Origin of the sequence: Streptomyces sp. NBC_00873, from assembly GCF_045207415.1 — a bacterium.
GTDB lineage: Bacteria > Actinomycetota > Actinomycetes > Streptomycetales > Streptomycetaceae > Streptomyces.
Genome location: NZ_CP108803.1, coordinates 4,409,204 through 4,466,212, shown reverse-complemented (window position 1 = coordinate 4,466,212; position 57,009 = coordinate 4,409,204). Strand labels below are relative to the sequence as shown.

The following is a 57,009-nucleotide window of genomic DNA, read 5'->3' as shown; positions in this document are numbered from 1 at the left end:
AATGACAAGAGTTGGTCGCATGCAGCCAGGGCCGACGACAAGGAGATTGCCGTCGCAGTCGCCGACATGGGATGCAAGAAGAAGGTCAATTACCTCGGCATAGGAATCGCTGTGGAGACGGTCTACGAGAAACAGGTGATCGAGGAGAACGCCGAGATTCTCAAGGATGCCAAGGACAAGACCGCCAGGTGGATCGAGAATGCGAACAGAGCGATCGAAGCACGCTGACCGCGGTGCACCTGCCGGAATGCCGGAGGACGTCTCAGCGGCTTCGGCACTGTCCCGCCGCCGGAGGCTGCTGGCCGTCGTGGTGGTGGGAGCGCTGGCCCTGGCAGGCGCCGGGTTCACCCTCTCGACGGTGATCAAGTCACCTGCCCAGGCCGCGGCCGAGGCAGGGGCGCCGGAGCGCGATGTCCTCACGGCAGCGGTCGAGCACCGGGTGCTGCACGCTTCACTGGTGGTACGTGGCCAGGTGGCCGCCGAGCGTACGGTAGCGGTCTCCGCCGCAGTGAGCGCGGCCGACGGTGTAGAACCCCTGGTCACCAAGGCACCGCTGCGAGCGGGTGACACGGTGAGGGCGGGATGTGTTCTGGTCGAGATTTCAGGGCGCCCCGTTTTCGCTCTGTCGGGCGCGCTGCCTGCGTACCGCGACCTGAAGCCCGGAGCCCGCGGGGAGGACGTGACTCAGCTCCGGAAGGCGCTGGGGCAGCGCGGGTTCGGCTCGGCCACTGATCCCGCAGGGGAGTTCGGCGCCGGTACCCAGGCCGCCCTGGCGGCGTACTACCGCTCCCTCGGATACGACCCACGACCGGTCTCCGAGGACGGGACAGCCCAGGTCGAGAGCGCAGCAACGGCTGTCACCGACGCCACCCGGGCGCTCCAGGACGTCCGTGCGGGCAAGCACGGTGCGACCGACACGGCACGGGCCGAGGAGGATCTCGCCCGTGCGGAGAAGGCGCTGGCCGCCGCACGTCTACAGGCCGGAGCCATGCTCCCTGCCGCAGAGATCGTCTTTCTGGACCGATTCCCCGCTCGGGTCGAGTCCGTTGCGGCCCGCGTGGGGGACCGGGCTCCCGAGACCGTCATGACGATCTCCTCCGGCACGCTCGGCGTACGGGGATCCCTCACGCCGAGCCAGCGGAAGATCGTCCGGGCGGGCCAGAAGGTACGGATTCTCGCCGAGGCGACCGGCGACGAGTTCAGCGGAACAGCGGCTGCGGTCACCGAGGGCGATGCGGGCTCGTCCTCCGGCGGGGGCGAGGAAGCCGGAGGAAGCGACGCGGGCGAGGACGGCGGCACAGCAGACGCCCTCTCCGTCCTGAACGTCACACCGGACCAGAAGATCGACGCGTCGCTCGTCGGTCAGGAGGTTCGGCTGACCATCGAGATCAAGAGCTCTCAGGGCAAGGTGCTCCTTGTACCGTTCTCCGCTGTCTCGGCTGCCGCCGACGGCAGCACCGTGGTCACCGTCCTCACCGAGCAGGGAGAACGCCGACGGGTACGGGTACGTCCGGGCCTGGAGGGAGACGGCAGCGTGCAGGTGACCCCGGTCCCACAGGACGCGCTGGCCGAGGGTGACCGGGTCGTCGTGGGTACCGCATCCGCACGGCAGCCGGGCCAGGACGACACCCGGTGAGTCCGGCAGCGGTCATTGACTTCCGTGGCGTCGGACTCACGTACCCGGGCCCTCCGCCCGTCCCCGCTCTGCGCCCCGCCGAGCTGGTCATCGAGCGCGGGGAGTACGTCACGGTCACAGGGCCGTCGGGGTCGGGGAAATCGACGTTCCTCAATATCGCCGGACTCATCGACGCCCCCACCAGCGGGCGCTACCTGCTCGACGGCATTGATACGAGCGGTCTTTCCGACACCGAGCGTGCGGGGCTGCGGGGCCGCCGTATCGGCTTCGTCTTCCAGTCGTTCCATCTGTTGCCGCACCGAAGCGCACTCGACAACGTCGTACTGGCCATGGTTTACAACGGCGTGCCGCGCAGAGAACGGCCGGGACGGGCCCGGGACGCCCTGCAGCGGGTCGGCCTCGGGCACCGGATGGCCGCGCTGCCGACCAGGCTGTCCGGCGGTGAGCGGCAGCGCGTGGCGATCGCGCGCGCTCTGGTCGCCCGCCCCTCGCTGCTCCTGTGCGACGAGCCGACGGGCAACCTCGACACGGCGACCGCGGACTCGGTACTCGGTCTCCTCGACGATCTGCACAAGGACGGAATGACCATCGTCGTCATCACCCATGACCCCTCGGTGGCAGCCAGGGGCGTTCGTACCCTGGCCATCCGGGACGGCCGGCTCGACGGAGCGCCCCACCTTCCGACCGACCGGGCCGTATCGTGACAGCCCGTCCGGAGTTCCGGGGACGGCGCGGAACCGGACGGCGCCGACGCGAGCGGGTGATCGGGGCCGACCTGTCCCGGTTCTCCCCGCGCGACCTGCTGACGGAGGCTGTGGCCGGCATGCTCCAGCGGCCGGCCCGGTCCGCCCTGACCACGCTCGGCACCGTGCTCGGCATCGGGGCCTTTGTCGCCGTCCTCGGCCTGACGGCGACGACCTCGTCCCAGATCGACGGCCGCTTCAACGCCCTGACCGCAACCGAGGTCACCGTCGAGGATGTCGGCGCCGCCGACGGATCGTTCAGCGGCATGTCCTTCCCCGAGGATGCGCCCGAAAGGATCGAGCGGCTCAACGGAGCCACCGATGCAGGCGTCTACTGGCCGGTGAGCCTCGCGGACGGTGAGAGCGTCCGTTCGTCCCCGGTCGGCGCTTCGGTCACCGAGGAGGAGACGCAGGTCCAGGCCGCAACCCCGGGGGTGCTGAGGGCCGCGAAACCCACCCTGCGGATGGGCAGGCTCTTCGACGAGTACCACGAGGACCAAGCGGTGCCGGTGGCCGTCATCGGTTCCGGCATGGCCGGCCGGCTGGGCATCACCACGCTGGAGAGCCGGCCGGCGGTGTTCATCGGTGACAAGTCCTTCACTGTGATCGGCATCATGGCCGACGTCCAGCGCAAGACCGACCTGCTCCTGTCCGTCGTGGTCCCCGGCAGTGTCGCGAAGGCGACGTGGGGGGAGCCGGGGGCCGAGACGCCCGCCAAGATGCTGATCTCCACGAAGCTCGGCGCGGCGGCTCAGATCGCCGAGGAGGCGCCACTGGCACTGGACCCGGCGCATCCGGCTCACTTCAAGTCCATTCCGCCCCCGAACCCCAAGGCGCTGCGCACCACGGTCGGTTCGGACATGAACCAGCTCTTCCTGCTGCTGGCGGTGGTGTGCCTGATCATCGGTGCGGTGGGGATCGCCAACACCACCCTCGTCGCGGTCCTGGAGCGCACAGGAGAGATCGGTCTGCGCCGCACGCTGGGGGCTCGTGGGCGCCACATCACCAGCCAGTTCCTCGCCGAGTCCGCCGCACTGGGTGCCCTGGGCGGACTGGTCGGCACAGCGTTCGGCGCCGTGACGGTGGTGGGCGTCGCGGTGACCCGGCAGTGGACACCGGTCATGCACCCTGCCACCTTGCTGATGGCACCCTTGATCGGCTTGGTGACCGGTCTCCTGGCGGGGGCGTACCCGTCCTGGCGGGCCAGCAGGATCGAGCCTGCCGAGGCGCTGCGGCGCTGACGTTGTCCTTCGGACTCCTGTCCCGGCAGGGCCCGGCGTATCGGAGGGGGCCGATCGAGGAGTGCGGGCGGCCCCGCTCCACCGCACGTCACCCGGATACGGGAGAATCGGAACGACTCCTGGATCAACCTACGCGGAGGCAGCGTGTCCGGATTTGTAGAAAAGCCCGAGCCGGTGGTGGTCCCCGGACTCACCCACCTCCACACCGGCAAGGTGCGCGAGCTGTACCGGAACGAGGCGGGCGACCTCGTCATGGTCGCCAGCGACCGTATGTCCGCGTACGACTGGGTCCTGCCCACCGAGATCCCCGACAAGGGCCGCGTCCTCACCCAGCTGTCGCTGTGGTGGTTCGACCAGCTGTCCGATCTCGTCCCGAACCACGTCCTGTCCACGGAGCTCCCCGCCGGAGCCCCCGCCGACTGGGCCGGGCGGACGCTGATCTGCAAGTCGCTGCGGATGGTACCCGTCGAGTGCGTCGCCCGCGGCTATCTCACCGGCTCGGGCCTCGTCGAGTACAACGAGTCCCGTACGGTCTGTGGACTCGCCCTCCCCGAGGGGCTCGTCGACGGATCCGTACTCCCGGCACCGATCTTCACCCCCGCCACCAAGGCGGCCGTCGGTGACCACGACGAGAACGTGTCGTACGAGGAAGTGGCGCGGGAGGTCGGTGCGGAGACCGCGGCCCTGCTGCGCCGCACCACCCTCGACGTCTACGCCCGCGCCCGCGACATCGCCCGCGAGCGCGGCATCATCCTCGCGGACACCAAGTTCGAGTTCGGCTTCGACGGTGAGGACCTGATCATCGCGGACGAGGTGCTGACCCCGGACTCGTCCCGCTTCTGGCCGGCCGCCGCCTGGGAGCCGGGCAAGGCGCAGCCCTCGTACGACAAGCAGTTCGTCCGCGACTGGCTGACATCACCGGCCTCCGGCTGGGACCGGAAGAGCGAGCAGCCGCCCCCGGCGCTGCCGCAGGAGATCGTCGACGCGACACGGGCGAAGTACCTGGAGGCGTACGAGCTCCTCACCGGCCACACCTGGCAGTAGGACATGAAGAAGGCCCCGGTCACAGGACCGGGGCCTTCTTGTGTGGAGCGAACGACGAGGTTCGAACTCGCGACCTCAACCTTGGCAAGGTTGCGCTCTACCAGCTGAGCTACGTTCGCATGCGCCGAAGCGCGATGCCTACTATACCCATCCGCGCTCCCGCGCGAGACGCACCGCCGCATGACGGTTCTCCGCGCCGAGCTTCGAAGCGGCCGCGGAGAGGTAGTTCCGTACGGTTCCCTGCGACAGCGACGCCCGCTCCGCGATCTCCGCGACCGGCGCCCCGTCCGCCGCCAGTTCCAGTACCTCGGCCTCGCGCACCGTCAGCGGCGAGTCCCCGGCGGACATCGCGTCGGCCGCCAACTCCGGGTCCACATAACGGTTTCCGGCGTGGACGGTACGGATGATTCCGGCCGGCTGCCGGGCGCCGACCGTCTTCGGGACGAACGCCCGCACGCCCGCCGCGAGCGCCCGTTTCAGATGTCCGGGGCGACAATGACTCCTCACGATCATGGTCCGGCAGCCGGGCAGTTCAGCCCGTAGTGATGTGGCCACACTCACACCGTCCGCACCCGGCATCTCCAGATCGAGGACCGCGACATCGGGGCGGTGGGCGCGCGCCATGGCGAGCGCCTCCGGACCGGTCGCCGCCTCCGCGACCACGACGAGGTCGTCCTCCGGCGCGAGCAGCGCGGCCGGCGCGCCCCGCATCGGATGCTCGTTGTCGGCGAGCAGCACGCGCACGGTCTGCGCGGTCGTCGTTCCTCAGGGGGCCGTGTGCGGCTGCCGCACCGGGATGGCGAGCAGTGTGAGCTGTCCCCACTGCTCGCGACAAACGTCATGGGGATCACGGCGACGGGTGCCGGAATACGACGAAGGCCCTGGTCGATATCGACCAGGGCCTTCGGTCAAGAGCGGACGACGAGATTCGAACTCGCGACCCTCACCTTGGCAAGGTGATGCTCTACCAACTGAGCCACGTCCGCATTGCTGCCGCTCAGCTTTCACTGGGCGGTGCGAACACCACTCTACCCGATCCACCGGAGTGGTTGTTAAGAGCGATGCAGAGCGGGTGACAGGAATTGCACACTGCGCCTTCCCCCTGGAAGGGGGATGTTCTGCTACTGAACTACACCCGCACGCTGCGTGAGGCCCGGCTTTTCGGCCTTGCCCCTCGGCGTGCTCCAGACTCTAGCCGATCTGATGGGGTGTCGCGCAAGTCGGTGCCCCGGGGTGTCGCCGCGGGGCCTGTGCCGGGTGTCGTTCAACTGGCCTCGCGGAACGCCTCGTAGACCTTCTTGGGGATCCGGCCGCGGGCCGGTACCTCCATCCGGTGCGAGCGGGCCCAGGCGCGCACGGCCGCCGGGTCGGGCGCCAATGAGGTGTGCCGGTACGAGACGGGAGTCTTGCCGCGCTTGCCGGCAGTTGTCTGCTTGCGGCCGGCCGCCATGTACGGCGCGAGGACCTTGCGCAGTTTCTTTGCATTGGACGGATTCAGGTCGATCTCGTACGACTTCCCGTCCAGGGCGAAGGTGACCGTTTCCGCCGCTGTTCCCCCGTCGATGTCGTCGGAGAGGGTGACCACTACGCGCTGAGCCACGGATATCGGTCCTTTCCTACGGCATCGGCGCGTCTGGCGTGCGCTGATGACCGGCCTTCCGGCTGCTAGGCGGATGTGGGTCGACCGGTGTCGACTGTTTAGGGGCAATCCTGCTTTCCCCGGTAATCATTTGTACAGCGACAGGCACCGCATTGTGAAGCCCAGCCAATTGCCTCCGCGTGTCCACATCCTATGTATGTGTCGTGAGGATTTCTCTTCGCGGGACTTTTCCCGCCTGTTGTCACGGTCGATATCTCCACGTGATCAAGCCTGTTTGATATCTACCCGCGTAGAATTTCTGGCCAGGTAGGCTGAGGGGACCTGCGGGGGTCTGGGGAGCCCCCCGGAGAAACAGCCGCACCACACCACCACCGGGAGTGCCAGTGGCACGCGTCGTAGTCGACGTCATGCTCAAGCCGGAGATCCTCGACCCGCAGGGACAGGCGGTGCAGCGTGCACTGCCCCGTCTCGGCTTCGAGGGAATCGCGGACGTACGTCAGGGAAAGCGTTTCGAGCTGGAGGTCGAGGGGCCGGTCGATGATGCCGCCCTCGGTCGCATTCACGAGATGGCCGAGACGTTCCTCGCCAACACCGTCATCGAGGACTTCACCGTGAAGGTGGAGAAGGCCGAGGAGCCGAAGTGACTGCTCGTATCGGAGTCGTCACCTTTCCGGGCACGCTCGACGACCAGGACAGCCTGAGGGCCGTACGGGTCGCGGGCGCCGAACCCGTATCGCTGTGGCACCGCGACAAGGACCTGCACCAGGTCGACGCGGTCATCCTGGCGGGCGGCTTCTCCTACGGCGACTATCTGCGGGCCGGGTCCATCTCCCGGTTCTCGCCGGTCATGGAGACCGTCATCGAGCAGGCCAGGGCGGGGATGCCGGTCCTCGGCATCTGCAACGGCTTCCAGATCCTGACCGAGGCGCACCTGCTGCCCGGAGCGATGCTGCGCAACAACCACCTGCACTTCATCTGCCGCGACCAGAAGCTCCGCGTCGAGAACGCGGAGACCGCCTGGACCTCGGACTACTCCGCGGGCCAGGAGATCTCCGTACCGCTCAAGAACATGGACGGGCGTTACGTCGCCGATGAGCGCGTCCTCGACGAGCTGGAGGCGGAGGGCCGCGTCGCCTTCCGCTACCTGGACGTGAACCCCAACGGCTCGCTCCGCGACATCGCCGGCATCACCAACGCCGCGGGCAATGTCGTCGGTCTGATGCCGCACCCGGAGCACGCCGTCGAGCCGCTGATCGGAACCGGTCGCACCGACGGTCTCGGTTTCTTCACCTCGATCATCAAGAAGCTGGTCAACGCATGAGCCTGGATACGGTCAAGCACGCGGCCGAGACCCCGGACGTCGAGCAGCCCTGGAAGGAGCTCGGCCTCAAGGAGGACGAGTACGCCCGGATCCGCGAGATCCTGGGCCGCCGTCCCACCGGCGCCGAGCTCGCCATGTACTCCGTGATGTGGTCCGAGCACTGCTCGTACAAGAGCAGCAAGGTCCACCTCAAGCAGTTCGGCGAGAAGGTCCCCGTCAACGACGCGATGCTCGTCGGCATCGGCGAGAACGCCGGTGTGGTCGACGTCGGTCAGGGTTACGCGGTCACGTTCAAGGTCGAGTCGCACAACCACCCCTCGTACATCGAGCCCTACCAGGGCGCGGCCACCGGCATCGGCGGCATCGTCCGCGACATCCTCGCCATGGGTGCCCGTCCGGTCGCGGTCGTCGACCCGCTGCGGTTCGGAGCGGCCGACCACCCCGACACCAAGCGGGTCCTCCCGGGTGTCGTCGCGGGTATCGGCGGGTACGGCAACTGCCTGGGACTGCCCAACATCGGCGGCGAGGTCGTCTTCGACGCCTGCTACCAGGGCAACCCGCTCGTCAACGCCGGCTGCATCGGTGTGATGAAGCACGAGGACATCCACCTGGCCCAGGCCTCCGGCCCCGGCAACAAGGTGATCCTGTACGGCGCCCGCACCGGCGGCGACGGCATCGGCGGCGTCTCGGTCCTGGCCTCGGAGACCTTCGAGTCGACCGGTCCGGCGAAGCGCCCGGCCGTCCAGGTCGGCGACCCGTTCCAGGAGAAGCTCCTCATCGAGTGCACCCTGGAGATCTTCGGCGAGAAGCTCGTCGCGGGCATCCAGGACCTCGGCGGCGCGGGTCTCTCCTGTGCCACCTCGGAGCTGGCCTCCGCCGGTTCCGGCGGTATGCGCGTCGAGCTGGACACCGTTCCGCTGCGCGACTCCTCCCTCTCGCCCGAGGAAATCCTCATGAGCGAGTCGCAGGAGCGCATGTGCGCGATCGTCGAGCCGCAGCACGTGGACCGCTTCCTGGAGATCTGCGAGAAGTGGGACGTCATCGCCACCGTCATCGGTGAGGTGACCGAGGGCTCGCAGCTGGAGATCTTCTGGCACGGCGAGCAGATCGTCGACGTGCCGCCGCGGTCCGTCGCCCATGAGGGCCCGACGTACCACCGCCCGTTCGCCCGCCCGTCCTGGCAGGACGCGCTGCAGGCCGACGACGCGAACAAGCTCGCCCGCCCGGCGAACGCCGCCGAACTGCGCGAGCAGGTGCTGAAGCTGGTCGCCTCCCCGAACCAGGCCTCGAAGGCGTGGATCACGGACCAGTACGACAGGTTCGTGCAGGGCAACACCGTGCTCGCGATGCCCGAGGACGCCGGCATGGTCCGGATCGACGAGAAGTCGAACCTGGGCGTGGCCATGGCGACCGACGGCAACGGCCGGTACGCGAAGCTCGACCCGTACACGGGTGCGCAGCTCGCGCTGGCGGAGGCGTACCGCAATGTCGCCACCTCCGGCGCCAAGCCGCTCGCCATCTCGGACTGCCTGAACTTCGGTTCGCCCGAGGACCCGGACGTCATGTGGCAGTTCGCCGAGGCCACCCGTGGTCTCGCGGACGGCTGCCTGGAGCTCGGCACCCCGGTCACCGGCGGCAATGTGTCGCTGTACAACCAGACCGGTGAGACGGCGATCCACCCGACGCCGGTCGTGGCCGTGCTCGGTGTGATCGACGACGTGACGCGGCGTACGCCGGTCGCCTTCAAGGAAGAGGGCCAGCTCCTCTACCTGCTCGGCGACACGCGTGAGGAGTTCGGCGGCTCGGCCTGGTCCGAGGTCGTCCACAACCACCTCGGCGGGCTGCCGCCCAAGGTCGACCTGGGCCGCGAGAAGCTGCTCGGCGAGATCCTGATCTCGGCGTCCCGCGACGGCATGGTCGACGCGGCGCACGACCTCTCCGACGGCGGCCTGATCCAGGCGGTCACCGAGTCCTGCCTCCGCGGCGGGAAGGGCGCCCGGCTGGTCGTGCCGGACGGTCTGGACGCGTTCACGTTCCTCTTCTCCGAGTCTGCGGGCCGCGCGGTCGTCTCGATTCCGCGCAGCGAGGAGCTCCGCTTCAACGACATGTGCGGGGCGCGGGGTCTGCCCGTCACCCGGATCGGTGTCGTGGACGGCGAGGAGATCGAGGTCCAGGGCGAGTTCAGCATCCCGCTGAGCGAGCTCCGCACGGCCCACGAGGCGACGATCCCCGGCCTGCTCGCCTGAGAGGCTGACGCGCTGTTCCACTGCGTGACGTCCAAGCCCCCGCCCGGTCCGCCGGGCGGGGGCTTCGTCGTGGGGTCACCCCGTAGGCTCGCTCCCATGCCGCCGTCCCAGAAGCGCGCCCGCCGCTACGACCTCGCCCGGACCCGCACCGCCGTACAGGCGCAGTTCGCCCATGTCCGGTCTGCGGTCAGCACACTGACGCCCGATCAGCTCGCTCTGCCGACCCGGCTCGGGGAGTGGACGGTGCGGGAGCTGGCCGCCCATCTGACCATGGCGGTCTCGAACGTCTGCCGGAACCTGGAGCTGCCCGAGCCGCCCGGCGAGAAGCCCGAGGTCTCCCTGCTGGAGTGGCTGTTCACGACCGCGGGGCGGGCCGGCCGGATCGCCGACGACACCAGGGCGCTCGCCGCGGACCGTCCCGACCTCGACGCGTTGTACGCGGAGGTCGCCGACCGGTTCGACGCGGTGGTGCCTGGCGTGGGCGAGGACCGGCTGCTGCCGACCCGGGCCGGTGTGATGCGGCTGGGTGACTTCCTCGTCACCCGCACCGTCGAACTCGTCGTGCACACCGATGACCTGAGCGCGGCGACCGGACTCGACGTCCCGTACGACCGGCAGGCACTCGCCGCCTGCACCCGGCTGCTCACCGACGCCCTCGCGGAGAAGGCGCCCGGCGGCTCGGTGGAGGTGCGCGTTCCGCCGTTCGCCGTCGTCCAGTGCGTCGCGGGCCCGAAGCACACGCGCGGTACGCCGCCCAACGTCGTCGAGACCGATCCGCTGACCTGGATCCGGCTCGCGACCGGGCGTACGCAGTGGCGGGCGGCGCTCGATGCGGCAGAGGTCAGTGCCGGCGGTGAGCGGGCCGATCTCGGCGACCTGCTGCCGCTGCTCCGCTGAGGGGAACCGGGGCACTCCGGACGCCGGGGCGAGGCGCACCGGGGACCCCGCGCGCGACGCACCAGCGGCCCGCGCACAGGACCCGGCGTTGACGCCGCCGGTGCAGAGAAGCCGCATACCGGCCTCCGCGGCCCGCGCCCGGTGTGAGGCTCACCACGAAACGAGCGTTCGGCCAGTGCCCCCGACGCCCCGTCGGCGGACTCACCGAGCGCCACCACCGGGCCCGGCATCCCCGGGGACACCCCCTGGCTTGAACTAGCCTGTAACCCGCCGGTAGGCGGGGCGTCAGCCGCCCTGTGGCGGATCCTGCCCCGCCTCCGCCCCCCGCCGACAGCCGAATTCCGTCACTGCCCGTGACCGCGCGCGCGGCCCCCGGAGCGGCGCTTCGGGCCTCTTCCCCGGTGCTCCGACGGGGTATCCCCAATTCGGACCAGTGGTCGATCTCGCCTACACTCGGTGGTGTGCCCCGTGGTGATGGACGACTCAACCACGACCTGCTCCCCGGAGAAAAAGGCCCCCAGGACGCTTGCGGCGTCTTCGGTGTCTGGGCTCCGGGCGAAGAGGTCGCCAAGCTCACCTATTTCGGACTGTATGCCCTGCAGCACCGTGGACAGGAGTCCGCGGGCATCGCAGTGAGCAACGGGTCCCAGATCCTGGTCTTCAAGGACATGGGACTGGTCTCGCAGGTCTTCGACGAAACGTCTCTGGGATCTCTCCAGGGCCATATCGCGGTCGGTCATGCCCGCTACTCCACCACCGGTGCCTCGGTGTGGGAGAACGCGCAGCCGACGTTCCGTGCGACCGCGCACGGCTCGATCGCCCTGGGTCACAACGGCAATCTGGTCAATACGGCCCAGCTCGCCGAGATGGTTGCCGACCTTCCCCGTAAGGACGGCCGCGCCACCCAGGTCGCCGCGACGAATGACACCGATCTGGTGACCGCTCTGCTCGCCGGCCAGACCGACGACGACGGCAAGCCGCTCACCATCGAGGAGGCCGCCGCCGCGGTGCTTCCCGAGGTGAAGGGCGCCTTCTCGCTCGTCTTCATGGATGAGCACACCCTCTACGCAGCCCGTGACCCGCAGGGCATCCGCCCGCTGGTCCTCGGCCGGCTGGAGCGTGGCTGGGTGGTGGCCTCCGAGTCCGCCGCCCTCGACATCTGCGGTGCCAGCTTCGTCCGCGAGATCGAGCCGGGCGAGCTCGTCGCCATCGACGAGAATGGCCTGCGCACCTCGCGCTTCGCGGAAGCGAAGCCCAAGGGCTGTGTCTTCGAGTACGTCTATCTGGCCCGCCCCGACACCGACATCGCCGGGCGCAACGTGTACCTCTCCCGCGTGGAGATGGGCCGCAGGCTGGCCGCCGAGGCCCCGGTCGAGGCCGATCTGGTCATAGCGACTCCGGAGTCCGGCACGCCCGCCGCCATCGGCTACGCGGAAGCCAGCGGCATCCCGTTCGGCGCCGGTCTGGTCAAGAACGCGTACGTCGGCCGGACCTTCATCCAGCCCTCCCAGACCATTCGCCAGCTGGGCATCCGCCTCAAGCTGAACCCGCTCAAGGAAGTCATCAAGGGCAAGCGCCTGGTGGTCGTCGACGACTCGATCGTCCGCGGCAACACCCAGCGCGCACTGGTCCGGATGCTCCGCGAGGCCGGTGCCGCCGAGATCCACATCCGGATCTCGTCCCCGCCGGTGAAGTGGCCCTGTTTCTTCGGCATCGACTTCGCGACCCGCGCGGAGCTGATCGCCAACGGCATGACGGTCGACGAGATCTCCACGTCGATGGGGGCCGACTCGCTCGCGTACATCTCGCTCGACGCGATGGTCGAGGCGACCACGATCGCCAAGCCGAACCTGTGCCGCGCCTGCTTCGACGGTGAGTACCCGATGGAGCTCCCGGACCCGGAGCTGCTCGGCAAGCAGCTGCTGGAGACCGAGCTGGCGGCAGGCCCTGCGGCGACCGCCGCGGCCGACGCACTGCGTCGTCCGTGACCGGCCACGCGCACCAGCCCCGTATCTCCACACGAAAGATCCCAGGCAATGTCTGAGACAACAGGTGCTTCCTACGCGGCAGCGGGCGTCGACATCGAGGCCGGCGACCGTGCCGTCGAGCTGATGAAGGAGTGGGTGAAGAAGACGCAGCGCCCAGAGGTCGCGGGCCTTGGCGGCCTCGGCGGATTCGCCGGCCTCTTCGACGCCTCGGCCCTCAAGCGCTACGAGCGTCCGCTGCTCGCCTCCGCCACCGACGGCGTCGGCACGAAGGTCGACCTCGCCCGCAAGATGGGCGTGTACGACACCATCGGCCACGACCTCGTCGGCATGGTCGTCGACGACCTGGTCGTCTGCGGCGCCGAGCCGCTCTTCATGACCGACTACATCTGCGTCGGCAAAGTGCACCCCGAGCGTGTCGCGTCCATCGTGAAGGGCATCGCCGAAGGCTGCGTACTGGCCGGATGCGCCCTGATCGGCGGCGAGACCGCCGAACACCCGGGCCTCCTCGGTCCCGACGACTTCGATGTCGCGGGCGCCGGTACGGGTGTGGTCGAGGCCGACCGGCTGCTCGGCCCGGACCGTATCCGTAAGGGTGACGCGGTCATCGCGATGGCGTCGTCCGGTCTTCACTCCAACGGGTACTCGCTCGTCCGCCACGTCTTCTTCGACCGGGCCGGCTGGGCGCTGGACCGCGACGTCGAGGAATTCGGCCGCACGCTCGGCGAGGAGCTCCTGGAGCCCACCAGGATCTACTCGCTGGACTGCCTGGCGCTGACCCGTACGACCGAGGTGCACGGCTTCAGCCACGTCACCGGCGGCGGTCTCGCCAACAACCTGGCCCGGGTCGTCCCGGACGCCCTGCACGCCACCGTCGACCGCTCCACGTGGACGCCCGGCGCGGTCTTCGACCTGGTCGGCAAGGCCGGTCAGGTCGAGCAGCTGGAGCTGGAGAAGACGCTCAACATGGGCGTCGGCATGATCGCGATCGTCCCGGCGGAATCCGTGGATGCCGCTCTGACGACGCTGGCCGACCGTGGGGTCGACTCCTGGGTGGCCGGCGAGATCACGGACCGCGGTACGCACGGCTCGGGTGCCGGGCTGGTCGGCGCGTACGCGCGCTAGTGCCGTGACCGGCAACTAGGACACGCGGCGGGGGCAGGGCGCACCGGTACCGTCCGGTGACCGTCCTGCCCTTGGTCGCCAGGCAGGATCAAGCTGCCGATCGGCCTCGAAAAGCGCAACACAGAACCCGGTCCGGGCAAGCCCGGACCGGGTTGATGTGTCAGCGCGAGGTCAAGCGCCGCGGCGCTGTGACGACGGACCGGACTGGTCGTCCTCGTCCTCATCGTCGTCATCGTTGTACAGATCCGCGTACTGTGCGTACGGGTCATCTTCCTCGTCGTCGTCCTCGAACGGCTCTGCGTTCGGTGGTTGACTCGAAGGCGATGCGCCCAGCTCATTGGCCAGACGCGACAGGTCAGTCCCGCCGCTGCTGTACTTCAGCTGGCGGGCGACCTTTGTCTGCTTGGCCTTTGCCCGGCCGCGCCCCATGGCTCGACCCCCTCGGTGACGGGGCTCGACGGCCCCAGAGTCTTGACACGCGTTCATGTTTCAGGACGGACTCTCGGAAGAGAGACCGTGCCCGTAGGGCTTTAACGGTACCTGCTTCCGTGGCCATACGGTACGCCGCCCGCATCACACGCCCCGGAACAGGACCAACGAGAAGCCCTGTCCTCGCTGGTCAACTGCGATTTTAACCTCTTCTCGGCATGCGACCCGCCGACCGGCGTGAGTCTTGTCTCGCCGGTCGGCGGGTCAGCGGTCCGAAGAACGGCCGCGACACCCGGTGAGGGCCCCGCGACCGTCGGTGACGACCGGTCAGGCGCGCCGCGCCTCGGCCATCCGCTGCTCGGCGATCCGGTCGGCCGCCGCGGCCGGCGGAATGCCGTCTTCCTTCGCACGTGCGAATATGGCCAGCGTGGTGTCGAAGATTTTCGACGCCTTCGCCTTGCACCGGTCGAAGTCGAAGCCGTGCAGCTCGTCGGCGACCTGGATGACGCCGCCCGCGTTCACCACGTAGTCGGGGGCGTACAGGATCGAACGGTCCGCGAGATCCTTCTCGACACCCGGGTGCGCCAGCTGGTTGTTGGCCGCGCCGCACACCACCTTGGCCGTGAGTACCGGGACGGTCTCGTCATTCAGCGCACCGCCGAGCGCGCACGGGGCGTAGATGTCGAGACCTTCGGTACGGATCAGCGCGGCGGTGTCCGCGGCGACGGCGACCTCGGGGTGGAGATCGGTGATCCGGCGTACCGATTCCTCCCGGACGTCCGTGACCACGACCTCGGCGCCGTCCGACAGCAGATGTTCGATGAGGTGGTGGCCGACCTTGCCGACGCCCGCGACCGCCACTTTTCGGCCACGCAGCGTCGGGTCGCCCCAGAGGTGCTGGGCCGAGGCCCGCATGCCCTGGAAGACACCGAACGCGGTGAGGACGGAGGAGTCGCCGGCGCCGCCGTTCTCCGGGGAGCGGCCGGTGGTCCATCGGCACTCGCGGGCGACGATGTCCATGTCGGCGACGTACGTGCCGACGTCGCAGGCGGTCACGTAGCGCCCGCCGAGCGAGGACACGGCCCGGCCGTAGGCCAGCAGCAGTTCCTCGGTCTTGATCTTCTCAGGGTCGCCGATGATGACGGCCTTGCCGCCGCCGTGGTCGAGACCGGCCATGGCGTTCTTGTACGACATGCCGCGCGCCAGGTTCAGCGCATCCGCGACGGCCTCCTCCTCGGAGGCGTACGGATAGAAGCGGGTGCCGCCGAGGGCCGGGCCCAGGGCGGTGGAGTGGATGGCAATGACGGCCTTGAGGCCGCTGGCACGGTCCTGACAGAGCACGACTTGCTCGTGTCCCCCCTGATCCGATTGGAACAGGGTGTGCAGGACGCCGTCGGTCACATCGGTCACGGTGGTGACTCCCAAGTACGAAGCGGCGGAAGACCCTCCTGAAGGTGGGGAGGGCCCGGACCGACCGGCACGGACGGTCCGACTGGGCACGAGCGTAAGTCCTACGCGGGCGTAGATCTGTTCCAGTGCCAAGGATCACCCCCCGGCGGCGTACGGGCGTGACACGATCTGAGGCATGTCGGTGGTGTCTTCGGTGCTCGTCCCTTACGCGTCCTATCTCCGGGTGTACGAACCGCTGGCCGCCTTTCCGGAGCCGGAGCGGGCCCACTGGGCCCGCTACGCGGGGCGCGACCGCATCCCCACGGCGCAGGACGAACTCCGGCGTTCGCTGGCCGACTTGGCGGCCACTCCGCCGGTCGGGGTGCCGGTGCACGAGAGCGGGGACGCGTTCGTCGCCGAGGTGGACGGCGTGGTGTGCGTCTGTCCGTGGCGGACCCGGCTGCGCGGCTGGCTGGCGCTGGAGGAGCTGGCGGAGATGTTCCCGGCCCCGGTGCTCGACGTGGTGCTGCCGCCGGTGGTGCGCGGGCAGGTGCTCGCGGACCACGAGCGGTGGGCGGAGCGCAATCCGGACGCCCGGCCGTGGATCCGGACCGCGGTCTGGCAGGTACCGGTGCGCTGGTTCGTCCTCTTCTCGGACGAGGAACGGGAGCACACGGAGGCGGCCGACGGCGGGGGAGCGCCGGGGTTGCGCTACCGGACCCCGATGGTGCAGGCGCGCCGCCGGCTGGCCAGGTCGCTGAAGACGCTGAGGGAGACCGTCGACGAGGGGCCGCTGACCGAGGGCCTGGTGGACGTCGGTCGGTGGCTGGAGGAGTTCCATCCGCGCGCGCTGGTCGAGCTCGACTACGGCGGTCTGGTGCACGTGCTGTCGGCCGAGCAGCTCGCCGGGGACCGGTCGGCCGCGGATGTCGCCGAGGGCATCGCGGCGCTGCGGGCCGGTGACACCGAGGGGGCGAGTGAGGCGTACGGGCGGCTGGCGGAGCGCTGGCGGGCCGTGAGGGACCGTCAGTTCGCCAGCTGAGTCCGGCGGTGCGGGGCCGGGAACCGGCCTCCCCTGCGGCTCGTCCGTGTGACTCATGAGGGTGGTGAGGGCAAAGTGGCGGGAGCGTACTCCTGTGGCCCTAGGACCTACGTCCCGAACCGGGCCTTTGCCTCAAGGGTGACGGATAGCACTAACGGGGCCCTTGCGCCCTTCCCTACTCCTCGTGCCAAAATAGGACAAGGAGTCCGGGGAGGACTCCATCCGTCCAATTAGGGCGGATTGCTCTGCATTGCACGCTATGGGGGGTCTGGTGACCCCTGATCGCTCTGTGACTGATCGTCACAGTGGTGTGACTGTCCGCTATGGCATGGTCCATCGGCTTCCGTCGCTGATGAACACCTGGGAGGGCAATTCCATCGGTTTGGCCGACGCGGCTGGACGGATGGTGTAGTTGTAGTGCCGAGGACAAGCCGTTCGTCCTATAACCGACTCGGCCCGCGTCCGCCATTTCGGGCAACGCGGGTCAAGGTGCAGAATTTAGAGGAAAGAACCGAGATGGTTCGGTTCTCCCGAGGAGGCCGCTCATGACCGCTCGCACCCCTGATGCCGAGCCGCTGCTGACCCCGGCTGAGGTTGCCACGATGTTCCGCGTGGACCCGAAGACGGTCACCCGTTGGGCCAAGGCAGGCAAGCTCACGTCCATCCGCACGCTCGGTGGACATCGCCGGTACCGCGAGGCAGAGGTCCGCGCACTGCTTGCGGGTATTCCGCAGCAGCGCAGCGAGGCCTGACATACCCCTGTCGCCGCGTCACAACCGGGCTGACCGGGTCCCCCAACCCGCGTTCGCCCACCCATAGCTCCACACGACGGGCGCCCGCCCCAACGGGCGCCATACCTGTGCAATACGGGGTACGTCGTTCGATCGCGCTGGACTCCGCCGGGTCCAGCGCGATCTTTTTTGTGCCCGCGGGGCGGCCGACGGGCCGGGGCTCCGGCGTCGCATGGAGTGCTGTGCGGGCGCATCCGACCCGGACGGGCGGGTCCCCCGGGGGGTCGCCCGAGGCTCGTGGGCTGCCCTCGGGCCTCCCTGTGGAAGCGTCTTCCGAGGGGTGCAATTGCACATATTAAATTCGCCAGTTGTAGGAAGGGTGTAAAGTCACCATTTCTCAAAACTCATTCAGTGACACCCGTCACATAGCCCGAGTCTTGCCAAGATCGAGCCTGCCGCTGCCGGGAGGCGGATGTCCTCGCCCTTCGTCACGTGGCGGCAGGGCTTTCATCCTCGGTCCTGTCGGCGCAGTCCTGTTCTTCGGGGGCGGTCATGGGGGCGGCGAGCGCCGCGGCCTCCTGAACGGCCGCTGGAGCCCTGCCGGATGACGCGGGCGGTTTGGGGGGCGGAACGGGCCGGGAGGCCGTCACGGGCTCCATGGCGAGCCTCAGGAGCAGGTGGCAGATCGGGCAGTGCGGGGTGAGATGCCGGTAGCCGGAAGCGGCCGCCAGATGGGCGCGCAGCAGCGCGCGGGTCTCGTGCCTCGCCGTGGACGCAGCCATCCGCGCCACCTCCCGGTGGACCGCGCCGCCCCGCGCCGAGGAACAGGGGCGGCCCCTGCTGTCTGAGTACCCGTCGGCAGTTGCCGGAGTCAAGACGCGCGAAAGCCCGGATCCAGAAGGATCCGGGCTTTCGTTACTGCGGTCCTGACGGGATTTGAACCCGCGGCCTCCACCTTGACAGGGTGGCGAGCACTCCAAACTGCTCCACAGGACCAGGTTTTCGCGGCTTCCTTGCGGCTGCCTGCGAAACCAGACTGTACAGGAGATTGGCGGCTCCGGTCGACTTCACTCCTGGTGGTGGCTCCCTTACGCCCCCGAGGGGCGCCCGATCACGGAGCCGCGGCGTCGATCGCCTTCACGATCCGCTTGTCCGAGACGGGGTACGCGGTGCCCAGGGCGTGCGCGAAATAGCTCACCCGAAGCTCCTCGATCATCCAGCGGATGTCCAGGACCTCCTGCGGAACGGGCCTGCCCTGCGGCATCTGTTCGAGCAGCCAGGCGTACTCGTCCTGCATCTCGTGGACCTTCTCCATGCGCGTGGTGTCGCGCTGGACGGCCGTCGGCATCTGCTGGAGCCGGCGGTCCGCGGCGACCAGGTAGCGCATCAGGTCGGGCAGTCTGCGCAGCCCGGTCCTCGTGACGAAGCCCGGCGGTACGAGGGTGGCGAGCTGGTTCCTTACATCGGTGACGTTGTTGACCAGGACCAGGCTGTTGGTGGCCTTCAGGCGCCGCTCGCAGGACTGCCAGGCAGCCAGCACCTGCTGCACCTGGGCGACCGTGTGCTCGGTCAGCGCGACGAGATCGGCGCGAACCTTGTCGTACAGCTTCCGGAACGACTCCTCGTCCCAGGCCGGCCCGCCGTGGGCGCCGATCAGCCGGTCCGCGGCAGCGGTCGCGCAGTCCTCGAACAGCGCCTGGATGGAGCCGTGCGGATTGCGGGACAGGGCGAGCTTCTGCTGGTTCGTCAGCTTGTCCGAGGCGAACTTCGCCGGGTTCACCGGGATGTTCAGCAGGATCAGCTTCCGGGTGCCGCGCCACATCGCCTGCTGCTGCTCGGCCTCGGTGTCGAAGAGCCTTACGGCCACGGTGCCCGCCGCGGCTCCCTCCTGCTCCACGAGCGCCGGGTAGGCCTTGACCGGCTGGCCGGCCCGCCGGGTCTCGAAGACCCGGTTCAGCGTGCCGATCGTCCAGTCCGTGAGCCCCGAACGCTCGATGGACTCGCCCGAGGGCCCCGCGGTGGCCGCAGCAGCCTTGGAGAGGGCCTGACGGGCCTTGGGGCGCAGCTGGAGCTTCAGTGCCTCCAGGTCCTTGTCCTCGGCCACCCTGCGGCGCCGCTCGTCGACGATCCGGAACGTGATCTTGAGGTGGTCCGGGATCCGGGAGAGATCGAAGTCGTCGGCGGAGACCGGGACCCCGACCATCTGCTGGAGCTCACGCGCGAGGGTGACCGGCAGCGGCTCCTGCAGCGGCACCGCCCGGTCCAGGAACCGGCCCGCGTAGTTCGGCGCGGGGACGTAGTGCCGGCGGATCGGCTTGGGCAGCGAGCGGATCAGCTCGGTGACCACGTCCTCGCGCAGGCCGGGGATCTGCCAGTCGAAGCCCTCGGGGGTGACCTGGTTGAGCACCTGGAGCGGGATGTGAACGGTCACACCGTCCGCGTCCGCGCCGGGCTCGAACTGGTACGTCACCTTGAACTTGAGCTTCCCCTGCCGCCAGGAGTCCGGGTAGTCGTCCTTGGTGACGGCCCCGGCCTTCTCGTTGATGAGCATCGAGCGCTCGAAGTCGAGCGCCTCCGGCTCGTCGCGGCGCTTGTGCTTCCACCAGGAGTCGAAGTGCGCGCCGGAGACGACATGCTCCGGGATCCGCCGGTCGTAGAAGTCGAAGAGCGTCTCGTCGTCCACGAGGATGTCGCGGCGCCGCGCCCGGTGTTCCAACTCCTCGACCTCGCCGAGAAGTTTGCGGTTGTCATGGAAGAACTGGTGGTGCGTCCGCCAGTCGCCCTCGACCAGTGCGTTCCGGATGAAGAGATCGCGGGACGCCTCGGCGTCGATCCGGCCGAAATTGATCTTGCGCTGGGCGACGATCGGTACGCCGTACAGCGTGACCCGCTCGTACGCCATCACCGCCGCCTGGTCCTTCTCCCAGTGCGGCTCGCTGTAGGTGCGCTTCAGCAGATGCTGGGCCAGCGGTTCGATCCACTCCGGCTCGACCCTGGCGTTGACCCGCGCCCACAGCCGGGACGTCTCGACCAGCTCGGCCGACATCACGAACCGCGGCTGCTTCTTGAAGAGCGCCGAACCGGGGAAGATCGCGAACTTGGCGCTGCGCGCACCCAGGTACTCGTTCTTCTCGGTGTCCTTCAGTCCGATGTGCGACAGCAGCCCGGCCAGCAGCGAGGTGTGCACCGCCTGCTCCGGCGCATCCTCCTCGTTGGGGTGGATCCCCATCTGCTTGGCGACCGTACGCAGCTGCGTATAGATGTCCTGCCATTCGCGGATGCGCAGGAAGTTCAGATACTCCTGCTTGCACATCCGGCGGAAGCTGGACGAGCCGCGCTCCTTCTGCTGCTCGCGGATGTACCGCCACAGATTCAGGAACGCCAGGAAGTCCGACGTCTCGTCCTTGAAGCGGGCGTGCTGCTGATCGGCCTGCGTCTGCTTGTCCGAGGGCCGCTCGCGCGGGTCCTGGATGGAGAGCGCGGCGGCGATCACCATGACCTCGCGCGTGCAGCCGTTGCGGTCGGCCTCGATGACCATGCGGGCGAGGCGCGGGTCGACGGGCAGCTGCGAGAGCTTCCGCCCCAGCTGCGTCAGCCGTTGCCCCTTCTTCCCCTCCTGGGGGGACTTCTCCTCCAGGTCGAGTGCGCCGAGCTCCTGGAGCAGCTGCACACCGTCGCGGATGTTGCGGTGGTCCGGCGGGTCGATGAAGGGGAACTTCTCGATGTCGCCGAGGCCGGCCGCGGTCATCTGGAGGATGACGGACGCCAGGTTCGTACGGAGGATCTCCGCGTCCGTGAACTCCGGGCGGGTCAGGAAGTCGTCCTCGGAGTACAGCCGGATGCAGATGCCGTCCGAGGTACGGCCGCAGCGCCCCTTGCGCTGGTTGGCGCTGGCCTGCGAGATCCGTTCGATCGGCAGCCGCTGGACCTTGGTGCGGTGACTGTAGCGGGAGATGCGGGCGTTGCCCGGGTCGATCACGTACTTGATGCCGGGGACGGTCAGCGAGGTCTCGGCGACGTTCGTCGCCAGAACGATCCTGCGGCCGGTGTGGCGCTGGAACACCCGGTGCTGCTCGGCGTGCGACAGGCGCGCGTAGAGGGGGAGCACCTCGGTGTGGCGGAGGTTCTTCTTGTTCAGGGCGTCCGCGGTGTCGCGGATCTCGCGCTCGCCGGAGAGGAAGACCAGGACATCGCCGGGGCCCTCGGACTGGAGCTCGTCGACGGCGTCGCAGATCGCGGTGATCTGGTCGCGGTCGGAGTCGTCCGTGTCTTCTTCCAACAGGGGCCGGTAGCGCACCTCGACCGGGTACGTACGCCCGCTTACCTCGACGATCGGCGCATCACCGAAGTGCCGGGCGAAGCGCTCCGGGTCGATGGTCGCCGAGGTGATGACGACCTTCAGGTCGGGGCGCTCGGGCAGCAGCCGGGCCAGATAGCCCAGCAGGAAGTCGATGTTCAGCGACCTCTCGTGGGCCTCGTCGATGATGATCGTGTCGTACGCGAGCAGCTCGCGGTCCGTCTGGATCTCGGCCAGCAGGATGCCGTCCGTCATCAGCTTCAGATACGTCGCGTCCGGGTTCACCTGGTCGGTGAAGCGGACCTTCCAGCCGACCGCCTCACCGAGCGGGGTCTTCAGCTCGTCGGCGACGCGCTCGGCGACCGTACGGGCCGCGATCCGGCGCGGCTGGGTGTGCCCGATCATGCCCCGGACGCCGCGCCCCAGCTCCATGCAGATCTTCGGGATCTGCGTGGTCTTGCCGGAGCCGGTCTCCCCGGCGACGATCACGACCTGGTGGTCGCGTATCGCCTCCAGGATCTCGTCCTTCTTCTGGCTGACCGGAAGTTCTTCCGGGTACGAGAGAGCGGGCATCCGTTCGGCGCGCCCCGCGAGCCGCTGGGCTGCCTTCCCGGCCTGGGTGGCGATCTCGTCCAGCACGGCCTGCCGGGCCTCGGGCTTACGGATCCGGCGCGCCCCTTCGAGGCGGCGGCCGAGCCGGTGCGCGTCGCGGAGCGAGACGTGTCCGAGCTGGGACTGGAGATCGGCAAAGGAAGTAGACATACGGGTGCCAGGATCGCACCCGGGCACGAGGAACGGCGAACCTATTTCGCGCGGTCTGCGTCACGGCCGCGATGACTGCGGGGGAGCTCCTGATCACAGCACGTACCATTTCGGGCAACTGATCTTCGTACCGCAGTGGAAAGGCCCTCGTCCGTGTCCCGTACGCAGTGGTGTTGCCTGGTGGCGGTGCTCGCGGTCGCGCTGGGGCTGTTCTCCGGGCCCACCACTGCGGTGACGGCGGCGACCGCGTCCGGGGATTCCGGCACCGCGGTGGCCGCCCCGGCCGTCGGCGGTCAGGGGGTGCCCGGCTGCGGCAACGGCACGACGCACGACAGCACCGAGCCCGGCGTACCCGTCCGGGCCCGTGCCGCGCACGACCAGGCGCCCGGTCTCGCCGAATGGGGGCTGGGCACCGCTCCCGGGCAGGGGCCCGCGGAGCCGCGCGTACGCGTCGGACTGCGCGGGCCGGAGCCTGCCACGCCGTCCCCGGTGGAACTCTCCGTGCTGCGGGTTTAGACCGGGTGCCCGCCACCCGGTCGTTCCCTTCCCCCTCCCGCACCACGAGCACGGAGTCCCGCCATGCCCACGCCCACAAACTCCTCGTCCAGGAAGCCGCTGCTCTACGGCACCGGTGTCGTCCTCGCCGCCGCGCTGCTCGGCTTCGTCTCCTACCGCGCCACCGCCCCCGCCGACCGCTCCGGCCCCTCCTCCTCGACTTCGGCCGCCGATGTCACCGCCGACCCGGACGCCGGTGTCTTCCCGGAACTGGCGAGGCTGGCCCGCCGCGACCCCGCCGACAGACTCGCGCAGGGCCCGGTCGACGCGCCGGTGGTTCTCATCGAGTACGCCGACTTCAAGTGCGGCTACTGCGGCAAGTTCGCCCGGGACACCGAACCCGCCCTGGTGAAGAAGTACGTCGACAACGGCACCCTGCGCATCGAGTGGCGCAACTTCCCGATCTTCGGCGCCGAATCCGAGGCCGTCGCACGCGCTGCCTGGGCCGCCGGGCAGCAGGGCCGCTTCTGGCAGTTCCATGCAGCCGCCTACACAGAAGGGGCCAAGGAGAAGGGCTTCGGCAAGGACCGGCTGAAGGCGCTCGCCAAGGAGGCGGGGGTGCGGGACCTCGGCCGGTTCGTACGCGACGCGGACGGCGCGGCTGCTTCCGCCGCGGTGAGCAAGGACCAGGAGGAGGGGTACGGGATCGGCGCGAGCTCCACCCCGACCTTCCTGATCAACGGCCGCCCGCTGGCCGGAGCGCAGCCGGTGGAGGTCTTCGAGCAGGTCATCCAGGCGGCGGCCGACAAGGCCGCCAACACCAAGGACGCCAAGGGGGAGAGCCGTTCCAAGGGCTCCGGTGACTCCGGTGACTCCGGGGGCGCCGACAAGTGACGGTGGACATCGGCTACTTCGCCGCCTTCCTCGGCGGGCTGCTGGCCCTGGTCAGCCCCTGCAGCGCCCTGTTGCTGCCCGCCTTCTTCGCCTACTCCATCGACTCGGTCTCGCGGCTGCTGGCCCGTACCGGCATCTTCTACGCAGGTCTGGCCACCACCCTCGTGCCGCTCGGCGCCGCGGGCTCGTACGCCGGACGGCTCTTCTACAGCCACCGCGACCAGCTGGTCCTCGGCGCCGGCTGGCTGATCATCGGGCTCGGCGTGGCCCAGATCGTGGGCCTCGGCTTCGCCTCGCGCCGGATCGCGGCCCTCAGCGGGCGGATCCGGCCGACGACCGCCGTGTCGGTCTACGCCCTCGGCGCCGTCTACGGGCTGGCCGGGTTCTGCGCCGGACCGATCCTCGGCAGCGTCCTGACGGTGGCGGCGGTCAGCGCCAGCCCGGTCTACGGCGGACTGCTGCTCGCCGTCTACGCCCTGGGCATGGCGGTCCCGCTGTTCCTGCTGGCGCTGGTCTGGGAGCGCTTCGACCTCGGGCGCCGCGCCTGGCTGCGCGGCCGGACCTTCCGGCTCGGCCGCTTCGAACTGCACACCACGACCCTGCTGTCGGGGCTGTTCTTCATCGGGCTCGGCGCGCTGTTCCTGGCCTACGACGGGACGACCGCCCTGCCCGGGCTGCTGGACGTGGACGATTCGTTCGCCGTCGAGCAGTGGGCGCAGCGGATCGGCAAGCAGGTGCCGGACGCGGCCGCGCTGGTGACGGTGGTGGCGGTGGCGCTGCTGGTTCTCGGGGTGCGGGCCCGGCGCCGTCGGGATGCGAAGTCCGCGGAGCGGGAAGAGGCCTGACACGACGAAGGCCCCATCCGGTGGATGGGGCCTTCGAGAGGTGGCTGGGGCCGGGATCGAACCGGCGACCTATCGCTTTTCAGGCGATCGCTCGTACCAACTGAGCTACCCAGCCACGCAGCACTTACAAGCTGCAGCGGTCCTGACGGGATTTGAACCCGCGGCCTCCACCTTGACAGGGTGGCGAGCACTCCAAACTGCTCCACAGGACCAAGCTGTTGTGCGACTAAGTGTCGCACAAGGTGGTGCGTGCCCCCAACGGGATTCGAACCCGTGCTACCGCCTTGAAAGGGCGGCGTCCTGGGCCACTAGACGATGAGGGCATGTGACTCCGCTTCCCCTCAAGAGGTTCCGCTTCTTCTTCAACCTCTGGGGTCTCGGAACGGTCAAGCCCTGACCGGCGCCCTTGGGCACGTCGGAGACTGTACTACGGCGTTTCGGTGTCAGCCAAACCGAATAGGCGAAGGGGTCGCTCCGGGTTGGTTTTCCTCCGGCAGATGGCGGCTGACCTCGGCCGTTGTCAGGCCGAGCCCGCCGAGCGTGATCTCGTCCCAGGCCTGCGGACGGCGAGTCGCGTGGTCCGGATGGAGCACCGGGGCGCGCACCTTCGGCACGTATGCCCGGGTTCGGGGGGGGCGCGGGATTGCGGGACGGGACAGGGAGTGGCGGTCCGGGGCCGGTCGGGCGGGGGTACGTGACAATGGCGGTGTGCTGGAGATGACGCGCGAAGAGTTCGAGGAACTGGTCGCCGAGGCCCTGGACCGGATTCCGCCGGAGCTGACGCGGCTGATGGACAACGTCGCGGTGTTTGTCGAGGACGAACCGGACCCCGGTGACCGGGAGCTGCTCGGGCTGTACGAGGGCACGCCGCTGACCGAGCGCGGCGAGTGGTACGCCGGGGTGCTGCCGGACCGGATCACGATCTACCGCGGGCCGACGCTGCGGATGTGCGAGTCGCGCGAGGACGTCGTGGCCGAGACGGAAATCACGGTCGTCCATGAGATCGCCCACCACTTCGGCATCGACGACGAGCGGCTGCACGCGCTCGGTTACGGCTGAGTACGCCCGGGAGAGCAGCGGCGAGGGGGCCGACGGCGAAGGGGTCGGTGGCGCGTGGGGCGTGTCCCATGCGGGGGAACGGGAGTTGGGCACAGTGCCCCCGTCCGTTCCCGCCCTTCTTCGCTCCTCGCCTCCCGGAGGTGCCACCCGTGCGCCAGTTGCCCGCCCCTGTCCGATGGGCAGCCCTCACCGCAGTGACGATTGCCGCGTCCACCGGCTGCATGAGCATCAGCGACGACGGCGGGAAGCCGGCCCCGTCGCGGTCGGCCGAGCAGAGGGGCTCGTCGGGTGAACCGGAAGGCTCCACGGTGGCGGGTACGGGACGGGCCCGTACCGGAGAGGGCGCGGAGGCGCACTCCGACCGGGAGGCCGCCGAATCGCCGAGGCCGAGCGCGTCGGCGCGCGCCTCGGTCGTACCCGGTGGCGCGCATGCGGGCGTGGGGTCCGGTGATCCGTCGCCGACCCGGGGCGGGCATCTGCCGGTGCCGTCCCCGCCGGGGGGCGGGGGGCCGCAGCAGCCGGTGCCGTCCGCGGAGCCGTCGGTGCCCTCCGCGCCGGTCACCCCGGAGCCGCCGAGCTCACCCGACCCGGAACCCTCAAGTCCGCCGCCGGTGCCCTCCGCGTCTCCGGCCGCGCAGTTCCGCAGTGACGCGATGAGTGTGCCGGGCGACATGGAGGCGCTGCGGACTCCCGAGGCATCGCCGCAGGTGGGGCCGGTGTAGCGGGTGGTCCGGAGCGTGTGGTTTGCGCAATGCGGGTGAGAGTGCGTATGGTGGTAGATCGTTTGATCCCATTGCCCGGCGCCGACACAGAAGAGCGCCGTGTGGCGCGTACTCTCCCTTGCCGTGGCTGGACCGCATTGAGGCGGTCGAAATTGCGAATCACGGAGTTATGGGCGCGTGCCGAGACTCCGGAAGGTTTCGCATTTCGCATGTCCAATTTCAGCTCTGACAACACCGTCGTGCCCGAGAACGACGAGATTGTCACCGAAGCCGAGGCCGTAGTGGCCGAGGCCGCCGAGGTGTCCGAGCCGGTCGAGACGGCCGAGTCCGTCGACTTCACCGGCTCCACCGAGGCCACCACCGACTCCGCCACCGACGCCGAGCCGACCATCACCTTCGCCGACCTGGGCCTGCCCGAGGGCATCGTCCGCAAGCTCGCGCAGAACGGTGTGACCGCGCCCTTCCCGATCCAGGCCGCGACCATTCCGGACGCGCTGGCCGGCAAGGACATCCTGGGCCGCGGCCGTACCGGCTCCGGCAAGACGCTCTCCTTCGGTCTGCCGACCCTGGCCACGCTGGCCGGCGGTCACACCGAGAAGAAGAAGCCCCGCGCGGTCATCCTCACCCCGACCCGTGAGCTCGCGATGCAGGTCGCGGACGCGCTGCAGCCCTACGGCGACGTGCTCGGCCTCAAGATGAAGGTCGTCTGCGGCGGTACGTCGATGGGCAACCAGATCTACGCGCTGGAGCGCGGTGTCGACATCCTCGTCGCCACCCCGGGCCGACTGCGCGACATCATCAACCGGGGAGCATGCTCCCTGGAGAACGTCCAGGTCGCCGTCCTCGACGAGGCCGACCAGATGTCCGACCTGGGCTTCCTGCCCGAGGTCACCGAGCTGCTCGACCAGGTTCCGGTCGGCGGTCAGCGCATGCTCTTCTCCGCAACCATGGAGAACGAGATCGGCACGCTGGTCAAGCGCTACCTGAGCAACCCGGTGAGCCACGAGGTCGACAGCGCCCAGGGCAACGTCACGACCATGACGCACCACGTCCTCGTCGTGAAGCCGAAGGACAAGGCGCCGGTCACCTCGGCCATCGCAGCCCGCAAGGGCCGCACGATCATCTTCGTCCGCACCCAGCTGGGCGCCGACCGCATCGCCGAGCAGCTCGTCGAGGCGGGCGTGAAGGCGGACGCGCTGCACGGTGGCATGACGCAGGGTGCCCGTACCCGCGTGCTCGCCGACTTCAAGGACGGTTACGTCAACGCGCTCGTCGCGACCGACGTCGCCGCCCGCGGTATCCACGTCGACGGCATCGACCTGGTGCTGAACGTGGACCCCGCCGGTGACCACAAGGACTACCTGCACCGCTCGGGCCGTACCGCCCGAGCCGGCAAGTCCGGTGTCGTCGTCTCCCTGGCGCTGCCGCACCAGCGTCGCCAGATCTTCCGCCTGATGGAGGACGCGGGCGTCGACGCCTCGCGCCACATCGTCGGCGGCGCGGGCGCCTTCGACCCGGAGGTCGCCGAGATCACCGGCGCCCGTTCGCTGACCGAGGTCCAGGCCGACTCCGCGAACAACGCCGCCAAGCAGGCGGAGCGCGAGGTCGCCGACCTGACCAAGCAGCTGGAGCGCGTCCAGCGCCGCGCCGGTGAGCTCCGCGAGGAGGCTGACCGCCTGGTCGCCCGTGCCGCGCGCGAGCGGGGCGAGGACCCCGAGGCAGCAGTCGCCGAGGTCGCCGCCGAGGCGGAGGCCGCGATCGAGGCCGCCGTCTCCGTACCGGAGCAGCCCACAGCGCGCGACGACCGGCGCGACGACCGCGGCAACTTCGACCGCCGGGACAACCGCGGCGGCGACCGCCGGGACGACCGGGGCGGCGACCGCGGCGGGTACCGCGGTGGTGACCGTGGTGGTGACCGTGGTGGTTTCCAGCGTCGTGACGACCGGCCGTCGGGCGGTTTCCGCCGTGACAACGACCGTCCGTCGTTCAACCGCGACCGTCGTGACGACCGCGGTGGTGACCGTGGTGGTTTCCAGCGTCGTGACGACCGGCCGTCGGGCGGTTTCCGCCGTGACAACGACCGTCCGTCGTTCAACCGCGACCGTCGTGACGACCGCGGTGGTGACCGTGGTGGTTTCCAGCGTCGTGACGACCGGCCGTCGGGCGGTTTCCGCCGTGACAACGACCGTCCGTCGTTCAACCGCGACAACGACCGCCCGTCGTTCAACCGCGACCGTCGTGACGACCGCCCGTCCGGTGGCTTCCGCTCCGGTGGCAGCGACCGTCCGTTCAACCGCGACCGTCGTGACGACCGCCCCTCGGGCGGCTTCCGCTCTGGTGGCAGCGACCGCCCGACCGGCCGCCGCGACGACCACCGCGGTGGCACGGGCACCGGCACCAACACCGGTTCCTTCGGCCGCCGCGACGACAAGCCGCGCTGGAAGCGCAACGGCTGACGTTCACGCGCAAGCTAAAAACAACTGAACAATTGATGAACCGAAAGCGGGTCCGCTCCTCAGGAGTTGGGCCCGCTTCCGGTTATGAGTGGGCCGCTTTTATTTTCCCTTCCCTCGCAGGTGGAGCGGCTGTTGGCATCCGGCGAGCTGAAGGGCTGGGCCGCCTCGTACAACACCGTTGTCGGAGTCGGCGACATCACCGGTGACGGCAAGGCGGACATCGTCGAGCGGGACTCGGCGGAGGCGCCCAGCGTGGTGGCAGCCTCCCGGCCGGCAGGGCTGCAAGGGCACAATGCTGCCGCAGCTGTCCCCGGTCACCTGGGAGACGTTCAACTACGCCCCGATCGCCGTCCTGGCCGTCCTGGGTTTCGCGGCGACGTGGTGGGTCGTGTCGGCCCGCCACTGGTTCCTCAAACCGGATCACAAGCGCACGAGCGCGGGCATCACCGCCGAATGAACGACCCCCGGAGGCGGCTCGACAGGCCCGGTAGCCGATACCCGATCGGCGGCCGGGCTCCGGCGGGCTATGCTCAGGGGTGATTCGCCGAGGGCCGTTAGCTCAATTGGCAGAGCAGCGGACTTTTAATCCGTTGGTTGTGGGTTCGAGTCCCACACGGCCTACGCGAAGCAGGGAGGGGAAACCCCATCTGACCTGCTACTTAGCGCCTCGATCGGCTTCGTCCGGTCGGGGCGCTTCGTCTTCCCCGACCTCGTGCGTGAGCGATGCGTGAGCGGACGGTCCGACAGCAGGGGCTACGGCGGGGGCCTTACGGGCACGTGGCACCAGCGCGGCGGCGGCTTCTGCCGCGGCTTTGTCGACCTTGGGCAGCAGGCTCGTGTACGTGTCCGACGTGAGCGTGATCGTGGAGTGGCGCAGCGTCTCCTTGATCGTGTGGAGATCACCACCCCCGCCGTGGGTGAGAGTGGCCGCGACGTGACGCAGGTCGCGCAGAGTGATCGGCGGCAGGTCGGTGGTGGCGAGGATGCGGCGGAACGTCTCGGAAACCGTCTCCGGGTGCAGCCAGGAGCCGTCCTCACGGGTGAAGACCTTGCCGGTCTCGTTCCAGGCGTCGCCCCACTTCTCCCGGGCGCTCAGCATCGCCTTGTGGTGCTCGCGCAGAAGAGCGACGTTGACGCTGTCCAACGCGATCGTGCTGGCGCTGCCGTCGGTCTTGGGGGCTGACTCGTAGGTGTCCCAACCGTCGACGACGATTTCCTTGGCCGGGGTGATGAGGCCGGCGTTCAGGTCGACATCGGTCCAGCTCTGGCCAACGGCCTCGCCCCTGCGAAGGCCACGGGTGCCGACGAGGTGGAAGAGGGCGTAGAGCCGATCGGATTCGGCCGCGTCCAGGAACGTGCCGAACTGCGCCGGCGTCCAGACCATCACCGGTGACGGCAGCTCACCGGTAGCACGCCAGCGTTCCACCCGCTGGGTCGTCCAGAGCAGGGGCTTGGGGCGCTTGCCGGACTCCAGCTCGACGTGGGAGGCCGGGTTGAAGGTGATGTACTGCTGGGCGATCGCCGCGTTCAGAGCCGCTCGCAGCGTGCGCCGGATGCTCTGCTGCGTCGCTGGGCCGGTGATCTTCCGGAACGGCTTCATCTCGGCGAGCTTTGCCCGCTCGACAGCGAGCCGTTCCCGCTCGGTGGCGATGGGGCGGCCGGGCTTGCTGGGCTTGCACCTGGCGATCTGCTCGCGGCGTTCGAGGTTCTCCGCCTGGATCACCTCGTTGGCGTCGGCTATTCCGTCGTACATCTCCACCAGGTGGCCGACGTTGAGACGGTCGAGGCGGACATGGCCGATGCGCGGCTTCAGGTGCACGCGGATGTGCGAGGCGTACCCATTGAGCGTCGTCTTGCGTGACTTCTTCGAAAGAAGCCACTGGTCGAGCCATTCGCCCACGGTTCGTCGGCCGATCAGGTCCAAGCCCGCCCTGAAGCGCCTGCGGGTGTCCTCGATGTCGGGCAGCGGAGCCTTCTCGTCCGCGACCTGTTCGAGCAGGGCCGCGATGCGGGCCAGGTCGTGCTCGTCGTCGGAATCGGCGATGGAGATGAGAGCCCGTACGTGGTCCAGGTCGGACTGCGCCGCCTTCAGCGTCTCGTAGCCGGCGCGGTTGAAGGAGCGGCGGGTGCCGTCGGCGCGGGGTGGGAGTTCCTGGCGTATGGAGTAGGAGCCGTGCTTGCGGCTGGTGAGCTTGGGGCATTTCTTGCCGAGCGGCTTGCCGGTCTTGGGGTCGCGGCAGTAGCAGCGACGGTGAGTGGAGCCCTTCAAAGGCGTTCCTCCGTGGTGGTGTCAGGGACCCATTCGGGTGGGTCGACGTCGTGGAGTGCGGGTGGGAGGTCGGGTGGGGTGGCTCCGTCCTCGCGGAGTTCCCGGCGGAGGTGGCGGAGTTTGTACTTGGCGGAGATGGCCTGGTCGGCGTACGCGCTCTGCTTGCGTTCGGCTTCTTCCTGCTGGGCGCGGCCGGTTGCCGTCTTGGCCGTGAACCGTGCCTGCTCTTCTTCTTCGAGTGCGGCCAGGGCGGTGCGTACGAGGCTGGCGTGGGCTTCGAAGTCGGGGACCAGGCCCAGGTCGTGTCCGGGCACTTCTTGTTCGCCGGTGAAGCGCCGTAGGGCGTCCCAGGTGGGGACGAGGCTCTGGAAGGGGAGTTCCTGGGTCTGGTCGACGTAGCCGACCGGGAAGATCAGGCAGGCCGGGTACGTCTCCAGGGCGGCGGCCAAGACCATGACGTCCACCAGCGGAAGGCTGGCCCGGCGGCCGGACTCCATGTTGGCGATCACGTTGCGCGGGATGGGGTGCCCGAGCTGCTCGCACTGGTCGGCCAAGTCCTGTGCGCTCCACCCCATCTCCTTCCGTCTCCGGCGGACTTCGCCGGCCACGTTTGCCTGGACCCGATCCACCCACTCTGGGAAGTCGTCCTCTTCATCATCCAAACCGCGCTGTGTCATACAGACACATTAGCTTGAGGATGCTGGTCGGTAAGCGCCTGGAGCCGGACGTGATGGCCACGTTCGCCGAGGGCTGTACCGAAAGGGATGCCGCATGCGCGAAAACGCCACAGCCGGACGAGCGAAGGGGATGAGCCGGGAGGATCTGCTGGCCCTTCCGGTGGCTATCGACCTGGAGACAAGCAACCGCGCCTTGGGGCTCGGCCGGAGCAAGGGATATGAGCTGGCGAAGCGGGGCGCGTACCCGTGCAAGGTCCTGAGGCTCGGCAACGCCTACCGGGTCGTGACCGCGGATCTGCTGGATCTGCTCGGGCTGGCGGCATGAAGGGGCGGCAGCGTAGCAGGCGATTCTGCGTTGAGCTGACACAGAATCGCTGGACTGTTGGCGGGTGTGGACGTACGGTCCGTGTTCCCTCGCGATGGCCTGATGCCCGCGAGGCGGGGATGGGCCCCCGGCGGCGCAACGCCGGAGGCCCCAGCAACCCCGAACGGCCCGTGAAGAACCAACCCGGCGGCAAGGGCGCGCAAGCCCGCCACCGCCAGACGAGGAGCTGCCCCGTGGAACACGCAGGAACCGAGCCCTATTCCACCCCTGACAAGCCTTCCTGGCCGCCGGTCGCCATACCCGGACAGCCGTCCGAGCCTGGGCCGTCCGTGGACGGACCCGACAACTCCTCGGCCTCCGAGGGTGAGCGGGTTCTGACGGAGCTGCGGGAGCAGCTCCGCCGGTACGTCGTGCTGCCCAGCGAGGAAGCCTTCACGGCGGTAACCCTGTGGGTTGTGGCGACGCATCTGCAGACGGCGTGGCAGCATGCTCCGCGGCTGGCCGTGGTGGGGCCGGCGAAGCGGTGCGGCAAGTCGCGGCTGCTGGATGTGATCACCGAGAGCGTCCACGATCCGCTGATCACGGTCAACGCCTCGGCCGCCGCGGTGTTCCGGTCGATCACCGACACCCCGCCCACCCTGCTGGTCGACGAGGCCGACACCCTCTTCGGGTCCGCGAAGGTCGCGGAGAAGAACGAGGAGATGCGCGGCCTGCTCAACGCAGGGCACCAGCGCAACCGCCCCACCCTCCGGGTATCTGGTCCCAACCACGAGGTGTCGAAGTTCCCCACCTTCGCCATGGCGGCCCTCGCCGGCATCGGCGATCTGCCCGACACGATCATGGACCGGTCGATCGTCATCCGGATGCGCCGCCGCAGGCCGGGCGAGAAGGTGGCGGAGTTCCGCACCTTCCGCGACACCCCGCCCCTCCACGCGCTGCGCGACCGGTTCGCCGCCTGGCTGGCACCGCTCCACACCGACGCCATGGAGCTGACCCCCGCCATGCCGGTCGAAGACCGCGCGGCCGACACCTGGCAGCCTCTGGTGTCCGTCGCCGACCTCGCCGGCGGGAGGTGGCCCCACCTCGCGCGCACCGCCTGCCGGGTCATGGCCAAGCACGAGGCCGAGCAGGACCAGGACCGCAGCAGCCTGGGCATCCGCCTCCTGGCCGACATCCGCCGCGCCTTCGCCACCGAAGGCGACCCGCCGATGCTCCGTACCAGCCGTCTCCTCGACATCCTCAACCAGGACGACGAGACCCCCTGGCCGGAGTACACCGCCAACGGCCTGACCGCCCGGGGCCTGCAGATCCTGCTCCAGGAGTACGGCATCGGTTCGGCGAATCACCGCTTCCACGGCAACGTCCAGGCCAAGGGCTTCACGCGCCAGCAGTTCGCCGACTCCTGGGCACGCTACTGCCCCGAACCCGCGCCGGAAGCCACGGCCGGGGCCTGACCCGGCACGACCCGTCGCGACTCGTCCCCGCGCAGGTCAGCGCGGTGACGAGTCGAGGGGCGGTGACGAGTCGACTCGACATCACCGCCCCACCCGTACCTGCCCTGACCAGGCATGCAACGAGTCGCGACGGGTCTCTCTCCCCCACACCGGGCCACGTCAGCCGCACCTCCGTACCCCTGGAGCACTCTCCATTGCCTTCCCCTGCCCTCGCCGCAGCGCCGTCCGCTGCGCCGGTGCCCCTGGCCGCCGCGATCCGCACGGGTGTGGCGCTGCTGGCCGTGGCGGCCTTCGCGCTCTCCTACGACGCTCTGCGTCAGATGGCCGCCGCCAGCCACATCCACCGGGCGCTCACGTACGCCTTCCCGCTCGTCATCGACGGGTTCATCGCCATCGGGATCGGCGCCCTGCTCGTCCTGCGGACCGCACCACTGTCCGCGCGCCTCTACATCTCGGCGCTGGTCGGCATCGCCACCGCCACAAGCATCTGGGCCAACGTCCTGCACGCCATCCGCCTCAACCAGCAGGCCCGCCACAACGGCCTCGCCCTCGACGACATCACCGTCGGAGCCATCTCCGCCATCGCCCCACTCGCCCTGGCCGGAGCCGTCCACTTCTACCTCCTCGTCGCCCGACGCCCCATCACCGCCGGCCGCCACAACCCCATCGGTCACAGCGCCGATGACGGCCACAAACCCGCCGTGGGAGACATGGGTCGCGAGACGTCACCGCCAACCGCCACGAGCGCCAACGACGTGGCGCAGCCCGTCGCGAAGCACCTGGCAAAGGCTCCGTACCAGGCAGGTATGCCGGGGGGTACTCCGCCAAGCATTTCGCTGGAGCAGGCCATCGCCATCGGTCGTACGGCTCCCCGCGGACGGGCCGACCGTGTCTCGCGTCGCAACGTCGAGAAGGCGATCCGGGACAAGGGGTTCGGCATCGCCCGAAGCCGCCTGGACAAGGTCAAGGACCTGCTGCAGGCCGAACTCGACGAGGCCACCGCAGGCACCGGCTGACCCCACAACCCGTCGCTCTCGCCCGCCCTTCCCCGAATCAGCACGGGAAGGGCGGGTCCTCACCACCACCCCTTGCAGGAGTCCACATGCACGACCTCAACCACGAACTCCCTCCATCTCAGAAGCAGATGACCTACACCCCAGCTCCAGGCGGAGCAAGCTGTAGCGCTGGACCGTCCAAGGGCCGGTCCAGCGCGCTTGCCTCCGCCCCGGGGGTGGCGGAGGAGGTCCGGCGCCAGGGGGCACCGAACCCGGAGCTGCTGGCCGAGGGCGGCCACCAGCAAGACAAGCCCGCTGCCAAGCGGGGCCGCCGACGCTCCCGCCAGCCGCGGCAGCGCGTGAAGCGCCTGACCTTCCGCGCCAGCGAGGCCGAAGACGCAGAGATCCAGGCCGCAGCCGACGCCAAGGGTGTCTCCAAAGCCCGGTTCATCGCTCAGGCGGTCCACGCACAACTCCACGGTCGGAACGGACTTGACCAGGACGAGGCTTTCGACAGGCTCGAAGCGGCCCGCGTCGACCTGGCCCGTGTCGGCACCAACATCAATCAGATGGCGCGGATCCTGAACTCCGGCGGCGACGTCGGCCACCTCGCTCGCGCCACTAACGAGGTCTGCGAGTCCGCAGCCATGGTGAAAGCTGCCGCCCGGAAGCTGGTGAGCTGAGTCCTTGGTCCCCGACATCAACCCGCCGGGCGGCCGGACGATCGGCCTGCTCAAGTACCTCTACCGAACCAGCGACATCGAAGCTCACGTCGACCCGCACATCGTCGCCGCCTACGACCCCTTCGTCGTCGATCCCGGCCGCGATCCGAGCGCCACGTTCTCCGAGCTCGCCGCCGATCTCGACCAGTGGGTCGACGCCCTGAAGGACAAGGCCCCCGTCCAAGCACGTCTGGCACTGCTCGGTGCGCACCGCGGACACCGACCGCATCCTCAGCGACAAGGACTGGGCCACCGTCGCCCGCCGCATCGTCAACGCCACCGGCATTGCTCCCGAGGGCGATGAGCAAGCTTGCCGCTGGATCGCGGTCCGGCACGCCCCCGACCACATCCATCTCGTCGCCACCCTCGTACGCGCCGACCGCACCCAGCCACGCCGCCACAAGGACGCCACCCGAGCCCAGGCGGAATGCCGCAAGATCGAGAAGGAATTCGGCCTGCGCCAGTTGAAGAAGGGCGACGGCACCGCCGCCAAACGCCCCACCAGCGCCGAACGGCGCAAAGCCGAACGTCTCGGCCAGGAGGCCACGTCGCGTGAGCTGCTGCGAGAACACGTCCACCGCGCCCTCGCCGGCGCTCCCGACGAGACCGAGTTCTTTGACCGCCTTGCCGCCGAAGGCGTACGGATCAAGAAGCGCGTCGCCCCGTCCGGCGACCTTCTTGGCTACTCCGTAGCCCTCGTCGGTGACCGCAATGCCAAGCAGGAACCCATCTGGTATTCGGGCTCGAAACTCGCACCTGACCTGTCCCTGCCCAAAATCCGTGAGCGCTTCACTACCGAACGAAATGTCCCCGAGCCCCCGGCCCTCATGCAACGGGCTGGCGAATCCGCACCGGGCCGCGCCCGCCGCTTCTCCGCCGAAGCCCTCGATACGGCACTCACCGTGATCGCCTCCACCGACGACGAGGCTGCGGCTGCCCACATCGTCGGGGTGAGCGAGGTCCTCGACGCTCTCGCTCAAACCACCCTGGGCCGTCCACATGAGGAACTCCGAGATGCCGCAAGGACCTTCGAGCGCGCAACCCGCTCCCACATTCGCGGCGAGTAGACCCGGATGTACGCACTCCGACGGGCCGCTCGCCAGATCGTCCACTCCGGGCATGCCCTCGGACACGGAGCAGACGGTGCCGCCACCGCTCTGGTCCTGGACGTTCTGATCCTCGCCGTCGTCGCCGCCGGTCACTGGCACGCCGCCCACCAGCACGCCCAGCAAGCCGAGGCCGCACGCCAAACCGCCATGCACCTTCGCACGGCGTACCGGGCCGTTGCTGCAAGTCCGTTGGCTGGCATGCGCGCATACGGCGAAAAGCTCTCCACTCGGACACAGCACAACCAGATCGCCGCAATCCGCTCCGCACTGCCCGAACTGGCCAGCCGCGTCCAAAACGAGGCCAGCTGGCCCGCCCTGGCAGCCATGCTGGATCAAGCCCAGCGGGCCGGACACAACCCCTCGGTCCTCCTCCGTAAGGTCGCAGCACAACGGGAGCTCAACAGCGCGGACTCCGTCAGCGAGGTGCTCGTCTGGCGCCTGTACCGACTCGATCTCGTACCCGCCGAGATGCCCACCGCTGCGCGAGCCGACAAGCGACCGGCGAAACAGGGTCGGCATATCGCTCCGCCCGCCACCAGCCCAGGTACGGCGGCTGCGCACCCTCGTCGGCGTTGAGAACGGAACCGACGTCTGGGGCGTGACACCCATCGGCACCCTGTCCGCCTGCCCTCAAGCAGGTGGACAGGGTGGGTCAACCGAGCAGGTGGGCGAGGTGCTTCTGCAAGGGCGCCTCAAGTTCCAGGTTGTTTCCGCGTTCGATCCCCTGAAGGTACTCGCTGGCCACGACCAGTTGGGAGAAGCAGCCGGAGGCGGACTGCAGGATGGGCTTGAACTCGCGGAGGACGCGGTCTGCAACCGAAGGAACAGCGAGGCTGGAGATGTAGAGGGTGGCCTCGTCGTAGCCGGCTGGAGCCAGTCCCCACCGCTCCCAGTCCAGGATGCAGAGCTCGGGACCGGTCAGATTCGACCACTGGATGTCGGCATGTGCGGTACTCCATTCCAGGACTTCGGTGTCCAAGCGGGGCAAGGCCCAGCGGAGCCGTTCTTGGCGAACAGCCACACGGCTCGTGGACACGAGGGAAATCGTGTCCAGCGCATCGCGTAGCTGGGCCCACCACACGGGGGAGAGGTCCAGTCGCGATGGCGCCAAGGGCGACCGATTGAGCGGCCGGCCATCGGCGCGGTCGTGGACCTCCGCACGATAGGCGTACGCGTCGGTCGACCATTCGAAAGCCCCCCGGAAGCGAGGACGCGGAACGCGGTCCGGCATCGCTTCGTGTGCTTCTTCCGGGCCCTTCCAGGATGCGCTGGCTGCTTTCTCTGCCCTGGTCTCGGCCACCCGCAGCCAGAGGTGGCCGCTGGCCGGGCCGCTCAGGGTCTTACCGCCCCACCCCCAAGTCTCCTCACCGCCAGCGGCATCGAGAGAGAAGATTGCGGCGGCGTACTCGAATGCTCGTCGCATTCGTTCTGCTGTGGCGTGGTCAGGCGCGGAAGGCATCGACGATCTTTCTCAGTTCGGTGCTGTCGAAGAGGCGTGGGAGGGGCGGGGCGACGGCCTGCTCGGCTGCCGTCCAATGGCTCGTGGTGCTGGCCGACAGCAGGATCCGTGTCACACCGGGTGTGGAGGCGACTGTCCCGAGCAGTAGTTGTATGGGCGTGGTTCCCGGATGCACTTCCTGCGCGACGGTGGGAGTGACCATCTCTAGCAGCTCTCCGCCGTGGAGTGGCGCCGAGGCGAAGACTTCCAGGCCGGCGGCGTGGGCGTCGAAGAGAACGCCCCGGCCGTCCAGTGCGTCGGCGATGGGCCCCAGCTGCACGAGGCTCAAAGGGAGCTGGATCGCTGCGAACTTGTTGGTCGTGCCTCCGGCCTTGTGGGCCAGTTCCATGAGGCGGCCGACCGTCAGCGAACCGTCGTGCAGCGCCGACCACGTGGCCACCCCGTACGTCTTGATCAGTCCTTGCCGGCAGCACTCCTCCAGCGTCCGGAACGCTTCGAGAAAGCGGGCGTCGAGCTCGTGTGGCTCTGGTCCGCCGTGTTCGGGGTTGTGGACGAACGTGATGTCGGGGATCCGACCGAGGGCGACCCTGCTCTGTGCTGCCTGCCACCTCACATACGACGGTTCGAGGCAGTATCCCTTCCCGCTCCGCGCAGGGGTGAGTACGCCCTCCTTCGTCGCCCGCTCCTGGCGGGCAGCGTCCAGGAAGCCCACCTTCGTCGACACACGTACGGACGGGAAGGCGCCCAGCACGGGGGCCAGCTGCTCCTCGGCTGTGCCGCGCTGGTAGTTCGGGGCCGTATCGATCCAGGAGACGCCTTGGTCGATCGCGGCCTGGGCTGCGGCCGCAACGTCGGCCGTGCGATAGGTGCCCAGGCCGAGTTCGGCGCCCCTCACTGTGTGCCCCTGACCGAGGCGACCTGGCCGTTCACGAGTTCGCTGATCACGGCAGCCGCCTGCTCCAGAGTGAGTTCGGTGTCGCTGACGAGGTCGGCGAGCCGGTGTTCCGATCGGTCGGCGAGGCGCTTCAGTAAGGGCAGTGCGGGTGCTGCGAAGGTCCAGGACTCGCCGCCTGCCGTCAGAACGGCGTTGCCGTCGTCCGTCGTACTGAGCGTGTGGCGTGCGGTGAGCATCCGCGCCCTGACGCCGGGGTCCGCCGGCACTGCGTCCACGAAGGGCAGGCTGGGCCGGAACCGTACGAGCTCGTCCGCGTCCCGGTGCTGGAAGTAGCGATCGATCAGGCTTCCGTTAGCCATTTCGTTGACGAGCAGGTCGCGCAGCTGGTCAACGACATGCTGCTTCTGATCGGAGGACCCGAAATGAGGGAGGTCCGCCCTGACTGTCTGTTCTGCTCGCAGGGTGTCCAGAACCCAGGACACGAGGTCGACGCCGGTCGTGGAGCTAAGCCCGCACGTCAGGTGGAGCGACCGCTGTCCCTCGGACGCATAGACGGCGTGCCACCAGCCACGGGGCAGGTAGAGGATGTCCCCCGGTGTGAGGACGAACTCTGCGACGGGCTCGTCGGGCGGCGGGGCGGTCTCGGTCACGTCGCGGTACATGGGGGCGACGCGGGTCGGCCCGTAGATCTTCCAGCGTTTCCGGCCGTCCACCTGGACGACGACCACGTCGTGGTCGTCCCAGTGCACCCCGAAGCCCTCGCGCGGCTTCCAGGAGGCGTACAGGTTCACCTGGACCTTTGAGCGGAGCCTGGCCTCAAGAGCATGGGCAAGGCCGTGTACGCCTGGGTGCAGTTCATCGAATGCGTCGATCACCATGGTGGCGCCCTGGGCGAGCTTTTCGTGCAGGGAGGCGGGGTGGATTCGGTGCCACACGGTTCGGCGCCTGGCTACTTCACGCACGGTGTAGGCGTCGAGAGGAACGACCACGCCGTCGGCGGAGAGACGGAGCCGCGGTGGGTCCAGGCGGTGCCGGGCGATGATCTCGTTGAGGTCGTCCCAGTCGAGGAGTCCGGCAATGCACTGGGCATCGCCAGGGATGACGCGGAAGGTGCGGCCGAACGCCTCGGCGAGGAAGTCCTCGCCGAGGCGTGCGACGACCGCATGGGGCTGAGCGGTCATGTATCCAGTCCCGTCAGGAATCGTTGCTGTCGGAACGGCCGCCGGTGTTGTCCGACGGAATGAACGCACGCTCCCGCGCCGCCTTCACCTGCGCACGGGCGACGAGCAGGCTGTCACCTGTGTCGGGCGCCGTCAGAGCTGCGGCCGCCGAGTCCGCCTGCGTTTCGTGCTGGATCTCCATCGCTGACTCCTCTTCTTCTCTTGCACTTGCCGGTCGGGCACGGAGCGGTCCTCCGCACTCGTCGTACGCCCGCCCGACTGCCGACCCTCACGAGAACAGCCGGGCAGGGTTCTTCCCGCCTCTGCGGCGTCAGGCCGTTGGGGAAGCCATGAGTCGTCGCTCGGAGGCGGAGTCTGTGGGGCTAGTGGTCGCCGAAATACCAGATCAGAAGGCCGAGGGGGGCGGTGACAAGCAAGGGGAGGAGAGCGCCCGCCCACTCACGCCAGTCGTGCAGCCGCCGCTTGTCGGTCACCGGCGTCTCCGGTGGCTACCCATCGTTGGTGCCCTCCGGATGGCGCTCGCGGTAGAGACTGACGAAACGTCTCGTCAGTCGGCCGAGTTCACGCGTGTACTCGAAGGCAACGAACTGCGGAGTCTCAGCCGTCGGCCGGGCGTTCAGCTCCGTCAGGCGGTAAGCGTCCCTGTACATCTGCCGAACGACCGGGTCCTCGTCGAAGCCCAGCTCTTCCGTCACGAACAGGTTCAGCGCTCCACGCAACTGGGTGGCTGTCAGGTCGATTTCCTGCCGATCAGGCATGGACAGCGTGATGGCCAAAGCCTTCGTCACGACATCGCTGATGGCTTCGACGTCGATCGGCAGTGCCTCCGGATCGGCAGCGTCGACGCTCGAGGATCGGTCCTTGTCTGTCACGGCGGTCATCACGCGCTCCTCTCGTGTCCGCTTTTGGTTGCGGCGTGTGAAGAGCTAACTGCGAGATGTGCCCATCCGGGTACCGTAGGAGGGAGGCGTGACCGTGAAAGCCGTGAAACCTACGGGAGTTGGCAATGGCCAAAGCACCCCAGGACGACCGCAATACGGGACTCGAAACCCTGCTTGAGCAGGCGCAATGGTCGCGTACCCAGCTCGCCAATGCGGTGAACCGCACCGGTGTCCAGGTCGGTATGACCCTGAAGTACGACCACTCCGCCGTTTCGCACTGGCTGAGCGGGACGCAGCCAAGGGAGCAGGTCAGGCCGATCATCATCGAGGTACTCGAACGCAAGATCGGCCGCCCCGTGACCTATGCGGAAGCGGGTCTGCAGCCTCCGAAGGGCGGAGAGGACTCCGGCAGCGGAGACACTGTCGAGTCCCTCTTGGATCTAGGCAGGGCTGATATGGACCCCTCACGACGCGGCGTCCTCGCCGCCGGCTTGTACTCGGCTGCTCTCGTTGTGCCCCTGTTCGCGGGCGAGGCGCACGCAGAGGAAAGCGAACGCGCCACGAAACCCACAGGCCGTATCGGGCCGGGCGAAGTCGCGACCGTACGGACCATGACCGATCGCATCGCAGACATCCTCGACGAGCTGGGCGGCGGCCACGCGCGTCCAATGGCCGCGGCATTCCTCGTCAACACCGTCGCGCCGTACCTGCGAGCCCAAGCAACCGAGCCGGTCAGAAACGACATGCTCTCCGCCGCCTCCGACCTGACCTACCTGACCGGGTGGATGGCGATGTACGAACGAGAGCACGGCCTCGGACAGCAGTACTACGTAAAGGCGTTGAACCTCGCCAAGGCTGCTGCTGACCACGTCACCTACTGCCGCACTCTGCGCGGCATGAGCCTTCAGGCATCAAATCTGCGCCACGGACAGACGGCCTTGAAGCTCGCGGACTCAGCTGCCGAAGCTGCACCCAAGGCCGGCCCGCGGCTGGTGGCGTTCCTGCGAGGACAGCAGGCACACTCGGCAGCCATGGTCGGCGACCGCAAGCAGGCATTCACTTGCCTGCGCGAAGCCGAAGTAGCACTCTCGAAAGCCGACTCACGGCGAGATGCTGTCGGCGGATACGACCAGGCTGCCTACCAGTTCCACGTCGCCCATGTCCTCTACGAGATGAAAGACCTGGCGGGCTCGATCGCAGCCCTGAAGTCCTCGGTCTGGGCACAACCCAAGCAGGAACGGCAGGGGCGGCTTCACGCCAACGGCGTGATGGCCCAACGCCAGTACGAACTGGGACACATCGAGGAGGCATGCAGCACCTGGAATACGTTCCTCGACGACTACGTGGGCTTGTCAACCGCTCGCGGCGACGAGCACTTCGAGATGATGCGGAAGCGGCTCGCTCCCTATCGGAAGGTCCGGGCCGTAAGAGAACTCGGCGAACGTGCTCGCCAGGTCGCGACGCTGAAGGGGTAGTGACCCTGGAGAGGGCGATGAGGCGGGCGCCGCACCGTCCTCCCCGTCTGGGTGGCGTGTGGGTCAGGCAAGCAGGGGCTGGCCGGCGGGGCGGTCAGGCTTCCAGTTACGGACCCATCTCGTTTCCGCCGACGCCCTGCTCTTTCAGTACTTGATTAACCGCGATAGCGGCTTCGTGTGCGTCTGCTGATTCACCGGCGTTGAGTGCCGCGAGGTAGTGCTCGCCGTGCTTTTCAGAGCGGCCCCGAGGACAACGCGCCGCACGTGGTAAGCCAAGCGGCCCAGTCGGCCAGGGGGCCGCTCTCCCGCGGCCTCGTCGGGGGCGAACGGTTGTCCGCCGAGAGGCGAGACGCTGACCAGACGATCCCAACCGACAGGCTGGATCTCCGCAGGGGACGGAATCTGCCCAGATCGGAATCCACGGGCAGTGCCCGGTGCCACGCCTCGGGAGCCGACACCCGCCCCCACTCACGCCCCACCCGACGCAGCAGCCGCAGCTGCTCCTTGTCGAGCCCCAGCAGGACGGCCGACGTGCTCAGCGCGCCACACCGACCCCCCACCATCACTCTGCGCATGCGCCACATAGCAGAGTGTCTCCTATGGGTGCCTGTCCAAGCTGCAGCTTCGCGGCAACCTGCATCCCCCTCACCGAAGGAGCGTCGAAGCCTCGACGGCTGCCTCGCCGCTCACCGCGTTCGCGGCCCGTCGCCGTTACTCGTGGAGTTCCGGAGGAACAACCCATCCGGCCGTTAGCGCTCAGGCTCCGCGACGGGTACCGGTGAACCATGACTGGCACCTTCACCACCCGCACGATCAACATCACAACCGGCTCCACCGAGACCCTGCACGACCTCACGAACGCATGCTCCGCGTTCCTCCGAGAGGTGGCTCACGGGCGAAACGGACTGCTGAACATCTTCACCCCTCACGCGACGTCCGGCCTGGCCATCATCGAGACCGGCGCGGGCAGCGACGATGACCTGTTGGCGGCCCTCCGTGACGTTCTTCCCGCGGACGACCGCTGGCAACACCGCCACGGCAGTCCTGGTCACAGCAGCGCGCACATGCTCCCGGCTCTGGTCCCACCACACGCCACGTTGCCCGTAGTCGACGGTGAGCTGGAGCTGGGGACCTCGCAGTCCGTCGTACTCGTGAACACCGACCGGGACAACCCAGAACGCCAAGTCCGGCTGTCTTTCCTCAGCTGACCACACGACCCTGCACCTGGTCTTGGCCCCCTTGACGAGGCAATTCTTCAGCCGTCCACCCCAAGGTCTCCTGCGCCCAGATCGAACGTCTCGAAGAGCATGACCTTGGCCTCGCTCAGCGGGAGCCGCAGGGCCAGTTCCTCGGCCAAGCAGCTCAGCGACGGGAAGGCCCCTGGGTGAAGCGCGTGGTCATACCTCGCAGCTCTCCACGGTCCATTCGGACAGTAACTCCGAGCGCTCCAACAACTCCCCGACGACCGAGCCAGCCGTCCTCTGGCCAGGACCGCACTCAGACGGGCGAAGTCTGAAGCGATGCCCCGGGGCGGGTGCGGCATGGCACGCGACTGACGGGGCGCTGAGCCCTTTCCGACTAGGAGCTCGCGCAGATAGGCGGCGTGGGCGGCCCCGGCAACAAGGTGGGCACAGGTCCCGGTGATCATGGAGTTGCGACGCTCTGTGACCACTGGGGAGATCTGTGCCCGTCCTTCCATCATGGCTGACCGACCCGCTCTGGGATCAATTCGTGGCACTGCTGCCCAAGCGCCCTGCGGTCGATCCGGCCCACCCGCTGGGTTGCCACCGCACCCGTATCAGCGACCGGATCGTGTTCGACAAGCTGCTCCAGCTCCTGCGGTTCGGCTGCTCCTGCCAGGCGGTCTCCGACACGACCTGCTCGGCGACCACGATCCGCAACCGCCGCAACGAGTGGATCCGGCTCGGCGTCTTCGCCCGGCTCAAACAGATCGCGCACGTCTGGCAGAACGCCTTCCACCGGCTCCGATCGGCGGTGGGCTCGGAAAGGGAGGCATGCTTCACCGGGCCCGGCGGCGTCGGCGTGGCGGAGACGGGAGCCCCGCCGAGCCGGGGGGCCTTTGGTGTCAGCGGCCGTGTTGTTGAGGCCGGATGAGGAGCAGGGCGATGTCGTCGTTGCGGGGGGCGGACCGTTGGGCGTGGTGGATGAGGGTGTCGGCGAGGGCGTCCAGGGTCTGGCCCTGGGCCTGTGCGAGCTGGGCGGCGAGGTCGGCGGTGGCGTCCTCGATGTCGATGCCGGGGGTTTCGACGAGTCCATCGGTGTACAGGGCAAGCACGGCCCCGGGCGGTAGGGGGATGTCGGTCTCCGGGTAGTCGGCCGCGGGGTCAATGCCGAGCAGGAGCCCGGGCGTCAGCGGAAGGATCTCAGTGTGTAGGTCGGGGTGGCGCAGGAGTGGGGGCGGGTGGCCGGCGGTGGCCAGGCAGGCGCGGTGGCGTGCCAGGTCGAGCTGGACGTAGAGGCAACTGGTGAACAGGCCGGGGTCAAGGTCGGTGAGCAGGCGGTTGGTGCGGGCGAGGACTTGGCCGGGCGATGCGCCGGCGGTGGCGTGGACGGCGGTGCGGACCTGCCCCATGAGGGCGGCGGCGTTCACGTTGTGGCCTTGGACGTCGCCGATTGCTGCGGCGGCGAGGTCAGTGTCGAGATGAATGAGGTCGTAGAAGTCGCCGCCGACGTCGATGCCGTGAGCGGTGGGGAGGTAGCGGGTGGCCACGTCCAGGCCGGGGACGCGGGGCAGTGCTTGGGGCAGCAGGCTGGCTTGCAAGCTGTGGGCGAGAGCCTGATTGGCGTCGTAGAGGCGGGCGCGGTCCAGGGCCTGGGCGATCAGCCCGGCGGTCGAGGTGAGGACAGCTCGTTCCTCGGGCGTGAAGGGATGCGGCCGGTCGTACGCGAGGACCAGCGAGCCGACGGGGCGGCCGGAGGTGATCAGGGGCAGGAAGGCCCAGGCGGCCTTGCCGTCCTGCAGGACGGCGGGGGGATAAGCGCGTTTGAGGTCCGCGAAGGTGGCGTAGAAGCTGGGGACGCCGCTGGTCAGGACACGCACGGCAGGAGTGTCCGAGGCCAGGGGGGTGCCGTCGAAGCGGTCCATGAGTTCGGCGGGGTAGCCGCGGTAACCGATGATCCGCAGCCGGCCCTCCTCGGCGATCATCAGGGCGAGGGCTTGGGCCTCGAAGGCGGTCGGGACCAGGTCATCGATCCGGGCGATCACGTCCATGACCCCGACGGCCTCGGTCAGCGTGGCGGCGAGGTGCATCAGGAGGTGGTGGGCGGTCGACCGACCCGGTGCGGCCGATGGTGCGGGGTGCAGAACCTCTGACGTCTCCGAGGCAGGGGACGGGGAGGCCGGGGCGATGCGGACGCTGATGCCGCAGACGTTCGGGTACAGGTGGAAGGCCAGCCACCGGTCCGGTGGGCGCAGGACGGTGAAGGAGGTGGCCTCCTGGCTGAGCACCGCGGCCCGGTAGCGGTCTTCGACGACTGGGTCGTCCAGCCACGGCAGGACCTGCCGGGGCAGGACGCCCAGCAGGTCGACGGCGCTGGCGCCGAGGAGGTCGGCGGCGGTGGTTGTGATGAAGGTGATCCGGCCGTCAAGGTCCAAGGTGCAGCATCCTCCGGGCAGGCGCTCGGCGAAGTCCGCCGCTGCCGCCTCCTGGGTCGGCCCGCGAGCGCGGGCACGCAGGGGGGCCAGGACCTGCGGCTCGGACCCGGGCAGCATCGGGTGGCCGCTGTCGGCGGCCTGCCGCAGGAGAAGGCCCAGGCGGCGGCAGGAGGTACGGACCGCGTTGCGTTCGTGTCGGGTCAGCGGCGATGGATGCGAGCTGGGCCACCGCACCACCAGGGCGCCCCAGACGGTGGTGCCGGTGGTGATCGGGGCAGCGGCCGCCGAGAAGGGGTAGGGCAGCGCGAGCGCCATCTGCGGGTAGTGCCGCGCCATCTCTTCCTGGCCGCCTATCCACACCAGACGCCGCTCGCGCACAGCGTCGGTCGCCGGGGTGCGGGCCGCCAGCGGCACCTGCGTCCAGTGCGCGGCGATCTGCTGGGGAACCCCCCTCAGCACCGCCAGCCGCAGCACCCGCTCGCCCGGCGGCAGCAGGTATACCAGGCCCCCGGAAGCGTCTGTCTCCCGCATGAACTGGTCCAAAGTGGCGCAGAGTAGATGCGTGCCCGAGCCTGTGCCAGTGCCGAAGCCGGCAAGGTCCCTCATGCTCTCACCCTCACGAGCGGCACCAGGCAGGGATCCCTCCAGGCGCCTGAAACGGCATCTGGCCGCCTCCGCGCTGATGCCCAGGCCAGCACCGATCTGCGCCCAGCTCGCCCCGGTTCGTCGGTCCGCCAACACCGCACAGCGCACCAGCTGCCCGGCCAACCCGGGCACCTCCGCCACCGCGGCAACATGGCAGCCCTCCGCTCCTCGCCCCGGGCGCGAGTCGCTCGCCTGCTGGGTTGCGGCCTGCACCTGCGTCAGGAGATCCGCTTCCGCGAACACCAGCGCCTGCCGCGCCTCCGCCGCCGCCTGCCAGCGACGCCTGGCTCGCCAGGCCGCCTGCCGATGCGCCTGACGGCAATACCGCCGACCCGGGCCTGCCGACTCCGGCAGTGGAACTCCGCACCAGCCACACCGATCGTCATCCACATACCGATCGTCGCCCATATAGGGGCAATATGCTCTACGTGCTGCACACGTCCACCGGGGCGGTGGCGGCCGTACCTATACGTCGGCAGGCATACGTACCGATCATGTCGGCATCAAGATGCCCAAACTGCTGCACTCGGACGCTGCGTAGATCGGCACTCGCTCATGGGCGGCGGTGCGGGCGGTTGTCCCAGCGGTGGGTCGTCCACGCCCTGCGGAGCAGGCTACGGACGGTGATGATCGTATCGGCGAGGTCGAAGAACGCGTCGATGACCGCGACACGGCGTTCGTAGCATCGGGCGAGCCGGTAGAAGGCGTTCTGCCAGGCGTGGGTGTGCTCGACGTGCCACCGCTGACTCGCCTGGATCGGCGCCTTCTCGATTCTCCGTGGCCTTCACCGCTACGGCGCGTGAGGAGGAGCCGCCTACGCATCTGTATTTCCATGTGGCGCGGATTCTGCAGGGCACGGTGGGGATCCCGGAGACGGGCGGGATGTACCGCGTGGCGATCGATGACGTCAGCGCTTGGACCATGGGCGACCTCAGCTATTCCGACCACTGAATCCACTGCTGCGCGCTGAGGAAGCTCCCGGCGCGCGGTGAGGGTCCGACCGGCGCCTGCCGGTCGAACCCTCGCTGTTGTTTTGGTGGCGGTTTGCGCCTGCCCGTCGGTCAGACGGCGGCAGGGGCGCCGAGCATCGCGGAAGCCTGTTGGAACGGGCTGAGGGCCCGCCTAGGCGCGGTGGTGTGGGGAAGGCCGGGGCAGGTGAAGCCGAGTTGGGTCATGGCCCGGAGGATTTCGCCGGCGCTGAAATCGCGGCGGTCCTGGCGTGTGATGACCTGCCCGACCTGCTTGACGGGGTAGGTGCGGCGGCCGATGATCACGGACTCGCCGATGACCTGTTCGGGCTTGATGCCCTTCATGGATTCCAGGACGCCGCTCTTGGTGAGGTCGAACGGGAAGCGGGCGATGACACAGCGCATGATGCCTCACAGGGAGAAGAATGAAGGGGAATGGTTTCGCCGCGGTGAGGCGGTTCAGTGGGCAAGGGCGAGGACGCCCGGAGCGCTGCCCTGCTCGTCGACGACCGGCAGGGCACCGGGCCGGCGGCCGCGCATCGCGTGCTGGGCTTCGGCGATCGTGGTAGCGGGTGAGGTGAACGGCCCGCGGTTGTCGAGAATGTCGCGTAGCTGGACCCGGTCCGTGTACGCGGGGCTGTCACGGACCGCGGCGAGCTGGGCCTGGGTGACCAGTTGGGTGCACAGGCCGTCGTTGTCGCAGACGAGCAGGTGCTCGGTGCGGGCACTGGTCATGACGGCCAGGGCGACTTCGATGGTCATGTCGTCGCAGACCTGCGGTCCGGCCGTGTCCATGGTGTCGGCCACTGTCCTGTGCGCGGGGGTGGCGCTCGCCGGGCGGGGTTGCATCTGAACCAGTGCCAAGATGTGCCTCCTGCAGAGATGGGCCAGTTTCCTGATCAAGGGTTCTAGGCCGCCGCGTCGAAGGAGGACTGCCGCACGATCGTGCGCCGGGCAGTCGAAGCGGGGCTGCGTCGACCGCGGGAGGCCGCGCTGCGGCTGCGCTGACGTCGCTCGGCCACCGGCGTGGTGATCGTCACGGGAATGCCGGAGGGGGTCTGGGCGCCGGTGATCCGGCTGAGTGCCTCCTCGCCCGAGCGGACCTGAGTGGTCTGCGGCACGATGCCGGCGGCTGCCATGAGGCGGCTCATGTCGCGGCGCTGGTTGGGGGTGACCAGAGTGACGACGCTGCCGGACTCGCCGGCCCGCGCGGTACGGCCGCCGCGGTGGAGGTAGTCCTTGTGGTCGGTCGGCGGGTCGACGTTGACAACGAGGTCGAGATTGTCGACGTGAATACCGCGCGCCGCGACGTTCGTCGCGACGAGCACAGTGACATGCCCGGTCTTGAACTGGGCCAGGGTCCGGGTGCGCTGCGGCTGCGACTTCCCGCCGTGCAGGGCGACGGCCCGCACCCCGCTGCTCAGCAGATTCTGCGTCAGCCGGTCGACAGCGTGCTTGGTGTCCAGGAACATGATCACCCGGCCCTCGCGCGCCGCGATCTCCGTCGTCATCCGGTGCTTGTCGGCGCCGTGGACATGCAGTACGTGGTGCTCCATCGTGGTGACCGCCCCTGCGGACGGGTCGACGGAGTGGACGACCGGGTCGGTGAGGTAGCGGCGGACCAGGAGGTCGACGTTGCGGTCGAGTGTGGCGGAGAACAGCATCCGCTGGCCCTCGGGGCGGACCTGGTCCAGGAGCGCGGTGACCTGTGGCATGAAGCCCATGTCGGCCATCTGGTCGGCCTCGTCCAGGACGGTGATCGCGACCTGGTTCAGCCGGCAGTCACCCCGGTCGATGAGGTCCTTGAGGCGGCCCGGCGTCGCGACGACGACTTCGGCACCACGGCGCAGCGCGCTGACCTGCCTGCCGATCGGCATTCCGCCGACGACAGTGGCCAGGCGCAGCCTCACCGAGCGTGCGTGGGGGGTAAGAGCGTCGGTCACCTGCTGTGCCAGTTCACGCGTCGGCACGAGGATCAGGGCCAGCGGCTGGCCGGGCTCGGCGCGCTGCCCGGCGGTGCGGGCCAGCAGGGCCAGGCCGAAGGCGAGGGTCTTGCCGGAGCCGGTGCGCCCGCGACCGAGGACGTCGCGGCCCGCGAGGGTATTGGGCAGGGTCGCGCCCTGGATCGGGAACGGGACGCTCATGCCTTGCGCGGTGAGCGAGGCCAGCAACTGCTCGGGCATGTCGAGGTCGGCGAACGCCTCGACGGCAGGCAGCGCGGGAGTGATCGTCTTGGGCAGGGCGAACTCGCCCGAGGCCGCCGCGGGCCGCCGGCCGCGGCCGCCTGGGCGGCTCGGCCCTCCGGAACGGCTCGGGGCGGGCGTGCCGAAGCGGTTGCCCCGGTGCGAACCGGCGCCGGAGCCGAAGGCGGGACCGCCGGTACGGCTGCGGGAGGAGCGGTTGTTCGTACGTGAGGGGTTCATTCAGAACCTTCCTTGATACGGCACGTATCAAGGAATTCTCGCAGCAGAAGAACAGCGCGGGGAATCACAAGAACGAGCCGAACGAAATGCGAAAGCAGATCTGGCCCGCGGTGAATCCGGTGCAAGTGCAGGCGATGAAATGGGTGACGTCATGCGGACGTGAGATCCCGGACGTCTACGGGTGCATCTTCAAAGAGGTCCGCATTCCTGGAGAGGGATCTGCGGGCGTTGTTGCCCCACAGGGAAGCCCCGGGGAATTCCCGTAGCTGGGGCCCGCACCCCGAGGGATGCGGGCCCCAGCTACGAAGTGCGCGTCAGCGTCAGGCAGGAACGATGTTCTCAGCCGTCGGGCCCTTCTGGCCCTGCGCGATGTCGAAGGTGACCTTCTGACCTTCGAGCAGCTCACGGAAGCCCTGAGCGGCGATGTTCGAGAAGTGGGCGAACACGTCAGCGCCGCCACCGTCCTGCTCGATGAAGCCGAAACCCTTGGCCGCGTTGAACCACTTCACAGTGCCAGACGCCATGTCATATCTCCTTGGGGGGCAGTACGCCGGAACCCGCAATCCACGGATACCGGGTCGCCGCGATGATGCCCCGCCCGGAGATGACCGGAAATACAAAACGCTCCCCGCGGCTAAAAATGCCGACGAAAGGCGTTGAGGTTTTTGGGAACCACGACTGCAACTGAGATCGACAGTAGCATGCGGTAGCGGCCTGCGTACGGTCAATAATTCCGCTCTGCCCGTTGCAGTAAATACACTGTCCGCGCGGCACATTAAACTCTCGTCTCGCGGTCATAGATATTGATCCACCCGGAACACAGCGCTCCAGGAAGAGCGGTCGTCGTTTACGGCGGCCCATCAGCCCGTATACGGGTCCCGACGCAGATCAGCGCAGCGCTGCTGCGCGGCGCTCTCACGAGTGCCCCAGATCCCACCACCATGGACTGAGACTGAAGGCGGCCGACGCCCACCGTTCGTGCGAACCAGTCGGACAGCAGGACCTGCCCGGGGCAGCAGTACGCTCCGCGCGCGGGCTGATCGCCGTACGGTGGGCGAACACGTCCGAGCCGCCACTGTCCGGGCGGTGAAGCCGCAGCCGTTCTGCGCGTCAAACCACTTCACAGTTCCCGCGGCCCTTGCCTCACACCTTCCTGCCGATGAAGCGTCCTACGACATGCGGCAGACGGAGGCGGTCACCCTGGCTCCTCCGCCGCAGCAGAACGCCCACGACGAAGATGTGGGCGAAGGGAACATCCTGGTCAAGGCAGTTGACCCAGAAGCCACGCGTCAGCCCGCGGTCGTCGGGTTCTATGATTCGGCGGCGTGGCGGTATTCGGCGTTGATGCGCTGGGCTTCTTCGAGCTGGTCCTCGAGGATGATGATGCGGCAGGCGGCCTCGATGGGGGTGCCCTGGTCGACGAGTTCGCGGGCGCGTGCGGCGATGCGCAGCTGGTAGCGGGAGTAGCGCCGGTGGCCGCCCTCGGAACGCAGCGGGGTGATCAGGCGGGCTTCTCCGATGGCGCGGAGGAAACCTTGTGTGGTACCGAGCATCTCGGCGGCCCGGCCCATCGTGTAGGCAGGGTAGTCGTCGTCGTTGAGACGGCCGAACGAGTCGTCTGCTGTCATTTGCACCTCTCTGTGGAACGCGTGGAGGGGCTCGGGTGCCGTACGGCACCCGAGCCCCGAAGGAACTGCTACACCATCTGCCGACCCTGATACTGCGCCGGCCTTCTATTTCCGCTGACCCGACCTGGAAGTTGTCGGGGGTGCGGGGATCGCGGTTGCTTGACCGGAGACCACCTCGCTATCGATGTCCTGCGGTACCCGGGCTCAAAACTTCCACCCGGGCGATCCTGATGGCGCCTGGCTCCTCCGTTCTTCCCTCTGGGATCATCACTTACCTACTGCTGGTACTGCTCTCCTGCGTACTGCTCTGTGGCCTGTGCCAGCGCCACTTTTCGACAGCCAGCCCCGTCGCCCGTCCTGCATCTGCTCTGGCTTAGAACCCCACTGCCGAACCTCCCGGTGCGCGCGTCCGCAGCCGACGCCTTCACCGAGGTGCTGCTCACTGACTTCACTGCTGCGTACTGCACTTGCGGGTACTGCTCACGGCGGCCCCTGATCACTGCGGGCCACCCGGTTCGGACGCCAGTCCCGTCGCCGTCCTGCAACAACCCTGGCTTCGGAACTCCACCACCGCACCGTCCTGCGAACTGCAACTGCGGTTACTGCTGCCCGGCAGTTCGTCTCTGCCGGGCCCTGCTGTCTCTCTGGGCTACGAGAGAAACCATAACCACACCACCACCCAATGTCTACTCTGGCCGACATAGATTTCCGTTACCCGGGCGGAGAGATAGTCGGCCTCGGTCACGGAACGGGTGTGCGGCGGCCCCGCTCCAGCCAGGCTCGCCCGCTCCGACCAGCGCCGTTACGCGCAGCCTCGACGCCGCGAACACCGCAGTCGCCACGTCTGGCCATGCGGATGATCGCTCAGGACACGCGCGGGCTCGTGCGGTTGACACACCGCAGGCCGGGCACAAGCGCCGCCAGATAGGACCTGCGTGACGATCCAGAGACCAGGGTGGCCTGATGAACACAATGAGCGTCAACGTGGCAACTGCCCTCTCCACGGCATGCATTGCCAGCGCGCGCCGGAGCGCCCGGGATTTCCTCGCAGGTCACGATCTTCGCCGAACCTCATTTGGGACAAAGGGGCCGCTGGTTCAAACTCGAACCCGCCACGGCTGACTGCTGTCTGCTCTTGACCGGCAAGGCTCCGGCCGCGCCGCGGTCTCAGTTCTGGTCCCATCCACCGGTGTCCGGGATCGTTGAGGAACCCACCTGCCGACCTCTCCGCTCCAGGCCGGCACGCCCACCACCCACCTCGGATCCCTGATGAACATTTGGAAGGTGTGTTGGCTCGGTCGTCTTCAACGGGGCCTGGATGCGTGAGCGATGCGTGAGCGGACGTGCTGACATGGCGCACACAACCTTGGACCGGCCAGCATGCGACATGCCTCTGACTAGGCATTTGTGGACCAGCGTGGAAGCTGGCGGAAGTCCCGGCAGGACCCTGCCGGGACTTTTAATCCGTTGGTTGTGGGTTCGAGTCCCACACGGCCTACCACTCGGCCCCAGGTCAGAGCGCATCTGATCTGGGGCCGGTTGCGTTTCGGGGGCCTTGAAGATCGCTAGCTGGCCCCCTGCTGGCCCGAGGGGCAAACGATCAAGACATGACGAAGCCCCGACCGCGAGTGCGGCCGGGGCTCCTGTCGTTCAGTCCTGCGGGGTATCTGGGACGGGCGGGGCGATGAACGCCCGCACGGGCCGCGGTTCCGGGTCACGCGAGTCCGGTGTCTGCGCTTGCTCCCACGTTGCCACCAGGTCCGCGTACCAGGGATCGATCCACTCCATGCGCGTCCTCCCTTCCATCCCGCAGACTAGCGGTCAGCCCTTCGGCTTGGGCGTGATGATGATGGTGCAGTCCGGGGCGTGCTGACACTGCGCCGCCACGGAGACGAGGAGCTCGTCCGACGGCGGCCCCCACAACTCCGGATCGGCCTCGTACCCCAGGTGCCCGATCATCTTGCGGGTGCGGTCGAGGATCTCGGGGTCGTAGTTCGTCGGGTCGAAGCCGGGGAAGTGGTGCACGAATCCGCCCAGCGACTTGCACAGCTCGGCATACGTGGCCGTGTGCAGGATCAGCGCGTGCCATCCCTCGTCGACGATCCGGGACGGCGCGAGGCCGGCGGCCTCGTATCGCGAGCAGGCTGCGACGAACTTCAGAGCCTCTTCGAGGATGCGGCCCGCCAGCTCCTCGTTCATCTCAGGGTTCGCGGCGAGGACGGTCTGACGGCAGCCGGTGAACTGTCGGTCGGTGATCAGGGCCCGGGCAATGACGGGGATGGGGCTCGGGTCGGGTCCGGGTACGCTCACGTCGGTCTCCTCCTGTTGGTTGGGGATCAACCGCCACGGCCGGGTTTCCTGGCCGGATGCGTCGGCCGTGGCGGGGCTCAGTGGGGTGTACAGAGGCGACCGCGCTGCTTGTGCTCGGCTGTGTCGCTCTCACCATCGGAGGTCTCGCAGTGGCTGCCCGCCTGCGCGATGCGGCGCCGCATGACGGAGTTTCGTGAGGCGTCTCGCGTCAGGCGGGCGAAGTCGTCGACGAGGCAGACCGTCGGGCCGGCGGAGGCTTCCAAGTCTCTGCACATGGCGTCGAACTGGGGTCGGTGATCGTCGCTGAGCGCATGGTCGCCGAGGTCGAGCCAGATGCCCGCAACCTCCCAGCCGCGAGACTCTGCGTAGCCGCGGCACCGGTCGAGCCGGATGTCGAGTATGGCGGTCAAGAACGTGGCGTGACGGTCGTAGATGAAGGCGCGCACTGTCGGCACGGGGGCGCTATCTGCGACTCGGTCACTTGCGGCGGTCGGCCCTACGGGATCCACGATGACGCCCCTTCTACTACTCTGAGTTGCCCGGTCATCACTGCGACTACGACAGTAGGGAGCCGCGGCTGCCCCCTGAACTGACTGCAGGTACGGGTGACGGGCCGCGGCAGACGGGCTACGGGGGACCCCATGGACAGGAACTCGCGCACCACCCTGACCGCTGGTCAGGGAACTCCTCAGCGAGGCCGCAGCGGCATAGTGTCCGGGTACGTCTTCCGTGTGATCCGTGAGCAGCTCGGCCACACTCAGGACACCCTCGCGGAACGGTTCCGGGTATCGCCCGACACCATCGCCGGATGGGAATCAGGACGCCGACCACTGACAGCCATGCCTGTCGGGCAGATGCTCATGCACCGCCACCAGCTCCTGCAGATGGGCAGCGCACCCGCTCTTCTCTTAGCCCTGGAGCGGGCCATAGAAGCCGACGTGCTGCTGGCCAACGCTCTCGACGAGGACGCTGCCGCCGACGACAGCCCGATCGGCGCGTGGGTCATGCAGCGCAACCTTGTCGAGGTGCTCTCTTGGCCGCTCAACGGCGTGACTCCGACCCCGCTGCGGGCGTTACCCGACCCGCCGCGGCCGCGACGCGGCCCCGTCCCGCATGGGCCGGAGCTCCCCGCCGCCGACCGCAGACGCTTCTTCTCCCGCATGCGCCGCACCGCCGAGCAGTCCCGCGGAGCTGAGCAATTCCTGCTGCGCCGCCAGGCCTTCTACCTCGCCGGGTACGACGACGCGGCTGACACCTCCGAGTGGTTGGCCCTGCAGCAACGGACCGAGCGCCCGGACGACTGGCTGACCGGCTGGCTCAACGCCCGATCGGTCGCGGCCGTCGCCGCAAGGCAGGGTGATCGGGAACGGATGGGCCACTTCATCAAGACGACGCTCGCCGACGATGACGCGGGCGAGGCGGCCAACCTCAACTACTGGGCGTACTGGATCGGCGAGGCCCCCCACATCCAGCTGTCCGACGACTTCATCGCCACCCCGAACCCGGGCTCGTGGCCGGGCGACAAACTGATGCGCCACCTGGTACGAGGTCTGACCCCGGATCATGGCTTCTTCGACCTGAACGTCCACACCCTGTGGACCCTGCTCGCCGCTCGCCCGAACCTGCTGCGCCCCGCGACCTCGATCGGAAACGACCTCCGCGCATCCCTTCCCGTGATGTTGGATAGCCGGGAGTTGTCGGCGCGGGCACGCCGGGAACTGGAGGGCATCCGGTACGCAATCCGCCTTGCTGAGGCGTGAGAGGAGACGGTCGTGGCTGACGACCTGTCCGCAGTAGGCCGCTTCCTGTACGAGGCGGGCACGCTCAAGCACACAAAGCGAACGGGCTGGTGGATGGCCGGGGTCCGCGATCCGGAGAGCGTCGCCGAACACTCCTGGCGGACATCGCTGATCGCCACGATCATCGCGAAGCTGGAAGGCGCCGATCCTGCGCAAGCGGCATACCTCGCGGTTTGGCACGACACACAGGAGACCCGCACGGGGGACGTGAACTACGTCGGGAAGAAGTACGCGCCTGCTGGCGATCCGCAGGCGGTTACGGCCGACCAGACGGAAGGCATGCCGGAGGTTCTGGCCTCGGCGGTCCGTGACCTGATCGCGGAGTACGAGGCCAAGGAGTCACCGGAGGCCATCTGTGCCCGCGACGCGGACAAGTTGGAGTGCCTGCTCCAGGGCATCGAGTACAAGGCGCAGGGCTACGAGAACGCTCAGCGATGGATCGAGAACAGCCGAGGGCGCCTTGTCACCGAGACCGCGAATCGGCTGGCTGATGAGCTTCTGGCGCAGGGGAGCATCGACTGGCTGCGCACCGCCCTGGGCGAAAACAAGGAATGACCCCCGGACACGACGAAGCGCCCCCGTCCCGGCCGTAGCCGGAACAGGGGGCGTGGTGGTTCATGAGCGGCGTCGCTCCGGTGGGAGACCAGCCACAGAGGGGCTGCTCGGCGTGGGATCAGGGCTGGACGGCGTGGTGCGGCCACACCAGGGCATCCGGGGCATCCGGTAGCGGCTGAAGACTGTACCCAGCCGGGCACGTCTGACCGTCGGCGCCGTCGCGGCCGTCCGCACCGTCCTTCCCCGCGGGGCCGACAGGACCAGCAGGCCCGGTATCCCCCTTCGGTCCGGCCGGTCCCGGGACGGTCGAGTCAGCTCCGGCCTGCCCTGTCGTACCCGACGGGCCTGCTACGGGAGACGCTGCCGGTCCTGCAGGGCCGCGGTCGCCCTTCGGCCCCCCGTGGGCCGGGGATCGGTACGGGCACCTCGGCACGAGCGGGCAGATCGGAGACCGCGTCGCCCGGATCCGGGGCGGCTGGCGTCTCGCCCTTGGCCTTGATCTGCGCGCGCAGGGTCCTCACGTCCGTGGCCGGCGTGGTGACGGCGTCTCCGCGGCGGTCTGCCTCGGCCGTCAGATCAGACGCGCGGGCCTCGGCCTGCCCGATCCGAAGGAAGGCCATGGTGAGCCCCTCCGCCAAGGGCGAGCAGCGCAACCGCGATCCAC

Annotated in this window: 51 protein-coding genes, 8 tRNA genes and 4 pseudogenes (1 of these 63 running past the window's edge); 32 read left to right on the top strand and 31 right to left on the bottom strand. The window is 68.7% G+C overall.

The window, feature by feature from the left end; genetic code table 11:
- From OH809_RS20475 to OH809_RS20455, 5 genes are all read left to right on the top strand, one after another.
- Positions 1-228 carry the 3' end of a hypothetical protein gene (locus tag OH809_RS20475; protein ID WP_406515429.1) on the top strand. The gene continues 630 nt to the left of window position 1, outside the view, so 228 of the gene's 858 nt are visible here — the last part of the coding sequence; its start codon lies beyond the left edge, outside the window; it ends in the stop codon at positions 226-228.
- A 19-nt stretch (positions 229-247) separates the two neighbouring features.
- Positions 248-1,636, top strand: a complete 1,389-nt coding sequence (locus OH809_RS20470) for a peptidoglycan-binding protein (RefSeq protein ID WP_406515428.1) — start codon at positions 248-250, stop codon at positions 1,634-1,636.
- Complete coding sequence (locus OH809_RS20465) at positions 1,633-2,340, top strand: ABC transporter ATP-binding protein (protein ID WP_406421066.1); 708 nt, start codon at positions 1,633-1,635, stop codon at positions 2,338-2,340. Before OH809_RS20470 ends, OH809_RS20465 begins: the two co-directional genes overlap by 4 nt.
- Positions 2,334-3,620 (top strand): ABC transporter permease, encoded by a 1,287-nt coding sequence (locus tag OH809_RS20460; protein ID WP_406425085.1) that lies wholly within the window; start codon positions 2,334-2,336, stop codon positions 3,618-3,620. Before OH809_RS20465 ends, OH809_RS20460 begins: the two co-directional genes overlap by 7 nt.
- A gap of 144 nt (positions 3,621-3,764) precedes the next feature.
- Positions 3,765-4,664 (top strand): phosphoribosylaminoimidazolesuccinocarboxamide synthase, encoded by a 900-nt coding sequence (locus OH809_RS20455; protein WP_406421067.1) that lies wholly within the window; start codon positions 3,765-3,767, stop codon positions 4,662-4,664.
- Positions 4,665-4,707: 43 nt separating this feature from the next.
- Here the strand turns inward: OH809_RS20455 and OH809_RS20450 are convergent.
- From OH809_RS20450 to OH809_RS20430, 5 genes are all read right to left on the bottom strand, one after another.
- Positions 4,708-4,783 (bottom strand) — tRNA-Gly (locus OH809_RS20450).
- Positions 4,784-4,805: 22 nt separating this feature from the next.
- The gene (locus OH809_RS20445) at positions 4,806-5,408 is read right to left on the bottom strand and encodes a response regulator (RefSeq protein ID WP_406421068.1); all 603 of its coding nucleotides are present in this window, start codon (positions 5,406-5,408) and stop codon (positions 4,806-4,808) included.
- Positions 5,409-5,577: 169 nt separating this feature from the next.
- A tRNA-Gly gene (locus OH809_RS20440) sits at positions 5,578-5,650 on the bottom strand.
- Positions 5,651-5,731: 81 nt separating this feature from the next.
- Positions 5,732-5,803 (bottom strand) — tRNA-Gly (locus OH809_RS20435).
- A gap of 125 nt (positions 5,804-5,928) precedes the next feature.
- Positions 5,929-6,264, bottom strand: a complete 336-nt coding sequence (locus tag OH809_RS20430; RefSeq protein ID WP_406421069.1) for an Lsr2 family protein — start codon at positions 6,262-6,264, stop codon at positions 5,929-5,931.
- A 383-nt stretch (positions 6,265-6,647) separates the two neighbouring features.
- Between OH809_RS20430 and purS the strand changes: the two genes are divergently transcribed.
- From purS to purM, 6 genes are all read left to right on the top strand, one after another.
- Positions 6,648-6,908 carry a phosphoribosylformylglycinamidine synthase subunit PurS gene (purS, locus tag OH809_RS20425; RefSeq protein ID WP_124720043.1) on the top strand — a complete coding sequence of 87 codons (261 nt, stop codon included), beginning with the start codon at positions 6,648-6,650 and terminating at the stop codon, positions 6,906-6,908.
- Entirely contained in the window at positions 6,905-7,585 is a 681-nt protein-coding gene (gene purQ, locus OH809_RS20420) for a phosphoribosylformylglycinamidine synthase subunit PurQ (protein ID WP_406421070.1), read from the top strand. Before purS ends, purQ begins: the two co-directional genes overlap by 4 nt.
- Complete coding sequence (gene purL / locus OH809_RS20415) at positions 7,582-9,831, top strand: phosphoribosylformylglycinamidine synthase subunit PurL (RefSeq protein ID WP_406421071.1); 2,250 nt, start codon at positions 7,582-7,584, stop codon at positions 9,829-9,831. The genes purQ and purL overlap by 4 nt, the downstream gene beginning before the upstream one ends.
- A 96-nt stretch (positions 9,832-9,927) precedes the next feature.
- A complete protein-coding gene (locus tag OH809_RS20410) occupies positions 9,928-10,728 on the top strand; it encodes a sterol carrier family protein (protein WP_406515427.1) in 801 nt (266 codons plus the stop codon).
- Positions 10,729-11,189: 461 nt separating this feature from the next.
- Positions 11,190-12,716: an amidophosphoribosyltransferase gene (gene purF / locus OH809_RS20405; RefSeq protein WP_406421073.1), complete on the top strand. Its 1,527-nt coding sequence runs from the start codon at positions 11,190-11,192 to the stop codon at positions 12,714-12,716.
- 48 nt (positions 12,717-12,764) lie between these two features.
- Positions 12,765-13,838 carry a phosphoribosylformylglycinamidine cyclo-ligase gene (gene purM, locus OH809_RS20400; RefSeq protein WP_406421074.1) on the top strand — a complete coding sequence of 358 codons (1,074 nt, stop codon included), beginning with the start codon at positions 12,765-12,767 and terminating at the stop codon, positions 13,836-13,838.
- A 171-nt stretch (positions 13,839-14,009) separates the two neighbouring features.
- Here purM and OH809_RS20395 read toward each other — a convergent pair whose 3' ends face one another.
- Together OH809_RS20395 and OH809_RS20390 are read right to left on the bottom strand one after the other, a co-directional pair.
- Positions 14,010-14,267: a DUF3073 domain-containing protein gene (locus OH809_RS20395; RefSeq protein WP_030979949.1), complete on the bottom strand. Its 258-nt coding sequence runs from the start codon at positions 14,265-14,267 to the stop codon at positions 14,010-14,012.
- Positions 14,268-14,594: 327 nt separating this feature from the next.
- A complete protein-coding gene (locus OH809_RS20390; protein WP_406421075.1) occupies positions 14,595-15,677 on the bottom strand; it encodes a Leu/Phe/Val dehydrogenase in 1,083 nt (360 codons plus the stop codon).
- 175 nt (positions 15,678-15,852) lie between these two features.
- Between OH809_RS20390 and OH809_RS20385 the strand changes: the two genes are divergently transcribed.
- Both OH809_RS20385 and bldC read left to right on the top strand, forming a co-directional pair.
- Positions 15,853-16,698: a hypothetical protein gene (locus OH809_RS20385; protein ID WP_406515426.1), complete on the top strand. Its 846-nt coding sequence runs from the start codon at positions 15,853-15,855 to the stop codon at positions 16,696-16,698.
- A gap of 545 nt (positions 16,699-17,243) precedes the next feature.
- Entirely contained in the window at positions 17,244-17,450 is a 207-nt protein-coding gene (gene bldC / locus OH809_RS20380) for a developmental transcriptional regulator BldC (RefSeq protein ID WP_003949541.1), read from the top strand.
- A gap of 467 nt (positions 17,451-17,917) precedes the next feature.
- Here bldC and OH809_RS20375 read toward each other — a convergent pair whose 3' ends face one another.
- From OH809_RS20375 to hrpA, 3 genes are all read right to left on the bottom strand, one after another.
- Positions 17,918-18,211 (bottom strand): DUF6274 family protein, encoded by a 294-nt coding sequence (locus OH809_RS20375; protein WP_406421077.1) that lies wholly within the window; start codon positions 18,209-18,211, stop codon positions 17,918-17,920.
- A gap of 139 nt (positions 18,212-18,350) precedes the next feature.
- A tRNA-Asp gene (locus OH809_RS20370) sits at positions 18,351-18,425 on the bottom strand.
- A gap of 115 nt (positions 18,426-18,540) precedes the next feature.
- Positions 18,541-22,488: an ATP-dependent RNA helicase HrpA gene (gene hrpA, locus OH809_RS20365; protein WP_406515425.1), complete on the bottom strand. Its 3,948-nt coding sequence runs from the start codon at positions 22,486-22,488 to the stop codon at positions 18,541-18,543.
- 153 nt (positions 22,489-22,641) lie between these two features.
- Here hrpA and OH809_RS20360 point away from each other — a divergent pair, with 153 nt between their 5' ends.
- The 3 genes from OH809_RS20360 to OH809_RS20350 all read left to right on the top strand — a co-directional run bounded on the left by OH809_RS20360 (position 22,642) and on the right by OH809_RS20350 (position 24,722).
- On the top strand, positions 22,642-23,004 hold the full coding sequence (locus tag OH809_RS20360) for a hypothetical protein (protein ID WP_406421079.1): 363 nt from the start codon (positions 22,642-22,644) through the stop codon (positions 23,002-23,004).
- Positions 23,005-23,067: 63 nt separating this feature from the next.
- Positions 23,068-23,877 carry a DsbA family protein gene (locus tag OH809_RS20355; RefSeq protein WP_406421080.1) on the top strand — a complete coding sequence of 270 codons (810 nt, stop codon included), beginning with the start codon at positions 23,068-23,070 and terminating at the stop codon, positions 23,875-23,877.
- On the top strand, positions 23,874-24,722 hold the full coding sequence (locus OH809_RS20350; RefSeq protein WP_406421081.1) for a cytochrome c biogenesis CcdA family protein: 849 nt from the start codon (positions 23,874-23,876) through the stop codon (positions 24,720-24,722). The genes OH809_RS20355 and OH809_RS20350 overlap by 4 nt, the downstream gene beginning before the upstream one ends.
- A 41-nt stretch (positions 24,723-24,763) precedes the next feature.
- On the opposite strand, the gene OH809_RS20345 is transcribed toward OH809_RS20350, so the two are convergent.
- The 3 genes from OH809_RS20345 to OH809_RS20335 form a co-directional block, all read right to left on the bottom strand.
- A tRNA-Phe gene (locus OH809_RS20345) sits at positions 24,764-24,837 on the bottom strand.
- A 22-nt stretch (positions 24,838-24,859) separates the two neighbouring features.
- Positions 24,860-24,934, bottom strand: a tRNA-Asp gene (locus OH809_RS20340).
- A 38-nt stretch (positions 24,935-24,972) separates the two neighbouring features.
- Positions 24,973-25,045 (bottom strand) — tRNA-Glu (locus OH809_RS20335).
- Positions 25,046-25,430: 385 nt separating this feature from the next.
- Between OH809_RS20335 and OH809_RS20330 the strand changes: the two genes are divergently transcribed.
- The 5 genes and pseudogenes from OH809_RS20330 (at position 25,431) to OH809_RS20310 (ending at position 29,580) form a co-directional block, all read left to right on the top strand.
- Positions 25,431-25,781, top strand: coding sequence for a metallopeptidase family protein (locus OH809_RS20330; protein ID WP_037695181.1), 351 nt, complete (start codon positions 25,431-25,433; stop codon positions 25,779-25,781).
- A gap of 149 nt (positions 25,782-25,930) precedes the next feature.
- Positions 25,931-26,503, top strand: coding sequence for a hypothetical protein (locus OH809_RS20325; RefSeq protein ID WP_406421082.1), 573 nt, complete (start codon positions 25,931-25,933; stop codon positions 26,501-26,503).
- A 209-nt stretch (positions 26,504-26,712) separates the two neighbouring features.
- Complete coding sequence (locus tag OH809_RS20320) at positions 26,713-28,959, top strand: DEAD/DEAH box helicase (RefSeq protein ID WP_406421083.1); 2,247 nt, start codon at positions 26,713-26,715, stop codon at positions 28,957-28,959.
- 292 nt (positions 28,960-29,251) lie between these two features.
- Positions 29,252-29,416, top strand: a pseudogene (locus tag OH809_RS20315) (amino acid permease); the annotation flags it as partial.
- Positions 29,417-29,507: 91 nt separating this feature from the next.
- A tRNA-Lys gene (locus OH809_RS20310) sits at positions 29,508-29,580 on the top strand.
- A gap of 34 nt (positions 29,581-29,614) precedes the next feature.
- Here the strand turns inward: OH809_RS20310 and xerC are convergent.
- The gene (xerC, locus tag OH809_RS20305) at positions 29,615-31,228 is read right to left on the bottom strand and encodes a tyrosine recombinase XerC (RefSeq protein WP_406421084.1); all 1,614 of its coding nucleotides are present in this window, start codon (positions 31,226-31,228) and stop codon (positions 29,615-29,617) included.
- Entirely contained in the window at positions 31,225-31,890 is a 666-nt protein-coding gene (locus tag OH809_RS20300) for a helix-turn-helix domain-containing protein (protein ID WP_406425087.1), read from the bottom strand. The genes xerC and OH809_RS20300 overlap by 4 nt, the downstream gene beginning before the upstream one ends.
- A gap of 109 nt (positions 31,891-31,999) precedes the next feature.
- On the opposite strand from OH809_RS20300, the gene OH809_RS20295 reads away from it, so the two are divergent.
- The 5 genes and pseudogenes from OH809_RS20295 (at position 32,000) to OH809_RS20275 (ending at position 37,086) form a co-directional block, all read left to right on the top strand.
- Positions 32,000-32,230: a hypothetical protein gene (locus OH809_RS20295; protein ID WP_406421085.1), complete on the top strand. Its 231-nt coding sequence runs from the start codon at positions 32,000-32,002 to the stop codon at positions 32,228-32,230.
- Between the two features lie 233 nt (positions 32,231-32,463).
- A complete protein-coding gene (locus OH809_RS20290; RefSeq protein WP_406421086.1) occupies positions 32,464-33,684 on the top strand; it encodes a DUF3631 domain-containing protein in 1,221 nt (406 codons plus the stop codon).
- A 194-nt stretch (positions 33,685-33,878) separates the two neighbouring features.
- Positions 33,879-34,700 carry a DUF2637 domain-containing protein gene (locus OH809_RS20285; RefSeq protein ID WP_406421087.1) on the top strand — a complete coding sequence of 274 codons (822 nt, stop codon included), beginning with the start codon at positions 33,879-33,881 and terminating at the stop codon, positions 34,698-34,700.
- Between the two features lie 215 nt (positions 34,701-34,915).
- Entirely contained in the window at positions 34,916-35,362 is a 447-nt protein-coding gene (locus OH809_RS20280; RefSeq protein ID WP_406515424.1) for a plasmid mobilization protein, read from the top strand.
- A 4-nt stretch (positions 35,363-35,366) separates the two neighbouring features.
- Positions 35,367-37,086, top strand: a pseudogene (locus OH809_RS20275) (mobilization protein).
- Between the two features lie 76 nt (positions 37,087-37,162).
- On the opposite strand, the gene OH809_RS20270 reads toward OH809_RS20275, so the two are convergent.
- The 5 genes from OH809_RS20270 to OH809_RS20250 all read right to left on the bottom strand — a co-directional run bounded on the left by OH809_RS20270 (position 37,163) and on the right by OH809_RS20250 (position 40,926).
- Entirely contained in the window at positions 37,163-37,933 is a 771-nt protein-coding gene (locus tag OH809_RS20270) for a hypothetical protein (protein ID WP_406421089.1), read from the bottom strand.
- 19 nt (positions 37,934-37,952) lie between these two features.
- The gene (locus OH809_RS20265; RefSeq protein WP_406421090.1) at positions 37,953-38,864 is read right to left on the bottom strand and encodes an aldo/keto reductase; all 912 of its coding nucleotides are present in this window, start codon (positions 38,862-38,864) and stop codon (positions 37,953-37,955) included.
- The gene (locus OH809_RS20260) at positions 38,861-40,045 is read right to left on the bottom strand and encodes a JmjC domain-containing protein (RefSeq protein ID WP_406421091.1); all 1,185 of its coding nucleotides are present in this window, start codon (positions 40,043-40,045) and stop codon (positions 38,861-38,863) included. The genes OH809_RS20265 and OH809_RS20260 overlap by 4 nt, the downstream gene beginning before the upstream one ends.
- 13 nt (positions 40,046-40,058) lie before the next feature.
- On the bottom strand, positions 40,059-40,226 hold the full coding sequence (locus OH809_RS20255; protein ID WP_406421092.1) for a hypothetical protein: 168 nt from the start codon (positions 40,224-40,226) through the stop codon (positions 40,059-40,061).
- 307 nt (positions 40,227-40,533) lie between these two features.
- Positions 40,534-40,926: a hypothetical protein gene (locus OH809_RS20250; RefSeq protein WP_406421093.1), complete on the bottom strand. Its 393-nt coding sequence runs from the start codon at positions 40,924-40,926 to the stop codon at positions 40,534-40,536.
- A gap of 125 nt (positions 40,927-41,051) precedes the next feature.
- Here OH809_RS20250 and OH809_RS20245 point away from each other — a divergent pair, with 125 nt between their 5' ends.
- The 3 genes and pseudogenes from OH809_RS20245 to OH809_RS20235 form a co-directional block, all read left to right on the top strand.
- Positions 41,052-42,401 carry a hypothetical protein gene (locus tag OH809_RS20245; protein WP_406421094.1) on the top strand — a complete coding sequence of 450 codons (1,350 nt, stop codon included), beginning with the start codon at positions 41,052-41,054 and terminating at the stop codon, positions 42,399-42,401.
- A gap of 785 nt (positions 42,402-43,186) precedes the next feature.
- Entirely contained in the window at positions 43,187-43,609 is a 423-nt protein-coding gene (locus OH809_RS20240) for a secondary thiamine-phosphate synthase enzyme YjbQ (RefSeq protein ID WP_266747491.1), read from the top strand.
- 475 nt (positions 43,610-44,084) lie between these two features.
- Positions 44,085-44,348: pseudogene (locus OH809_RS20235) on the top strand (transposase); the annotation flags it as partial.
- A 139-nt stretch (positions 44,349-44,487) separates the two neighbouring features.
- Here OH809_RS20235 and OH809_RS20230 read toward each other — a convergent pair.
- Together OH809_RS20230 and OH809_RS20225 are read right to left on the bottom strand one after the other, a co-directional pair.
- Positions 44,488-46,623 carry a SpoIIE family protein phosphatase gene (locus tag OH809_RS20230; RefSeq protein ID WP_406421095.1) on the bottom strand — a complete coding sequence of 712 codons (2,136 nt, stop codon included), beginning with the start codon at positions 46,621-46,623 and terminating at the stop codon, positions 44,488-44,490.
- Between the two features lie 592 nt (positions 46,624-47,215).
- Positions 47,216-47,437: pseudogene (locus OH809_RS20225) on the bottom strand (IS5/IS1182 family transposase); the annotation flags it as partial.
- Between OH809_RS20225 and OH809_RS20220 the strand changes: the two are divergent.
- Complete coding sequence (locus OH809_RS20220; RefSeq protein ID WP_406425089.1) at positions 47,347-47,613, top strand: hypothetical protein; 267 nt, start codon at positions 47,347-47,349, stop codon at positions 47,611-47,613. The pseudogene OH809_RS20225 and the gene OH809_RS20220 overlap by 91 nt on opposite strands.
- A gap of 110 nt (positions 47,614-47,723) precedes the next feature.
- Here the strand turns inward: OH809_RS20220 and OH809_RS20215 are convergent, their stop codons facing one another.
- From OH809_RS20215 to OH809_RS20180, 8 genes are all read right to left on the bottom strand, one after another.
- Entirely contained in the window at positions 47,724-48,035 is a 312-nt protein-coding gene (locus OH809_RS20215; RefSeq protein WP_406421096.1) for an SCO5918 family protein, read from the bottom strand.
- Positions 48,036-48,089: 54 nt separating this feature from the next.
- Positions 48,090-48,494 carry a CBS domain-containing protein gene (locus tag OH809_RS20210; protein WP_266359507.1) on the bottom strand — a complete coding sequence of 135 codons (405 nt, stop codon included), beginning with the start codon at positions 48,492-48,494 and terminating at the stop codon, positions 48,090-48,092.
- Between the two features lie 44 nt (positions 48,495-48,538).
- Positions 48,539-50,053, bottom strand: coding sequence for a DEAD/DEAH box helicase (locus OH809_RS20205; RefSeq protein WP_406421097.1), 1,515 nt, complete (start codon positions 50,051-50,053; stop codon positions 48,539-48,541).
- Between the two features lie 320 nt (positions 50,054-50,373).
- The gene (locus OH809_RS20200) at positions 50,374-50,577 is read right to left on the bottom strand and encodes a cold-shock protein (RefSeq protein ID WP_030304224.1); all 204 of its coding nucleotides are present in this window, start codon (positions 50,575-50,577) and stop codon (positions 50,374-50,376) included.
- Between the two features lie 786 nt (positions 50,578-51,363).
- Entirely contained in the window at positions 51,364-51,681 is a 318-nt protein-coding gene (locus OH809_RS20195; RefSeq protein WP_406421098.1) for a MerR family transcriptional regulator, read from the bottom strand.
- A 1,650-nt stretch (positions 51,682-53,331) separates the two neighbouring features.
- Positions 53,332-53,469 (bottom strand): hypothetical protein, encoded by a 138-nt coding sequence (locus tag OH809_RS20190; RefSeq protein ID WP_406421099.1) that lies wholly within the window; start codon positions 53,467-53,469, stop codon positions 53,332-53,334.
- A gap of 33 nt (positions 53,470-53,502) precedes the next feature.
- Positions 53,503-53,991: a glycine-rich domain-containing protein gene (locus tag OH809_RS20185; protein WP_406421100.1), complete on the bottom strand. Its 489-nt coding sequence runs from the start codon at positions 53,989-53,991 to the stop codon at positions 53,503-53,505.
- A 77-nt stretch (positions 53,992-54,068) separates the two neighbouring features.
- On the bottom strand, positions 54,069-54,437 hold the full coding sequence (locus OH809_RS20180) for a recombinase family protein (RefSeq protein WP_406421101.1): 369 nt from the start codon (positions 54,435-54,437) through the stop codon (positions 54,069-54,071).
- A 195-nt stretch (positions 54,438-54,632) separates the two neighbouring features.
- Between OH809_RS20180 and OH809_RS20175 the strand changes: the two genes are divergently transcribed.
- Both OH809_RS20175 and OH809_RS20170 read left to right on the top strand, forming a co-directional pair.
- Positions 54,633-55,751 (top strand): helix-turn-helix domain-containing protein, encoded by a 1,119-nt coding sequence (locus OH809_RS20175; RefSeq protein ID WP_406421102.1) that lies wholly within the window; start codon positions 54,633-54,635, stop codon positions 55,749-55,751.
- Between the two features lie 12 nt (positions 55,752-55,763).
- The gene (locus tag OH809_RS20170) at positions 55,764-56,345 is read left to right on the top strand and encodes an HD family hydrolase (RefSeq protein ID WP_406421103.1); all 582 of its coding nucleotides are present in this window, start codon (positions 55,764-55,766) and stop codon (positions 56,343-56,345) included.
- Positions 56,346-56,656: 311 nt separating this feature from the next.
- Here OH809_RS20170 and OH809_RS20165 read toward each other — a convergent pair whose 3' ends face one another.
- Positions 56,657-56,965, bottom strand: a complete 309-nt coding sequence (locus OH809_RS20165) for a hypothetical protein (RefSeq protein ID WP_406421104.1) — start codon at positions 56,963-56,965, stop codon at positions 56,657-56,659.
- Between the last annotated feature and the right edge of the window lie 44 nt (positions 56,966-57,009).

Coding starts and splice junctions, on each gene's coding strand:
- OH809_RS20470 (WP_406515428.1), top strand. CDS start 248: ATGCCGGAGGACGTCTCAGCGGCTTCGGCACTGTCCCGCCGCCGGAGG.
- purL (WP_406421071.1), top strand. CDS start 7,582: ATGAGCCTGGATACGGTCAAGCACGCGGCCGAGACCCCGGACGTCGAG.
- OH809_RS20410 (WP_406515427.1), top strand. CDS start 9,928: ATGCCGCCGTCCCAGAAGCGCGCCCGCCGCTACGACCTCGCCCGGACC.
- purM (WP_406421074.1), top strand. CDS start 12,765: ATGTCTGAGACAACAGGTGCTTCCTACGCGGCAGCGGGCGTCGACATC.
- OH809_RS20395 (WP_030979949.1), bottom strand. CDS start 14,267: ATGGGGCGCGGCCGGGCAAAGGCCAAGCAGACAAAGGTCGCCCGCCAG.
- OH809_RS20385 (WP_406515426.1), top strand. CDS start 15,853: ATGTCGGTGGTGTCTTCGGTGCTCGTCCCTTACGCGTCCTATCTCCGG.
- bldC (WP_003949541.1), top strand. CDS start 17,244: ATGACCGCTCGCACCCCTGATGCCGAGCCGCTGCTGACCCCGGCTGAG.
- OH809_RS20375 (WP_406421077.1), bottom strand. CDS start 18,211: ATGGCTGCGTCCACGGCGAGGCACGAGACCCGCGCGCTGCTGCGCGCC.
- hrpA (WP_406515425.1), bottom strand. CDS start 22,488: ATGTCTACTTCCTTTGCCGATCTCCAGTCCCAGCTCGGACACGTCTCG.
- OH809_RS20355 (WP_406421080.1), top strand. CDS start 23,068: ATGCCCACGCCCACAAACTCCTCGTCCAGGAAGCCGCTGCTCTACGGC.
- OH809_RS20320 (WP_406421083.1), top strand. CDS start 26,713: ATGTCCAATTTCAGCTCTGACAACACCGTCGTGCCCGAGAACGACGAG.
- OH809_RS20295 (WP_406421085.1), top strand. CDS start 32,000: ATGCGCGAAAACGCCACAGCCGGACGAGCGAAGGGGATGAGCCGGGAG.
- OH809_RS20270 (WP_406421089.1), bottom strand. CDS start 37,933: ATGCGACGAGCATTCGAGTACGCCGCCGCAATCTTCTCTCTCGATGCC.
- OH809_RS20260 (WP_406421091.1), bottom strand. CDS start 40,045: ATGACCGCTCAGCCCCATGCGGTCGTCGCACGCCTCGGCGAGGACTTC.
- OH809_RS20255 (WP_406421092.1), bottom strand. CDS start 40,226: ATGGAGATCCAGCACGAAACGCAGGCGGACTCGGCGGCCGCAGCTCTG.
- OH809_RS20250 (WP_406421093.1), bottom strand. CDS start 40,926: ATGACCGCCGTGACAGACAAGGACCGATCCTCGAGCGTCGACGCTGCC.
- OH809_RS20245 (WP_406421094.1), top strand. CDS start 41,052: ATGGCCAAAGCACCCCAGGACGACCGCAATACGGGACTCGAAACCCTG.
- OH809_RS20240 (WP_266747491.1), top strand. CDS start 43,187: ATGACTGGCACCTTCACCACCCGCACGATCAACATCACAACCGGCTCC.
- OH809_RS20230 (WP_406421095.1), bottom strand. CDS start 46,623: ATGAGGGACCTTGCCGGCTTCGGCACTGGCACAGGCTCGGGCACGCAT.
- OH809_RS20215 (WP_406421096.1), bottom strand. CDS start 48,035: ATGCGCTGTGTCATCGCCCGCTTCCCGTTCGACCTCACCAAGAGCGGC.
- OH809_RS20205 (WP_406421097.1), bottom strand. CDS start 50,053: ATGAACCCCTCACGTACGAACAACCGCTCCTCCCGCAGCCGTACCGGC.
- OH809_RS20200 (WP_030304224.1), bottom strand. CDS start 50,577: ATGGCGTCTGGCACTGTGAAGTGGTTCAACGCGGCCAAGGGTTTCGGC.
- OH809_RS20195 (WP_406421098.1), bottom strand. CDS start 51,681: ATGACAGCAGACGACTCGTTCGGCCGTCTCAACGACGACGACTACCCT.
- OH809_RS20190 (WP_406421099.1), bottom strand. CDS start 53,469: ATGGAGTGGATCGATCCCTGGTACGCGGACCTGGTGGCAACGTGGGAG.
- OH809_RS20175 (WP_406421102.1), top strand. CDS start 54,633: ATGGACAGGAACTCGCGCACCACCCTGACCGCTGGTCAGGGAACTCCT.
- OH809_RS20165 (WP_406421104.1), bottom strand. CDS start 56,965: ATGGCCTTCCTTCGGATCGGGCAGGCCGAGGCCCGCGCGTCTGATCTG.